Genomic DNA, 55,814 nt, shown 5'->3' on the forward strand with positions numbered 1-55,814 from the left:
CGAACATCCGCGTGGAACCCGCTTGCCAATGACATCAATCCATATCCGGCCGAAGTGATGAAACGCCAGATCGAACTACGCGAAACGCACCGAACTGTTCCTGCCTGGGTTACTGAACCAACGCAGCGATGACCTGTCACATGTGGGCACGGACACTACTGTGGCCGGAGAGGCGGGAGAGCCCCGCCCCTGAAAGAAAGTTGCTGCTGCCGTTGCGGATTGCTGCGGCTTGAGTGGCACGGAACCTGGGTTGCATCTGCTCACCGCTGTGGCCGGTGCTCTGATCCCGGACTAAGCCAGTGCCGGCGATCTCCCGGACAAGGGCTATGGCCGCTGCTACTGCCCGTTTCGTGGCAAACGTCTCCGAGGAGGTCGCCCACGTGGTCCCGGAAGAATCCACCAGTCTGAACCGGTAGCCGCCGTCGGGAGACGAGAAGACTTCGAATTGACCGGACATGGCAGTCTGCTCCATCTCTCCCCCTTGGGAGTGACGATCAACGAAACCCGGCCCCGGTTGAGCATCGGCAGTCACAAGGTCACACCTCGATCCAAGACCAAGCCCGGATCCACAAGGTGATGTCCTGCTGCAGGAAGCCGCCCGCGGGCGTTGTTGCGCTGGAACAATGAGGACGGGTTCTGCATACCGTCTGGAGGCAAATATCCTAACCACGGCAGTAGGTCCTTGAAAAGCCGCCGCCACCTCGAGCACAAGCACACCCCAAGACGGCTCCCGAGGCCAAGGCCCAGAGACAGGGCCGCACGACCTGCCTGGCCAAGCAACCCCGCGGGCGGCGGCAGCCGCCGCGGGAAGGGCCGTCCCGTGAGGCCGAAAGTGTCAGCCGCGGAGCGAGATCTCGGAAAACGAGATCTCGGGGAGGGACTCATCATCGGCCGCAACCCATGCGGTGAAGTCTGCGTACGACATAAAAGAGTAGTAGTCACAGAACCTCGCACCCGCTCGTTCATACGTGCCCACGCTGGTTGGTACTCCTCCTTTCTTAACCGTCTAATCCTTAAAACCGACATTGCGGATTGCGCATTCCCACTGAAGCGAAGCGAGACCGAACGCTGGGAGGACCGAAGGGCTCCCAGCGCCGGAGGAACCCGTGCGGCCGAGCCCAGGCTGGCGCTACTCCCGGTGACCGCCCTTCCATTGCTCGACGCGTCTACCGTGAGCGCCTACGGGCGGGAAACTGTCTTGCCAGCGCGTGGTGCCGGTGCTATTAAATCTATGTCAGCGGATATAGATTGACGTGGTCCTGGGTCACGCCGGGAAAGCAGCATACTTCGCACCACAACCGTATTGCCCGTTTCGCCAGGACATGGCCGTCCTGGTGCATCCCGAATGGAGGCAAAGACAATGACGATCCAGTACATGGACGACGGGTTCGCTCCCCATGTTGACCGGGGCCTGGCAGCGGCCAGGGCGCGTCTTGATTCCGGGGCTGCGGGCCGGGACCAGGGCGGGGAGGCGGAGAGGCACTCCCGGGCTATGGTGGAACACATTCTCGCCCTGGAACCCGAACGCGTCCCTGCCGTCACGGCTGAACTGTTCGCCGAGGCCATCGCCGTAGCCAACGCTGTCCGGCAATCCCAAGGAAGAGGACCTGTTACGTCTTTCCGTGCCAGGGACTTTTGGGAGATTTTGAAGGATCTGGTTGACAGCGTGTTGGAGCAGTAGCCGCATCAGTCCTGTACCGGAGTACCGGCCCGCTTGGCCGGCGGGGTTCGCGGCGAAGCGCCGCGTTCGCCGAACGGTGTTCTCGCTCCGAACGTAGCACGTGCTGGCGTAAGGCGTTGGAGAAGGTTATTGAAGGGAGTGGTTTGCGTGGTGAAGATTGCTGTGGTGGTGGGCAGCACCCGGCCGGGCCGGCGGAGCAAGCAGGTGGCTGACTGGGTGCTGGCCAGGGCAACCGCCCGGGGCGGTGCTGACTTCGAGATGCTGGACCTGGCTGATTACGACCTGCCTCTGTTGGACGAACCGATGCCGCCGTCCCTGGGCAAGTACCAGCACGAACACACCAAGTTCTGGGCGGCCACGATCGCCCGGTTCGACGGGTTCATCTTCGTCACGGCCGAATACAACCACTCCGTGCCCGGGGTCCTGAAGAACGCCTTGGATTATCTTTACGAGGAATGGAACAACAAGGCCGCCGGCTTTGTCTCCTACGGCAGCGCCGGTGGAGTCCGTGCGGCAGAAAACCTGCGCCTGATCGCCGGTGAACTCCAAATGGCCGACGTCCGAGCCCAGGTGGCGTTGCCCTTTGCCACGGACTTCGAAAACTTCACCACGTTCACGCCCAGCACCGCCGCGGAAGAAGCCCTGGAACCACTCCTGCAGCAGCTCATTGCCTGGGCAACAGCGCTTAAAACGCTCCGCACCTAATGCTGAGGAGGTGCGCCGGGCGGCACAGGCCCCGTAAGAGAGAGGAATATCCAATGCACCCCCGGAAACCGTCACGCCGCGTCTCCCGCGTGGGCGGGATGGCGTGCGCGGCAGCGGTACTCGCAGCGATCCTGTCCGGATGCACGGCTCCCGGCCAGGCCCCGGCTGCGTCATCACCGCAGCCGTCCGGCAGCGCCACAGGCAGCCCATTAGGGAGTGCTTCAGGTGGTGCACCAGGGGGCGGGGTCTCGCCGGGCCAGCCGTCCCAGGCGCCATCATCACCGGCACAGGGCGGCCCGGGGACCGGTCAAGGGCCGGTTGATATTCCCACGATTGTCAGCAACGTCCAGCCATCTGTCGTGACCGTCTTCACCGACGGCGGGCTGGGAAGCGGCGTGGTGTATTCGAAGGACGGGCTGATCCTCACCAACGAGCACGTGGTGCGCGGAAACCGCGCTGTGGAGGTGGGCTTCGCCGATGGCCGCCGGGTAGCCGGAACGGTACGGGCAATGGACCCCATCTCGGACCTTGCCTTGGTGGAGGCAAAGCGGACAGGCCTCCCTGCCGCCAAATTCCAGCCTGCCCTGCCCCGCATCGGCGAGCTCGCCGTCGTGATCGGTTCACCGCTCGGGTTTGAGAACACGGCGACGGCCGGCATCATCTCGGGCCTGCACCGGCAGATCCCGGGGTCTGCGTCCAGCAGCCAGTCCCTGGTAGACCTCATCCAAACCGATGCCGCGATCAGCCCCGGCAACTCCGGCGGCGCAGTCGTGAACAGCAGGGGCGAAGTGGTCGGGATCAGCGAGGCCTACATACCCCCGCAGTCCGGGGCCGTGGCACTCGGCTTCGCCATCCCGGCCGCCACCGCGGTAAAGGTAGCCGACCAACTCCGTGCGGACGGAACCGCCGAGCACTCCTTCATCGGCCTGGGACTGGGCGAGATCACCCAGCAGATCGCCGAAGAACTGGGGCTGCCGGACACCCGCGGGGCGCTGGCACTCACGGTCCAGGAAGGCGGCCCCGCAGACAAGGCCGGTATCCGGCCCGGTGACGTCCTCACCAGACTCGACGGCGACGAGCTCGCATCCCCCGAGGACCTGCTCGCCGCGCTGAGAAGCAAAAGCCCCGGCCAAACAGTCACCGTCGAATTCCGTCGAGGAACGGCCCGGCAAGAGGTCAAAGTTCCGCTTGCAGCACGCCCTGCCTCATAGCCCCTCCACTGGCGGCCCCACCCCGCGGGCCCATCAAGGCGCCAACCGAATCCTGTTGGACTGACCGTGCTGCTCCCCCGGCAACCCCGGCTACGGCGGCGGAGTTTCACCGTCCCAACCTCTTGCCAATGGTTAACGGAAGTGGTAGAAAATCTGTATCAACGGATATAGATCCGACCCAGTCAATGATGATCAAGGAGGCATGTCATGTTGATGATGAGCGATCCCTTCCGCCAGCTGGACCGGCTTGCCCAGCAGGTCTTCGGCACGGCCGCACACCCGGCCGCCATGCCACTGGATGCCTGGCGGGAGGACAGCGAGTTTGTGATCGCGGTCGACCTGCCCGGCGTGGACGTGAACTCAATCGACGTCGACATCGAGCGGAACGTCCTGACCGTGAAGGCTGAACGGAAGAACACCGCCCCCGAAGGGGCCGAACTGGTGGCCGCTGAGCGGCCGCAGGGCGTCTTCAGCCGGCAGCTGGTCCTGGGCGAGGCGTTGGATGCCGAGAACGTGACCGCCGGATACGACGGCGGGGTGCTGACCCTGCGTATCCCGGTCGCTGCCAAGGCACAGCCACGAAAGATCGAAATCACCAGCGGCCAGGGCGCCCAGCAGCAGATCAGTGCCTAACCGGCAGCGAGGGACGCCGAACCGCCCAGGCTGTTTCAGGGCGGCTGGCCTTCAGCGATGAACGCCGGTGCGTCTTTCGCGCAGAGGCAGGAACAGCAGGCCAGGGGTCCCCTCCCCGGCGCGGTCCCCGGTACCACCGATGACCCGGGGACCGCGCCATTACACGACGAAGGTGCACACCCCCAGACAATGAGGAGGACGGGAGACTCGCTGCAATGCCAGTCACACGCAACGTGGCCTGGGACAGGCGTTTGGAATCCTTCAAGGGCAGGGACACGACACAGTACGTGCTCACGGCTGCCTCCATGGCCCGGACGTGCGCCGCCCGCCGGGGGACCCTTGAGACCGGTGAGCCGCTCTCACTGCTGGTAAACGTCACGGAAAGCACCGCACCGGACGGAACCAGTTACGTCACCTTCACCGACTGCGTCTGCCACCGCCGCTGCAGTGATCCCGGGCTGAGTGTCCAGCACAGCCAGTGGGCGCCAAACAAACTCACCCCCATGGCCGCACGGATGGTCCTCCCCCGGCAGTCCGGCGACGGACAGGAACACCCAGTGCCGGTGCTGGCCTACACGCTGGTCCCGGTCGTGGCTTTTCGGGAGAACGACGGCGACCTGACCTCCGCCCTCGTCTCGATCCTGCTCTTCCACGGCTTCCAATTGGCCATGAGCCCGGACTTCGGCGACATCCTGGAAGACGCCGTCGAAACGTCAGCCAGCTGCAGCTTCGCCGTGACACCTCAGGGCCTGATCACCCTCAGCATCGGCGACAGAACCCTGTTCGGGGAACAGCTCCACCAGGATGAACCCAACGACGCGCTGTGGCTCAAGGCCGCCCGCGGCGGCCATGTCCTGGTCATCAGCGGGGACAACCTCATCATCACCACCAATGGCCTCGACATCCGTCATGCAGCAGCGCAGGGAACACTGGTCATCGGCACCGTCCCCGTCCCCGTCCGCCCACAGGCCATCGACCCCCTGCCCCGCTGATACCAAGGTACGTGCTCGCCCAACGGGACAGAAACTACTCCACCAGCAAGCTACTCCGCGAGCGGAGGCGGGCCGAAGAGGAATTCGTTGGCGTGCGACACGGCTTTGCGGAATGCGTCATTCCGAAGCGCCACGAGGTGTTCGCTGTCATCCTTGCCGGGCTCAAGGAAGCCGGTAAAGCCCGGGCGAAGCACCCAGATATCCCCGGCGGGCGGCAGGTAGAACACCGCAAAGGAACGGTGCTGGCGGTCGTCGTCGGTCCAGATGGGCACCACGGCCAGGGCCGCCCCGGTTGCTGGGTTGATCCATTGTGCGCGGGGCAGCGGCTCCTCATAGGCCTCGGGGTCCAGGAACGGGGCTGTGCCCTTGCCCCAACGCTGCTCGAAACGCTCATGGAAGGCCGGGATCAGATGTGAATCGTAGCGGCGCCAGTCGCTCATCGGGGTAGTTCTCCTCTGGATCTGTTGCATGTGTTGTTACGCCCACGGTCCGCTCTCCCACCTGACGGCAGTGGCGCGCAGTGGCGGCTCCCGGCGCCGGACCACGCGGACCGGAATATCTTGCGGACTGCTGCCGTTCCGCCTTCCGGCGCTCCGGCTGGTGCCCTGGCCGCTCTCTTCCGAACGTCCCGGCCGGTTGTCCTCCGCCGGTGGATCACCGGGCCCTGTCCGGGAGGCTTCCCGGTCGTAGGCGTGGCGGCGCTTGGGGTCACGGAGCACGGCGAAGGCCTGCATGATCAGCTGCAGTTCGGCAGGCGCGGCCCCCTCCCCGGCAACATCGGGGCCGGCAAGATCGGGGTGGTGCCGGCGCATGAGAGAGCGGTAGGCGCGCGCAATTTCCTGTGGCGAAGCGCCACGGGAAACATGCAGGACCGCGTAGTAGTCCGGGACAGGTCTGGCCATCTGAAGCCTGTTGCTGCTGCAGGATTGTGCTGGTCGTTTGCGGTTGCCGGTGGCAGCGGTCCGGGGCGGCCTCCGGCAGACACCCGAAGGCAGGAACCGGAGGCCGCCCCGTCAACCGCATCGAAGGGCTACGTCTCGATCTGGTGCTGCTGGCCTTTGCTTTCGATCTCGATCTTGCGCGGCTTTGCCTGCTCGGCGACCGGGATCCGCAGCGTCAGCACGCCGACGTCGTAACTCGCCTTGATGTTCTCCGCGTCCAGCGTGTCGCCAAGGATAAGCTGCCGGCTGAAGACGCCGCGCGGCCGCTCGGAGACCACCAGCTCCACGTTGGGCTGGGTGGCGTCCCGGCGCTCCGCCCGCACAGTGAGGACGTTCCTCTCAACATTCAGGTCCACGGCGTCGGGCGAAATCCCGGGCAGGTCAAACGCCACCACAAATTCCCCGTCTTCCTGCCACGCGTCCATCGGCATCGCCGCCGGACGGGCCGCTGTTCCGAAGACCTGCTGGGTGAGCCGGTCCAGCTCACGGAACGGATCAGTACGGATAAGCATCATTTCCCACTCCCTTCAGCATCTAGGTTTCGTCGCTACCCACCGCCGCACATCTGTGACGGTGGATATAGATTTCTTATAGCACTGGTGACAAACTGGTGCAAGAGGAAATCAGAGCGAATTGACGGGAAACTCGTGGCAAAACAACGCAGCAGCGGGCGCGGGCTGTACGCCATTTCGGTGGTGGCGGAACTCCTGGGGACGGGTCAGCAAAACATCCGGCTCTATGAACGCCGCGGCCTGCTCACCCCGGAACGGACCGAGGGCGGCACCCGCCAGTACAGTGAATCCGACCTTGCCGTCCTGCGCCGGATCGGAGAGCTTCTGGACGAAGGGCTCAACCTGGCCGGTGTAGCCAAGGTACTGGAACTGGAAGTGGACAACGCCCGGCTGCGGCGCCAGTTAAAGCGCGCCCGAAGCGCCCGCCCGGACGACAACGGCATGTGAAGCAGCCAAAACCCTCGCGCGGCCTAAGGCCGACTGCCTGCGAGCAGGCAGTCGGCCACAGCCACCCCGAACAGTCCCGTACGCCACACATCGTTCCGGGACGCCTTCTCCGCTTCTAGGACAGGCCTGCAATCCCGGGCTGCTTCCAGGACGGTTCCCGCCCGGGGATGTTCCGGCTGAGTAGATCCAGCAGTTCCCCCTGGTCCAGGCCGGTCGCCTCGCTGACCTCGGCAAGGGTGGCATCCCCGGTGCGCAGCAGCGCGGTCGCGGATTCCCGCAGCGTCCGGCATGCCACCTCCAGGGTGGTTTCGGCGGTTGCTATGACCGCCGCCAGCGCCCGCAGCCTCTGAAGTTCTGGGTTCATTTTCGCATCACCGCCCCTTCGTCTGGACCCCGCGGACCAGGAGCCGGTGGAATGATCCGGCGTGCACCCGGTGGGGCTCGAACCCACGACCCGAGGACCATAGATTTTTTAGCACTGCCGCAGCGCGGACGCAAGAACCATTGACCTGGCGAAGAGAGTTCGTCCCGGCGACACCGCTGCAGGTGAGGGTCGAGTTTGGAAGCCACCTCCCAGGAGATAAGCTGCGCCGTCGGAAACCGCCCGGGGATGTACGCAGTGATGTCGGCAGGACCAGCCTCGGACTAGAACTCGCGACAGGCCTTGGCGCTGCGCTGACTCCGGGAATTAGCTCCTGGCGAGATGCCAAGATCTCCTGCAGCTCAGACTCCCCCGCGTAGCCTGCATCGGCTATGCCAGCCAAGACCCGTCGCTCTGCCGAATGAGTATCCCACTCATGCTTACCGACCTTTCGATGGGAGCCGTGGGTGATCCCGCTGGCTTTGACTGGGACGATTCCCGCGGGCGATGCCTGATCTGTTCCGAGTGAGGGGCCAATGGCGCGGGCGGAGGTGGAAGGCCGGTGAAAGGCAGGAGTCAGCGCTGGATTCTGTTGCAGGGGCCGAAGGATCGGCATTGCGCGGACTTACTAACCCCTCCCAGGGGTCATTGAGTTGGGAGTTCCCGGGCGGCAGGAAGTGAAGGCGCCCCCGGGGCAATCCTTGGAGCAAGAATTCCTGACTTACTCACCGCCATCATCGGATTTCTTGCTTTCTCCGGGGGCAACCTGCCCCTGTTCCTGCTCGCCGGGGCGCTGATCGCTGGCTCCTCTGGTGGGCTCGTAGCCGGGGACGTCCGGATGTTCTCCGTCTTCGCCCGGTCCGGCGGTCGTGTCGAGCTCGTCGGCGTAGGGTGCGCGAAGGCGGGGCACAGCGTCGATGAGTTCGTTGGCGGCCATTGCCAGCAGGTCCCGCTGGGCCTCGGGGAGGGACAACAGGCCTTGCAGGTAGGCCTCGACCTCGTACTCCCCGACGGTGCCGCCGATGCTGAAATAGTTCAGCCATAGCTCTGCCGGGGTGATGTCGGAGGCTTTCAGCGCAGCGCGGAGCTGGCGCCGCTGAGCGGGTTCATAGGGATCGAAGCCCATGACGTCCGCCGTCAGTCCCGGTGCGCCGGCGTTCCGGCGATGAGTTCGGCGCTGATCTGCTTGGGGCTGCTGCCGGTTTCCCGGGCGCGGTCCATGAGGTGCTGCAGGGCCTGCTCATGGTTCAGCCCCTGGCGTTCCATCAGGATTCCACAGGCGCGGTTGATGGTGTCCCGGTGGTGCAGGGCCATTTGCAGGCTCTCGCTGATGCGCTTCGGCGCCTCGCTGGTCTGGATGTGGGAGAGCAGCGTTGCGGCCGGGGCGGCGAACTGCTCCAGCAGCCGCCCGGTGTCCGCGCCATAGGCGGAGGGAAGCGGTGAGTAGATTTTCAGCGCCCCCAGGCATTCCTTGCCGGAGATGAGCGGTGCGCTGACGACCGAGCGGACGGGCAGGGCGGCGACTGCGGCGCTCCACTGGGGCCAGCGCGGATCCGTCTGGACGTCCTCGATGAGGATTGTTTCCTCGGCAGCCCAAGCTGTCAGGCAAGGGCCTTGTCCGAGCTGGTACTGCAGGGCATCTGCCTGTTTGACGATATGGTCGGTAAATCCTGCGCTGGTCCGGCGGCCCCGGGCATTCAAGAGCGACACCCCGGCTCCTACGGTTCCGGGGATGGCATCCTTGATGGCCCGGGCCAGGAGCTGAACGGCGCGGTCGACTTTTTCTTCGGTGAGGAGCAGGCCCTTGATCCGGCCAATAGCCGTGGAAAGTTCATCAAGGGAAAGTCTTGGTTCCATGAGGATTCCTCCGGTCGTGTCCGGGCGAGCAGCCTCGGGACGGTGCGGGGAAAGCCACCGCGCACAAAACCATGCGCCATCTTCAGCATAACCCTCACAGCCTTGACCGTGCGGTGGAAATCCGGCCGTTGCCGCCATGGCCACCACCTTGAAGCTCAGTGGCCGGGGCCGCGGGTGCCGCCCCCGGAGTCGTTGCCGAGGGCAGCGTCCCGGATGGTGATGGAGTGGCTGCGGCGCAGAACGGAATCAGGGCCCCGGTCCCAGAGGCCGAATTCGGGCTCCTGGGGAGCCCAAACCAGGGGCTCCACAATCCCCGCCGCGACGTTAGGGGCAGTGCCGGCAGCTTGTCCTCGGCCCGCGCTGTGCTAATTGGCTGGTTCTTTGCCTGAGCCTGCGACGTAGACTTCAAAGTAGTCCAGACACGTGGACCAGAGTCCTTTACGAAAGGGCTATGCCCTTCAGGGATTGCTGCCAGGGCAAAGCAGGAAGAGGCCATGATGACCACAGAGGAACCTCGCATCGACACTGTCGCCGAACATCTTCAGGACCTTGTGCTCGGCTGCGCGGACGTCGAGGACCTCCTCACCGAACTTGCCGTTTTTTCGGCGATGAGCCTCTCCGTCCAACACCGGCTCCTGGCCAGTGTCACCTTGCTGCGGCATAAGAAGGCCACCACTGTGGCCTGCAGCGATTCAAAGGCAGTTGCCCTGGATGAGATTCAATACGGGTTCGGCGACGGCCCTTGCCTCACAGCCATCCGCGACATGGACATCGTGCACATACCGGACCTCAGCCACGAAACAAGATGGCCGGAATACTCCGCTGCGGCACGGGATCAGGGGATCGGTTCGATCCTGTCCGTGCCGATGCCCCTGGAAGGGGAAGCGAAGGCGGGACTGAACCTGTACTCCACGGATCCCCATGCCTTCCGCGGCGAAGACATCGAAGAAGCCGAGGCGTACAGCGGTCAGGCTTCCAAGGCGCTGCGCCTGGCCGTGAGGATCGCCCAGCTCATCGATACCCGCAACAACATGACCGCTGCGATGCAATCGCGCACCACGATCGATCTGGCAGCGGGAGCGATCATGGCACAAAACCATTGCACCCAAGAGGCCGCGATGAAAATCCTCAAGATCGCTTCCAGCAGCCGCAATGTCAAGCTAAGGGACGTCGCCGCGTCCGTGGTTGCCTCCATATCGCAGGACCCCGCGGTCCTCACGCACTTCGACGAATGACCTGGAACTGCGATTAGCCGCCATACTCCTCAACAATCACAGCCACCACCGGATCGACAGTCGCAGTATCGGGCCGGTGGTGTTCGGCCACACTCCGGTTCGTTCCTTTGCGGCTATTCGGTGTGTCGTCCTGTCAGCTTATCCAGCAGCCGGTCCACCATGCCGACGCCTGGGCCCACAGTCTTGTGGAACAGCTCAGAGTGGGGGGCGCTCGGGTGCGGTCGGGTCGGCGCGGCTTTTTTGGCGTTCTGGACTTTTTCTCCCATCTCCACGAGCTTCTCATGGGGGATGTGCGAGCGTAGTTTGGGGAACTGCTCAGTTTCCTCATCGTTGGCGTGGTGGCTCAACTGTGCCTGCAACTGCCCGATCAATTCCAGGAACTCCGAGGCGGAGGGGTCCACGCCTTCGATTCGCTTCATCAACTTGACGATCTCGTCGTGCTCTTTCTTATCGTGTTCGACTTCCTCGGCGCCGTTGGGCACGTGGTCTTCAACGGCCGGGTAGACGAACATTTCCTCCGCTACGGCATGGCGCATCACTTCGGCGATCAACGTGTCAGCTATGTCTCGGCGCTGTCCGGCCTCGGGCGTGTGCTCAATCTGGCCGATCAGTTCAATCATCTCCCGGTGGTCCGCGGTCAGGATGTCAACGACATCAGAGTTCGTCCCGTGAGTGTTGGTCTCGGTCATGGCCGGATCCTCCTTCGGATCTTGGATATTCGGCGCCGCTAAGAGGGCCCAACGTACCATCGGGCATCCAGGATGGCTATGGATTTTATCCGCAGGCCCAGCTGCACAGGGACCGTGAAGACAGCCCGCCCCAGGCGCGTGGTCAGGCTTTTCCTTCAGTCTGTGACTCTTGACCGAGAATAGCGGATAAGCCGAGGGTTGAAATGGCAGCTACAGGGACGCACTTATGTCTCGGAACCCTACGGTTACGAGACGTTCTGATTCCTACCCCGACGTTCTGAATACGCCCTTTCCCGAAGCTACTTAGAACCACTACGTAGTCGTCAGCTGCACCGGGACTGCCAGGTGAAATTTGCTGAAAGTGGTGAAACCGGTGAATCTTTCCCAACCTGGCAGCAAGGGCTACGAATCTTTGTGTTCGTGCCCTCAAAACGCCTTGTGAATTTCAGTGCATCTTGTGAGTTTGGTGAGTCTTGTGAGTCGATAGCTGAATATGGCAGATTATCGTTGGCGGGCCTCAGTGTAGGCTGCTTCCGCTTCCCGCACGGAAGGCTACATTCGCGGCATGGCAACAGGCACGGTCAAGTGGTTCAATGCGGAAAAGGGCTTCGGCTTCATCACCCCGGATGACGGTGGGAAGGATGTATTCGCGCACTATTCCTCGATATCCGGCCGCGGTTACCGCTCACTGGAAGAGAACCAGAAGGTTACTTTCGAAGTCGAGCAGGGCCCGAAGGGACCGCAGGCGCAGAACATCACCACGCTCTAGCTTGCCCCGGTTCCTATCGTCGTTTGCGGTTAGACCTGGTCTTCTGAAGCCAACTCAGACTCTTGCTTTGCACTGCGGAGGACGGCGGGGCGGGTGGGCTTTGCCCGGCTTGAGGAACAGGACAGGCCAGGTGATCCGCATCCGGTAGATTCCAGGGCAAGCACGCACAACCGGGCGGCAGGTCACTTGGCGAAGCTCCGGGCAAATAGCGGAATGGGCCTACGCCAAGCCCTACGCATCAGAGGCCGAGCGTGTTGCCGCTTTTGCCGACTGGCTCCATCACTACACAAGCGAGCATGGTGCGGTTGTAACGCCCGACTTTGCCGTTGGTTTGTGGCCTGTACGGGCGGGGCGTTTGTGCTTGATGTCTGGGCCCAGGGCGTCCTTGAACGCGTGGGAGCGGTAGCAGGAGCCGTTGTCGGTCAGCACCCGTTTGACGGTGAAGCGGCAGGACTCAAAATAGGCAGTGCAGCGACCGGGCTTGCCTTCCGCGCCTTGGCCTGTGTCTTACTGGCCAAGGCTGCGCGGGGGTGGGTGCCTTCACTGCGTGCTGCTGCGAGCCTGCCCTTTACCTGCTCGTCGGTGGCCGCGCCGGCAAGGGACGCGGCGAACGCCTGGTGATGGGCTTCGGAACCGTACTCAGCTGCTGAGCTGCTTTCGGCCTTTTCACCCTGACTTTGAAGTCCTTTGCTGTCGGTGCCGGTGACGCTGTTCTCGATCTCGCGGCCCAGGGTCTCGATGCGGGCAAAGAGGTCGGCTTCGGTGCGTTCGTAGCGCTGCTCGAGCGGCTGGTCGTGAGTGCCGGTGAACCGCCTTCGGCGAGGAGTTTGGCCTCGTGCCACTCTCTGGCGGCGTCCACGAAGGAGGCGGCCGTGAAGTGGTCCTCGCCTGCGCCGTTGAAGTTCGCCGTGGTTTCTTCGGGGAGCTGGTCAATGGTGGGACCGTTTGTGCCGTCTTTGGCCATCAGGTACAGGCGTTCCTTCACAAGGATGTCGGCAGCTTCGACCGCCTCGGGAATCGGGCGTCCTGTGGGCTGTCTGCAGCGCTGCGACCAGTGCCTGGTTGGTCAGGTACTCGGCGGGGACCTGGTGCCTCTCCATGGCCGGGGCGAGCTTTTCGGCTTTTACCCGGAGGTCTTCGGCCTGTGCCGCAGCGATGAGTGCCATGCCCTTGTCATGCTCCCGGGCCGCTTGAGAGCGGGCCCGTTCGGCGCTGACGGTTTCGACACCGGATTCCAGGTACGCGGCGTCGGCGCCGATGTGGGGGTGTCGATTCCGTAGCGGCGGTGAACCTCATTGCGGATCCGGTCGGCCGCGGCCAGGGCGGCAGGGTCGTGGTCCTTCCATGCCTCGGACAGGGCGTACGCGTCGGTGATGTCTGTGGGCTGTGCCTGGTGCCACCACTGGTCCCGGTGGACCGGGCGAGTGCGCCCTGCATCGCTGCACGCCCGGCCATGTACCGGGACTGGGTCTCCGGTGCTGCCTGGGCGTCCTGGTGTTCGCGCTGGCGCAGGGATTCCTGCCGTTGCCGGGTGAGGGTTTCGGCGATGCGGGAGGCGATCAGCAGCGACTGCCGCAGCCCGTTGTCCAGGATGTCATTCATTCCGTCTGATTCACTCATGGTGTTCCCCCCTACAGTTGGTGCCGGTTCTTACCGGTCGATGACGGGCCCGGAATCGGGACCGGTGTGCAGGCGGGTTTGTGCCGGTGTTGGCGTGGTCGAGATGGCCGAGCCGGGGCGGATGGGGGCCATGCCGCGAAGCCCCAGTTCCACCGACTTCGGTGCGGTGTCTGTTCTGGTGCCGTCACCGCCGGCGCGCCGGCGGCGACGGGTTTGGGCAGGGTCGCGGCGAACGGTTTGAGCTGTGATCATGCTTCGGCACCGCCGGCAGCCGCTCCACCAGCTCGGTCGCGTCGCGAGTGTAATCCACCCAGAGCCGGCGGTCCGGTGTAGCCGTTTCTCATATGTAAACCTGCGGCCGCGGCTCCCTATGCAGACTGGAGGCTAAAAAATATTGCCATTGCGCCCTGCAATTGCGATCAAGGGAGCACTCCTGCAGCAGAGCCCTGAGCGAAACGGACGCTAGGCCCCGAAACCGTTGGGCCACAACTGTCCGTTCGCGCTCAAAGCCCCCTAAACCTCAGCCGCCGGGGCCGCGAACTGCGCCTCGTACAGCCGCGCGTACGCCCCGCCGGCGGCCAGGAGAGAAGCGTGCGTGCCCTGCTCCACGATCTGCCCGGACTCCATCACAAGGATGAGGTCGGCGTCGCGGATGGTGGAGAGGCGGTGCGCGATCACGAAGCTTGTCCGGTCGCTCCGCAGCGCGCTCATCGCCTTCTGCACCAGCAGCTCGGTCCGGGTATCCACCGAAGAAGTCGCCTCGTCCAGAATCAGCACGGACGGCCGTGACAGGAACGCCCGGGCAATCGTCAACAGCTGTTTCTCCCCCGCGGACACATTGGAGCCCTCGTCCTCGAGCACGGTGTCGTACCCCTCCGGCAGGGAGCGCACGAACCGGTCCACGTACGTCGCCTGCGCCGCCTCCACAATCTCGGCCTCCGAAGCCGAGGGACGGCCGTACGCGATGTTGTCCCGGATGGTCCCGCCGAACAGCCACGTATCCTGCAGCACCATGCCCATCCGCGAGCGCAGCTCCCGCCGGGAAACAGCGGTGACGTCCATGCCGTCGAGCGTTATCCGCCCCGCATCCAGCTCGTAGAACCGCATCATCAGGTTCACCAGGGTGGTCTTGCCGGCCCCGGTGGGGCCAACAATCGCCACCGTCTGCCCGGGTTCGGCAACGAGACTGAGGTCCGTGATCAGCGGCTTGTCCGGTGAGTAGGAGAACGAGACGTTCTCGAACACCAGCCGGCCCCGCCCGCCGTCGAACGAACGTCCGCCGGCGTGCCCAAGCGAAGCACCAGGATCCGCCGACTGCTCCTCCTCATCCAGCAGTTCGAACACCCGCTCCGCCGACGCCACCCCGGACTGCAGCAGGTTGGCCATCGACCCCAGCTGGGCCAGCGGCTGGGTGAACTGTCGCGAATACTGGATGAACGCCTGCACATCGCCCAGCTGCATCGCCCCGGACGCCACCTGCAGCGCACCCACCACCGCGACCCCCACGTACACCAGGTTCCCGATGAACGTCAGCGCCGGCATGATCAGGCCGGAAATGAACTGCGCGCCGAAGCTCGCCTCGAACAGCTCCGCGTTCTTCTGCCGGAACCGTTCCTCCACCTCCCGCTGCCGCCCGAACACCTTCACCAGCGCGTGCCCCGTATAGGTCTCCTCGATCTGCCCGTTCAGCTCGCCCGTGTGCTTCCACTGCGCCACGAACAGCTTCTGCGAGCGCTTGGCGATCAGCGCCGTCGTCACCAGCGTCAGCGGCACCGTCACCAGCGCAATCAGCGCCAGCACCGGCGAGAGCAGGAACATCATCACCAGCACGCCCAGCACCGTCAGCAGCGACGTGACCGCCTGGGAGATGGACTGCTGCAGGCTCTGCGAGATGTTGTCCACGTCGTTCGTCACCCGGCTGAGCAGCTCGCCGCGCTGGATCGAGTCGAAGTACCGCAGCGGCAGCCGGTGGATCTTCGCCTCGATCCGCTCGCGCAGCCGGTACACGGTCCGCTGCACCACACCGTTCAGCACATACGCCTGGATCCAGCCGAACGCCGACGCCAGCACATACAGCGCCAGCGCCCACAGCAGCACGTTCGCCAGCGCCGCGAAGTCGATCCCCGCCCCCGGCGTCAGCGTCATCGCCCCGATCATGTCCGCCTGCGCATCCTGCCCCGACGCCCGCAGCCCGGCGATCACCTCTTCCTTGCTCACCCCGGCCGGCAGGTTCTTGGACACCACGCCGGCGAAGATCAGGTTGGTCCCCTCGCCGAGCAGCCGCGGCCCGGTCACCGAGAACGCCACGCTCACGACGGCGAGCGCCAGTACCAGCGCCAGCCACGCCCGCTCGGGGCGCAGCTCCCCCAGCAGCCGCCGGGCCGACGGCCCGAAGTTCAGCGCCTTCTCTGCCGGGACGTTCATCCCGGCGAACGGTCCGCCGCGGCCCGGTCCGCCCGTCGGCCGGGGAATGCGTACGACGGCGGTGCTCGCCTTATCGGTCGTACTCATGCCGCCTCCTCCGCCGCCAGCTGCGAGGACACGATCTCGCGGTACGTCTCCGAACTCTCCAGCAGCTCACTGTGCGTTCCGCGCCCGACGATCCTGCCGCCGTCGAGCACCAGAATCTGGTCCGCGTCCATGATGCTGGAGACGCGCTGGGCAATGATCACCAGCGTCGCCCCGGCGGTGTCCCGGTGCAGCGCCCGCCGGAGCCGCGCGTCCGTGGCGGTGTCCAGCGACGAAAACGAGTCGTCAAAAATGTACAGTTCCGGCCGCTTCACCAGCGCCCGGGCGATCGCCAGCCGCTGCCGCTGCCCGCCCGACACGTTCGTGCCGCCCTGTGAGACCGGCGCGTCCAGGCCGCCCTCCATCTCGCGCACAAAGTCCTCTGCCTGGGCCGTGGCCAGCGCGTGCCACAGCTCCTCCTCGGTGGCATCCGGCTTGCCGTACAGCAGGTTGCTCCGCACGGTCCCGGAGAACAGGTACGGCCGCTGCGGCACCAGTCCGATGTGCCCCCACAGCAGGTCCGGGTGTAGCTCCCGCACGTCGACGCCGCCCATCAGCACGGAGCCGGACGTGGCGTCGAACAGCCGCGGCATGAGGTTGACCAGCGTGGTTTTCCCCGACCCCGTGCTGCCGATCACCGCCGTCGTCCGCCCCGCCGGGGCCGTGAAGCTGATGCCGCTGAGGACCGGCCGCTCGGCGCCCGGGTAGGCGAATACGACGTCGCGCATTTCCAGCTCACCGCGGGCGGTGGCCCGGGAAGTATCAGCCGCGAAGACCACCGGGTTCACGGGCGGCCGCACGGACGACTCCGTCTCCAGCACCTCCCCGATCCGGTCCGCCGAGACCGCGGCGCGCGGGATCATCACGGCCATGAAGGTTGCCATCATGACGGACATCAGGATCTGCAGCAGATAGCTCAGGAACGCTACCAGCGTGCCCATCTGCATTGAGCCGTCCTCGATCCGGAACGACCCGAACCAGATCACCGCCACGCTGGAGACGTTGAGCACCAGCATCACCACGGGAAATGCGAGCGCCATCAGCCGTCCGGCCCGCAGCGCCGTGTCCGTGACGTCCTCGTTGGCGCCCGCGAACCGCTCCGATTCCAGGTCCTCGCGCACGAACGCCCGCACCACCCGGATGCCCGCCAGCTGCTCGCGGAGCACCCTGTTGACGGCATCGATCCTCAGCTGCATCAGGCGGAACAGCGGCACCATCCGGCTGATGATCACCCCGACGCCGAGCAGCAGCACCGGCACGCTCACCGCGATCAGCCAGGACAGCTGGGCATCCTGCCGGACGGCCATCACCACGCCGCCGATGCTGAGCATGGGCGCGGCCACCATCAGCGTGGCGGACATCAGCACCAGCTGCTGCACCTGCTGGACGTCGTTGGTGGACCGGGTGATGAGGCTGGCCGGGCCGAACCGGGTGACCTCCTGCTCGGAGAACCCGCCCACCCGGGTGAAGATCGCCCCGCGCAGGTCCCGCCCCATCCCCATCGCCGCCTTGGCTCCGAAGTACACCGCCGTCACCGCGCACGCAATCTGCAGCAGGGTGATGAACAGCATGAGGCTGCCGACGCGCAGGATGTAGCCGGTGTCCCCCGTGGCCACGCCCAGGTCGATGATGTCCGCGTTCAGGGTGGGGAGATACAGGGAGGCAATGGACTGCGCCAACTGAAAAACGACGACGGCGATCAGCAGCCGCCGTTGCGGCTGCAGGTACCGGACAAGAAGCTTCCAAAGCATGCAGGTCCACCCTCGCAGCAGGTCCTCGAACTGATCGGAAGGCCAGTTTACGTCCGGCGGCTTGGGGCAGCCTGTAGGGGCTTGGGGCAGCCTGTAGGCTGGGGCCATCGCCGGAATTCCGGAAACGCGGCAGTTGAACACCGCGAATGAAAACCGCAAATTGAAGAATGGGGACTTCATTGAGCGATCAGCAGTTGGGCTTTCGCGAGCCCGGAAACATTGGGCCAGTAAACGTACCGCAGGCTGTCCGGCTCGCGGCCGCCTGCTGGGTGGCCAGCGCCGTGGTGGCCGGCATGATGCCTGTCATCCTGGAGGTGGCCGGCATCGACTTCGGCCAGTCGATACCGGACTGGGCCGTGCCCTATCTCGTGGCGTTCGCCGTTCCGCTGACGGCCCTGCAGGTACTGGCGGCCCAGCATTTGCTGCACGGCGCACGCTGGGCCCGCATCCTCCTGACCGTCGCCGCCGCCCTGTCGGCGCTCGGCGCACCGGTCGACCTCACCGCTTTGATCCTTGCCGGCCTGGTGCTGACGCTGGCGGGTGCCACGCTGATGTGGCTGCCCGCGTCCAACCGGTTCTTTCTGCTCCGCCGCGTTCCTGCCGATCCGGTATCTGCTGTTGCGGCCAACACGGCAGGGCCACTTTCCTGAATTGGCTCTGGTGGTTGTCCGGCAGGCTGCCTACCGTGGTTGGGGACTCCACCTGAGTTCCGGCCGACGTTGAATCTCCAGAGAAAGGCCAGCATGCCCGCCACCGTTAACGAGTACCCCTTCTCGCAGGTCGACGTCTTTGCCCCCGGGCCCAGGCCCGGCAACCCGGTCGCCGTCGTCCATGGCGCCGACGGCCTGTCCGACGCGCAAATGCAAAGTTTCGCCAACTGGACCAACCTCTCGGAAACCACGTTCCTGCTGAAGCCGACGCAGCCGGAGGCGGACTACCGGCTGCGGATCTTCACGCCGGCGTCCGAGCTTCCCTTCGCCGGCCACCCGACGCTCGGCTCCGCGCATGCGTGGCTGGAGAACGGCGGCCAGCCGCAGCGCCCGGGAGAACTCGTGCAGGAATGCGGGGTGGGGCTCGTCAAGATCAGCCAAACGGCCGGCGAACACTTCTTCGAGGCCCCGCCGCTGCGCCGTTCCGGTCCGGTGGAAGCCGAGGTGCTGGAGCAGGCCATCGCCAGCCTCGGCATCACGCCCGAGCAGGTCCTGGACAGCAACTGGGTGGATAACGGCCCGGGCTGGCTCGGCATCCGGCTGGCCTCGGCCCGGCAGGTGCTGGATCTGACGCCGGACTTCGTGGCCATGGGGAAGCTGAACGTCGGCGTCATCGGCGCTTACGGGGACGGCGGCCCGGCGGACTTCGAGGTGCGCGGCTTCGTTCCCGGCCTCGCAGTCCCCGAAGACCCGGTCACCGGCAGCCTGAACGCAGGCCTTGCGCAGTGGCTCATCGGCTCAGGTATGGCGGACGGCGACTACACCGTCAGCCAGGGCACTGTCCTGGGCCGCGACGGCCGGCTGACCATCACGACTGAAGGCGACAGCATCTGGGTCGGCGGCACCAGCCGTACCGTCATCCGGGGCAGCGTCTCCCTGTAATTCCATTCCCGGTTGGAACAAGAACTGCCGGGGACGGGCGGTGCCCCATTGAACCTGCCCGTCCCAGTCCGTGGCGTCTCTTGGCTGATCTTCATATAGGTCTCTTGCGGGGCCGCGGCGCTTCTGCACGGCCCCTGGGAAATACTGTGCCCCGGCAGGCTCAAGCCTGGCGCAACATTCCGGCAGGATCGCCGCAAGATCCTGCGGGTGCCGCTGTCGGCCGATCAGGCTGTCTGCCAGCTTCAGAACTGGGCAACAACGTGAGGTTCCCCTCAAAGCCGAAACACCGGCCGGCCCCGAGCCGTTGGACAGGGGAGACGGAAGGAGGCCACATGATCATTGTTCTGACAGGAATCGACGGTTCAGGAAAAACCACGGCGGCCCGTTCCCTGGTTGGGGCGGCGCGGGCGGAGGGCAGCAGCGCACTTTTACTGAGCAACTATGCAGGCCGGCGGCGCATGTCCCTGCTCGGCGCCAGGCTCGGCATCCACCTGCCTGCCCCGCTGGCCGACGCGGCGGAAACCACCATGCGGGTATTCAACGTGCTGGTGTCCGCTGTCCGGGCAACCCGCTTCGAGGGGCTGGTTGTCATGGACCGCCACCTCCACTGCCAGCTGGCACTGCGCGAGACAAGGGGCCTGCGCCGGGGACGCCTTCTCCCCTGGTTGCTCCGGACTCTGCCGGCCCCGGACCTGGTCCTCCACCTGGACGTGAATCCCGAAGCGGCGCACCGGCGGATCCTGGCGCGCGGGACAGATAAGGAGTCACTGGCCGAACTGACCGCCCTCCGGAACGCCTACCGTGCACTTCCCGAGTATCCGGGCATGGTGAAGATCGACGCCGGCGGCCCGCCTGCCGATGTGCTCGCCAGGCTGATCGACGCGCTCCATTCGCAACGGCAACTCAAGGTTTAGTCAAGAATTCCCGAAACGGCCGAATACGCCTTCCCGGAAGTCCATCCGGCTGTACATTAGTGCCAGCTCTCCTCTTTCCCCCCAAATCGGAGCGCTGGAAGCCTCCGCGCTGGAGTCCTTTGATTCGCGCGGAGGCTTCCCCTTTTCACCCGTGCAACCACGGTCCGGGCACTGACTGCTCTGGCCACGCTTCGACGTCGACGATATAGTAAGCAAGCTGATGACTTCGGATTCCGGACCATCATCTGTTCACTTCGACGAAGGAGACACTATGAGCACGAGGGTTGAGAAGCGCATTCTGGTGAACGTGCCGGTCAGCACGGCATACAACCAGTGGACCCAGTTCGAGGACTTCCCGCACTTTATGGGCGGCGTCAAAAAAGTGACCCAACTCAGCGACGACCGCCTCGAATGGGTCGCCGAGATCGCGGGCGTGAAGCGCAAGTGGGAGGCGAGGATCCTCGAGCAGCAGCCGGACCAGAAGGTTGCCTGGGCGGCCACTGAGGGGGCCACCAACGCCGGCTCGGTGGAGTTTGAAGACGTGGGCGGCGGCCAGACCTCCATCAAGCTGTTCATCGACTACGAACCCGAAGGGATCGTAGAGAAGATCGGCGACAAGCTGCACGTCGTGGAGCACCAGGCCGAGGCCGACCTCAAGAGGTTCAAGGCGTTCATCGAGGACGAAGGCTACGCCAGCGGCGCCTGGCGGGGCTCGGTCAACGAGGGCGGCTCGGTGGGCACCCCGGGCGTTGAGCACGCTGCCGGATCGCTTGGCGACAGCGGCAAGGCCGGCGTCTCCGGCAAGATGGCGGCAGCTGCCGGAGTGGCCGCCGCAGCAGGCGCGGCGGCGGCAGTCGCAGCGGGAGGCAAGGACAAGGACACCGACGCTGTGTATGTCGTCGACGAAACCGTCACCCCTGTGGTGCCGGAGTACACCGAACCCACACTCGTCACCGACACGACCGATACCCCGGGCTTCGCCGGCGGGACAGCAGCGGACACCGTTACGGGCACGTCTGCGGCCGGCACCGGTTCGGCACTGACGGACGAGACCGTCGCCCATCCCTTCGACCAGACCAACGGCCTGATTGACGACGAAGGGGACTCGGACGAGACCATTGCCAGCGATACAAGAAGCGCCGCCGACCGGGCCGAAAGGGACGACCGCGGCCCCGGCACGGTCCCGCCCCTTGGCGGCACCTCCGGCCAGCACTAAACGCGGCCTCCACTGAGAACGCCAGCGCCGCCGTCGAGCGTTAATCAGACGGCGGACCGGCGGAAAGTCAAAAACGACGGCGGGACAACCCGCCGTCGTTTTTGTCCATTTAAGTGCCCTAAATGCACCCGTCGTTTGAACGCTATATTTTGAGCATTGACCTCTGCCGCGCGCAGTGGCAACGTGGGACTCACCTTGTCTCCCCCAGCGCCGGGGGCATGCACAACCTTTACCTTGCCCGATGTGTGCGCCGGGCAAGGACAAGCCGATACATCGATAGTTTCGGCAGCGATATTCCGCACCCGGACATTTATGAGAGCTCTCCAATAATTCTCTCTTTCTCGATTAAGTCTTCTCACTGAGGCTTGCCGAACAAACATTCCCTTAAAGAACCGGCAGGCTGTGGCGGCCCACATGGAAATCCTAAGAATTGTTCTTTATTCACACGACTCGTTGGGGCTCGGTCATGTCAGACGCAATCTCGCGCTGGCCCACGCCCTGAGCAACCAGCTCCCCCTCCTGACGGGCCGCTACGTTACCGGCATCCTCATTTCCGGCACCGCACTCGCCCCCGGATTCGATCTTCCGGCCGGCTGGGACTGGGTCATCCTGCCCGGAGTGGAAAAGAGCCCAGCCGGTTATCAGCCCCGCCGCCTAACAGTGCCCATGCAGGACCTCGTTTCCCTCCGAGCCGGCCTGATCCAATCGGTGTTGGAGGGCTTCCGACCCGACCTGGTGGTGGTTGACCGCCACGCCACCGGCATCCACCGCGAACTTGAAGCCGCCCTGCGACGGGCGCGCGCGGCCGGGCCCGTCCGCACAGTTCTTGGACTCCGCGAGGTCCTGGATGAGCCTGCGGCGGCCATCGCCGAATGGGAGAAGATGGGCGGCGCGCCACTGGTCAAAGACCTGTTTGACGCCATCTGGGTTTATGGCGATCCTGCCATCCACGATCCTGTTGCTGCGGGCGAAATTCCGCATTCCTTCACCAAACTGATCCGGTACACCGGATACCTTGCGGCAGGGCGGCCGCCAGGCTCCGGGAAGCTCAGCGTGCAGCGCCCCTATTTCATGACGACCGTGGGCGGCGGCGCTGACGGGCACGCCCTGGCATCGATGGCGGCGGCGGCCGACGTGCCTGCGGGCGTGCGGCATCTGATCATCGCCGGCCCCCAGATGCCTGCGCGGCAGATCACGGACCTGCGGCGGCGCGCAGCCCCGGGTGTAAGAATTGCCGAGCGGCTCAATGACATGGTGCTTCACCTGCGCGGGGCCCAGGCCATTGTGTCCATGGGTGGTTACAACACCGTGTGCGAAATCATGAGCACCGACGTCCCTGCCCTGATTGTGCCCCGCATCCACGCCCGCTCCGAGCAGCGGATCAGGGCCGCCTCCCTGGCTTCCGCAGGTTACCTGGAATATCGCGAGATCAACACGTTGACGCCGGGCATCCTCTCCGGCTGGCTGGCCCGACGGCTGGGCACCAGGGTGGACCGGAGGCAGGCGCGGCTTGACGGGCTGGTCCGCGTGCCGCAGCTCGCGGCCGATCTCCTGCAGCCCGTGCTGCGCGGTGAGGCATCTTCAGCGGCCAGCAGCTCACGGGAAGGTGCCGCGCATGCTGCAATCTGAACCGGCTACCGCCTACATCCTGAAAATGTACCCGCGGTTCTCCGAGACGTTCATCGTCTCCGAGATTCTGGCGCGCGAGGCCGCCGGAGACAGGATTGAAATCTTCTCCCTCCGACCACCCAACGACCCCCGCTTCCATCCCGAACTGGCACGCGTCAAGGCGCCCGTGACGTATATCGCCCGGCCAAAGAGCGCCGAGCGTGTCTGGGAGACCTTCCGCGCCGCGGAAGCAGCCGGGCTCGCCCCGGCGGTGTCCCGGGTCTTCGCGGAACTGGCCACCACCGACACAAACGATGCGCTTCAGGCCATCAACCTCGCCGTCGCCCTGCAGAACCGCAACATCAGGCACCTGCACGTCCATTTCGCGTCAATCCCCACGACCGTGGCGAGGCTCGCATCGGCCATCACCGGTATTCCCTATTCCTTCACGGCCCACGCGGTGGATATTTTCGTTGAGACCGTCGACGACGATCTCCGGACCAAGTTTGTCCAGGCCCACCATGCCGTGACCATCAGCGAGTACAACCTGCGATTCCTGCGGCGCCGCTTCCCGGACGTCACCTCCCGCCTGCACCTGGTGCGAAACGGCCTGGAGCTCGACCGCTTCCCGTACCGCGACCCCCGGCCCATCGGCGCCACGGTGCGGGTGGCCGCCGTCGGACGTTTCGTGGAAAAGAAGGGATTCCAGCATCTGGTGCCGGCCGCCGCCGAGCTCGTGGCCCAGGGCGTCCCCCTGGACCTGAGAATCGCGGGAACAGGACTGCTCGCCGCACAACTGCAGTCCGCCGTCGAGCAGCTGGGGCTTGCGGACCACGTCAGACTGCTGGGGCCGCAGACCCAGGACCAGGTCCATGAGCTGCTGGATTCCTGCGACGTGTTCGTTGCTCCCTGCGTGGTGGCGGCGGACGGCAACGCAGACGGGATGCCCACGGTGCTGCTGGAGGCCATGGCCACCGGCGCGCCATGCATCTCCACTGCCGTGACCGGCATCCCTGAGGTGGTGCACAACGGACGCACGGGAATCCTGACCCCGCCCGGCGATCCGCACCTGCTCGCACAGGCCATCCGCCGCATGAGCGCTCCGTCAATGAACAGGGTGTCCCTGGCGCGCAATGCCCGTGCACTGATCGAACGGGACTACGACGTGCGGCACCAGGCGGAGATGCTCCGTGCCCTGGCGCCCGTGGCAAGGAAGGTGGCGTGATGCGCGTCGCCTATGTGTGTGCCGACCCGGGAGTCCCCGTCTTCGGCACCAAGGGATCATCAGTCCATGTGCAGGAGATCGTTCGGGCTTGGCGCCGGGCCGGGGCCGATGTCACGGTTTACTGCACCCGTGCCGGGACCGACCGGCCGGCGGACCTGGCCTGGCTGCCCGTCGTCGAAATCCCGCCTCACCGCGCTGAGAGGGCCGGCGCGGCTTCCGGGGCCGGGCCGGCTTCCGGGGAGGAGCGGGAGCGTGCCATCGAGGAGGCAGCAGTGGCCCTGGCGGAGACGGTGGTCCGGGACGGATGCGACGTGGTCTATGAGCGCTACTCGCTCTTCAGCCCGGCCCTGGCCATGGCCGCCGGAGCCCTGCGGGTCCCGGGGGTGCTGGAGGTCAACGCGCCGTTGATCGAGGAACAGCAGCAGTACCGGCAGCTGTTCGACCGCCGTCTGGCAGAGGCCATACTCCAGCGCAACGCCCTGGCCGCGGACACCGTGGCCGCTGTCTCGGAGCCCGTGGTGCGGTGGGTTGAGCGCCGGGTGCCGGGTGCCAAAACGCTGCTGGCACCCAACGGCGTGAACACGGAACGGATCGGTCCCCGGCCGCGCGGCCGCCGCCACCCGCGCCGACTGACCGTGGGATTCGTGGGCACACTGAAACCCTGGCACGGTGTTCCCGCCCTGCTCACGGCGGTGGCGCTGGCCAACGCCTCGGCGGACACTGACGGACGGTGGACCGTAAAGATTATTGGCGACGGTCCCGGCAGGCAGGACCTCGAACGGGCGGCAGCCGGGCTGGGCGTGGAGACCGAATTTACAGGTGCCGTGGCTCCGGATTCCGTGCCCGGACTGCTGCATGAGTGCGATGCCGCGGCCGCACCATACCCGCAGCCGGTGCGCGGCCGGGAAGACTACTTTTCGCCGCTGAAGGTCTACGAGTACCTGGCCGCCGGCATGCCGATCGTGGCCACGGCGGTGGGCCAGATACCGTCCATCCTGGAAGACGGACGCACAGGCCTGCTCGTTGCGCCGGGCGATGCGTCAGCTTTCGCCGCTGCGCTTCTTCGCCTTGGTGCGGACACCGTCCTGCGTGAGCGCCTGGGCATCCAGGCGAGGGCCGCCGCCGTCGGGCTTTACAGCTGGGACGGCGTGCTGTCCCGCATCACCGCGGCGCTGCCCGGCCGCCAGGAGGTGGCCTGACCATGACCGCGTACGACCACCGAGCGCAGCCGTCAGGGCAGAAAGCGGCCGCCGGGCGGAAGCCTGCGGGACCGTCCAGGCGGCGGGGGCGGAACCCCGCCCGGCCGCCAAAGCCGGATTCCGGGTTGCGGCGCACACTGCGCAGTGTGCGCCCGCATCTCCAGGGCCACCGCGTCCTCATGGTGGGCGGATTCGTCGGGCTCACGTTCGACGTGGCTTTCCGCCTGGTGGAACCTTGGCCCCTCAAGGTGGTGATCGACGCCGTCTCCCGCTCGCTGGGCGCCACGCTGCACAAACCCGGTCCCACCATGGACGCCAGCATCCAGACTCTCATCCTGTGCGGGGCGGCGGTGGTGGCCATCAGTATTGGGCGCGCCATCTCCAACTACTGGTCCGCGGTCTGCTTCGCCCTCATCGGCTCGAGGGTCGCCGCTGACCTGAGGGCACGGGCCTTCCGCCACGTGCAGGGCTTGTCCATGCGCCACCACACCCGGGCGTCCACTGGGGACACCGTCCAGCGCCTGGTGGGCGATGTGACCCGCCTGCAGGACGTTGCCATCACCGCCGGGCTGCCGCTCCTGGGCAACCTGGCCACCCTGGTGGCGATGACCGGCATCCTGCTTTGGCTGGATCCCCTGCTCTCCCTGGTGGTGGTCCTGGCCGCCGGCGTCTTCGTGCTCCTTTCCCGCGCCAGCTCAGGCCCCATCACGGCGGCGGCCGGCAATTCCCGAAGGGGGGAAGGGCACCTGGCCACGACGGCGGCGCAGACTTTGGGTGCCATCCGCGAGGTCCAGGCTTATGGACTGGAGGACACCATTAGTTCCGGCTTCCGCAGCAGTAACCAGGCAACCTTGGGAACGGGCATTGTGGCGCTGCGGCTCGCCGCCGGCCTCGAGCGGCGCACGGACGTGCTGATCGGCATCGCGACGGCCGTGGTGTTGGCTGGCGGCGGCTGGCGGGTCATGGAGCACGTGATCACACCGGGTGACCTGGTGATATTCCTGATGTACCTCAAGACGGGCATGAAACCGCTCAAGGACGTGGCGAAACAGATTGGCCGGATCGCGCGTGCCACGGCCTCCGGCGAGCGCGTGGCGGACCTGCTGGAAGCCCAGACGGACCTGCCGGAGTCCGCCCATGCCCGCCGCCTGGACAACAGGGACCCTGACATCGTGATTGATGACGTGTCCGCGGGCCACGGCGATGGAATGGTGCTGCACGGGATCCACCTCACCATCCCGGCCGGTGAGCACGTGGCCATCCTTGGCCCGTCCGGCGCCGGAAAGTCCACCCTGGCCAGCCTGATCCTGCGCATGATCGATCCCGCCAAGGGGTCGGTCAGGGTGGGCGGCGAGGACCTGCGGGACCTCAAAATCGCATCCGTGCGGTCGCACGTGTCCATCCTGCTGCAGGACTCCGTGCTGTTCGGTGCATCCGTCCGGGACAACATCCGGTTCGGCAGGCTGGACGCCACGGACCAGGAGATTGAGGAGGCTGCAGCTCTGGCCCAGGCCGGCGACTTCATCCGTGCCCTGCCGAACGGCTACGACACAGTGCTGGGCGAAGCGGCGAAGGACCTGTCCGGCGGCCAGCGGCAGCGGATCGCCATTGCCCGTGCCATCCTCCGGCGGGCCCCGATCGTGATCCTCGACGAAGCGACGGCGGGCCTGGACGCCGCCTCCCGGGATTCCGTCCTGCATGCCCTCACCGCCCTGACCCGCGAACGGACCTCCATCACGATCACCCACGATCCCCACTCCGCCCGTTCCTGCGACCGCATCGTGTGGCTCGAAAACGGCAGGATTGTGGAGGATGGACGCCCGGAGGAGCTCCTGCGGGATCCCGGGTCCAGGTTCGCCCGCTGGATGGATGACGAGGACCCCAGCCTGCCAGAAGAAAAGCTGGAAGTGCCATGACCGGGGCAGAATCAGCGTTCAGGGATCCGGACCTCTCCCTGGCCGGCCGCGATGATGCGCTTCCCGGCCTTCCCTACCTGCTGGACGACGCCCGGCTGTCCTCGCTGCTCGGCGAAACCGTCCGCGTGACCCGGGTCCGCTATAAACCTCGCACCTCCTTGCTGGTGGCATTCCGGTGCATCCGCAACAACGCCTTCGCCTACGGCTGGGCCATGACCCGGACCCGTGCCGGCAACGCCAAGCTCCTGCGGCGGGAACTCACCTCGCGGTCCCGCGGCGGAGGCATCCGGGTCCTGCGCCCCGATCCGCGGCAGGACGACAATCTGGTGGCAGTGGGCGGCGTCGAGGACGACTGGGTCCTCTACAGAAACCTGCTCTGGCTGCGCGAACAGGGTATGGAACGGCTCGGCCTCCCGCAGCCGGGCAGTACGCTGGCCGGAGCAGGGAGTGCACTACGGTACAAACCCGAGCGCCGACTGGTCCTCTTCGTCCAGAACTCCGGCGCACCGGTGGTCATCAAGATCGCCGCCACGCCGGCTGACGCCAAACAGGAGGCCCATTTCCTGGAACGGCTGAACCTGCACGGTGTTCCGCACCTCCCCCAGCTGGGCGACGCCGAATGCCTGGGGCACGGCATCACGGCCTGCGCGGCCTGGGGCGGCGGCGACCTTGCAGGCCTCGACGACGACTCCGGAGCGGTGAACGCGGGGGAAGCACTGGCAAGGCTACATGGCATACCCCCCGGCGGATTTACGGAAGGGCAGGACGTCTGGCGGGACCACATCGCGGCGCAGATGCAGGCCACACGGTCCATGGTTGCGTTGCTGCTTCCCGCACTGGCGGAGCCGGCCAGGCGGGTCGAATCCGAGCTCCGCGGCCGCCTGCTGGCGGGCGGCGCGGCGGCCGAGTACGTCCTGGTGCACGGGGACTTCTCCGCTGACCAGGTGCTGGTGGGAGGCTCGGAGGTGCGCCTCATAGATTTCGACCGGGCGCGCACCGGGGTGGCTGAGGCTGACCTGGGATCGTTCGCTGCCGCCGAGGAAGCCGTCCGTGCCAGTGCTTCCGCGGTGCCGGCGGGAGGCGCGGGAGGCCCGAAAACCGCACGGCTCAACGAGGGCTACGCCAGGGCGGGCGGGAAGTTTACCGAAGCCGGCGTGGACGCCTGGGCGGCCTACCGGCTCTACAACAGCAGCGTCGACCCCTTCCGTGACCGGTCCCCGGAATGGGCCGCCGACATGTCCTGGCATCTACGCCGGGCCAAGGACCTGATCTCATGAACTGGCATCCTCCCGTACCCCGCCGTGTGACCGACCCCGCGGGAAAAGAGTGGCTGGTGAGCCGTTCGTGGCCCGGCATTTCGGCAGGCCGGTACGTCCTCGAAGTGCAGTCGCCCGACCATCCCGGGGTGCTGGGCGGGTTCTTCCGCGAAGGCCGGTTTGTCCCGGTAGGCGCGGACGACTCAAAGTTGCCTGCGCTCGCCCTCGAGTCGGCCAAGGGCGAAACCGTGGTCCACCGCGCCCACAAGCGGGCAGTCCTGCGTGCCGGTGACACCTACATCAAAGTGTTCCGGCCTGAACAGGCGCCTGCGGCGGCCACAAACCACCTGTTGGCCACCGCACCCCTGGCCGGCGGCCCCTTCAGGACACCGGTGATGACCTCAGCCCGGCCGGATGTCCAGGTCTTCAGCCGCCTGGCCGGGCGGTCGTATCATGACCTCGGCCAGGACCAGGCCACCGTCCCGGACCGTTTCTTTGCCGGCATGTGGGCTGACTGGTCGCAGGCCTGGACGGAATCTGTCGCCAGCGGCTCCGCTTTCCGCGCCAGCCTGGAGCAGCTTCCCCTGCACGATGCCGAGGAGGAACTGGTCAAGGTGCGGAGGTGGATCGATCACTGGCTGCTCCACAGCCAAGGGATCCCCGAGGCTGAGCAGGGACGCAATGCGCTCCTGGCACATGCCGACGCCGTCACGGCCGGTCTTCTGGGCGGGCCCCGCGATCCCCTCGGGTGGGCGCACGGAGACCTGCACGACAAGCAAATACTGGGCAGCGACAACACCGGAGCGCCGGGGCTGCTGGATTTCGATGAGGCCTGCAGGGCCGAGGCCGCTCTGGACCTGGCCAATCTGGACGTGCACCTGGAACTGCGCCGGAGGCAAAATCTCCTTAGTGAGCAGCGGTTTGTAATCGCCCATGCGAGTATCGTCTCGGCGGCCCGCCGCCTGCACGTCAGCCCGGTACGGTTCGAGGCGTATGCCGCTTCCGCCCGGCTGCGGCTGGCCTGCATATACTCCTTCCGCCCTCCGTGGGGATCCTGGGCAGTGAGATACCTGACATCAATGGACCTGGTTTCGCCGGAGCTGCGTCGACCACCCGAATGCGGAGCGCCGCGGCGCGAACCTCTCCCGCTATTGAGCACAGAGCCGAGCCTGACATGAGCAATTCGCCAGGGGGAGATTACGTCGCCCCGTCCGTCCCGCCGTCGTCGGGTGTAGGTCCGGCTGGCCTTTCCCTGTCCGTCATCGGAACCGGGTACCTTGGCACCACGCACGCCGTCTGCATGGCGCTGCTGGGGCACCGCGTGGTGGGGATCGACGTCGACGGCGACAAGATCAACTCCCTCTCCAGCGGAACGCTGCCGTTCTACGAACCGGGACTGCAGGAACTGCTCCGCCGGATGCTGGAGAGCGGCAGGCTGAGCTTCACCGCCGACTTCTCCGCCGCAGCGGGCGCAGATGTCCATTTCGTGAGCGTCGGCACCCCGCAGATGCCCGATTCGCCGGCCGCCGACCTCCGCTTCCTGGACGCCGCCCTTGCCCTGCTGGCACCGCATCTGGACAGGCACTGCCTCGTGGCCGGCAAATCCACCGTGCCCATCGGCACCGCCGAGCGGCTGGCCGCGTTCCTCCGGTCAAGCTCGCCCGCGGGCCCCCAGGCGGAGCTGGCCTGGAACCCGGAATTCCTCCGCGAAGGGCACGCCGTCGAGGACACCCTGCACCCGGACCGGCTCGTGTTCGGTGTTGCGTCCGAGTGGGCCCGGGATCGGCTGGCAGCCTGCTACGCGCCGATCATCGCCCGGGGAACGCCGGTGGTGGTCACCGACCCCGCCACCGCCGAACTGGTCAAGGCCGCGGCCAACTCGTTCCTGGCCACCAAAATCTCCTACATCAACGCGATGGCCGAAATCTGCGAAGCCACCGGCGCCGACGTCACCCAGCTCGCCGCAGCCCTCTCCTACGACAACCGGATCGGCGGCCGCTTCCTCACACCCGGCCTCGGCTTCGGCGGCGGCTGCCTGCCCAAAGACATCCGCGCCTTCACCCACCGCGCCAAAGAACTCGGCGTCGGACAGGCCGTGGGCTTCCTGCAGGAAGTGGACGCCATCAACCAGCGCCGCCGCCAGCGCACCGTGGACCTCATCACCGAAATGGCCTGCGGGGACCTGGCCGGCGTGCACGTCACCGTCCTCGGCGCCGCCTTCAAACCCGACTCGGACGATATCCGGGACGCCCCGGCCCTGGACGTGGCCCGCATGCTCCACCAGGCCGGAGCCAAGGTCACGGTCTACGACCCCAAAGCCATGGACAACGCCCGGCGCAGCTACCCCGACCTCGCCTACGCCGAAAGCCTGGAAGCCGCCGTCACCGGCGCGGAGATCGTGGCCCTCCTGACCGAGTGGGACCTCTTCCGCCAAGCCGACCCCGCCACACTGGGTGCCTTGGTGCAGCGGCGGAACATCGTGGACGGCCGGCACGCACTCGATGCCGATGCCTACCGCGCCGCCGGCTGGGACTACCGCGCCCTCGGCGCACCCAACCGGCTGCCGGCGCGGGTTCCGGAAGGACAGGCTTCATTCGCCGCAGACGCGCATGTGCCTGAGCGCGTGTAGCGGGGCCGGTCTGTCAGAGTGCGGGGTCCGGCGTTCCGGCTGACTTGTTGCGGGTTTCCATCAGGTGCAGCTGCAGTTTCGCTTCTGCTTCCCGGCGCCGTTTGGCCTGCTCGCGCATCTTTCGCGTTGCCTCGGAACCTTCGGAGTGGATCAGCCCGACCGTTCGGTTGTGGGGAGCGCCACCGCCGGAGGGTGCCGCCGCCATAAGTTCTTCGCTCATGCCCAATGGTCACATGGGCGTGATCTTGCGGGAAGAGCCGTGACCGGATCGCAATCTGGCGGCATTTGTAAGGGCCGGCGGCGCTTGGGAAGGCACCCCGGGCTCGTAAGGATGGCTCTCCGGGGCTCTGCCGTCGGCCCCACCTTTATTTTACGAGCCCGGAGCCCCGTCAAACAGGGGTTTTTTTCGCTTCCTGTGTTCGCTGGTCGGGCACTACCGCTGCGCGGGCACTACCGCTGCGCGGCCACGTAGCTGATGGACGGCATGACCGGAATTTCCATGCCCTCGCCGATGAAGAAGCCCGGGTGCGGAGGCTGGTTGTAGGCCACGTTTTCGCGGGCCACGGACGTCCGGTACACGGGGTCGTGCATCAGGGTGCGGAGCCGCATCCCGGTCGGTGCAGTGGTGGTGTAGATCCGCAGCTCGGTGCTGTCGGCGGACGGCCAGGCCAGCTCCTCGCGCCAGTCACCCAGCAGGTCGGCCTGCAGCGACGGGTTGCCCTTGGTGGTGTTGTTGCTGCGCGCACCCGTGGCCGTCAGGAGCCTGTCGCTGGACTCGGTTTCCCAGTTCCACTTCGAGATGGTGGGCACGCCGGTGGAGGTCGCGGCGTCGTAGTCGTGGTCGACGATCTCCCGCAGCGGATCGCCGTCCCACCAGGCCAGGAAGTTGGCGGCCGGGATGTTTTCCGAGATCAATTCGCCCTTGGCAGACCTGAGCTCCCCGACGGGTGAATTCCAGGCGGCGGTTCCGCCGACGGCCCAGCCTTCGGCGCCTGCATAGCGCGGATCGATGTCGCCCGCAGCGCCGCGGCCCGTGTCCCTTGTTGCCGGGATGCTCCAGAGAATCTCACCTGTGGCGGCGTCCCGGAAGGTGGCGCCGCGGTTCCCGCTCTGGCCCATGCTCTCGTGCACGGCGAAAGTTTCCAGTCCTGGTCGGGACGGATCCAGGTCCGAGGTGTGGATGGCGTCGCCGTGGCCAAGCTTGGTGTTGTAGAGCGGCTTGCCGTCGTCGTCAATGGTCAAGGAACCGAACACGAACTCGTCCTTGCCATCCTGATCCACGTCCGCCACGGACAGGTTGTGGTTGCCCTGGCCGCGGTATTCAGCTCCGGCCTCGTCAGAGTCGAACTTCCAGCGCTTCACGAGCTTGCGGTCCACCAGGTCATAAGTGACCAGGGCGGTGCGGGTGTAGTAGCCGCGGCTGAACATCAGAGACGGGTGTTCGCCGTCCAGGTAGGCCACGCCGGCGAGGAAGCGGTCCACGCGGTTGCCGTAGGAGTCGCCCCAGCCGGCGACGCTTCCCCGGCCCGGCTCATAGGCGACCGTGTCCACGGCGGCGCCCGTCCCGCCGTCGAACACGCTAAGGAACTCCGGCCCGGACAGCACGTAGCCCGAGCTGTTGCGGTAGTCAGCGGCGGCGTCGCCGATCACCGTACCGGCGCCGTCCTTGGTGCCGTCCGCCGTCTTCATCGCCACTTCGGCCTTGCCGTCGCCGTCGAAGTCGTACGCCAGCACCTGGGTGTAGTGCGCGCCGGCGCGGATGTTGTGACCCAGGTCGATGCGCCACAGCTTGGTGCCGTCCGTCCTGTACGCATCCACGTAAACGTTGCCCGTGTAGCCTGCCTGCGAGTTGTCCTTGGCGTTCGAGGGCGCCCACGACTGGATGATCTCGTACTTGCCGTCCCCGTCCAGGTCCGCGACGCTCGCGTCATTGGCGGAGTAGGTGTACGGCTTGCCGTCCTTGGTGACGCCGTCGGCCGGCTTGTCCAGCTTGATGGCGAGGTAGTTCTGGGCCAGCGGCGTGAACTCGGCCGTGAGCTTGTCCTGCCCGTTGCCGTTGCCCACCGCCTTGATCACGTACCTGGACGACGCCGTTCCCTCCGGATCGACGTAGGTGGTGGTGTTGCGGATGGGCTCGTCCGTGATCTGCACGCCGTCGCGGATCACGTGGAAGCCGATGCTGTCGCTGTCCAGGCCAAGCATGCGCCAGCCCAGCGTGACGCCATGGTCCATGAGGACGGCCACCGGGGCGCGGTCCAGGTTTTCCATCCGGCGCTTCAGGCCCTGGGCTTGTTGCGCTGCTGCGGCTCCGGCTTCGGCCGGGGCCTGTCTAACTGGTGCAGCCTGGCTGAGCGGGACGCCGGTGAACGCCAGCGCGGCGGCGGTCAATGAGGCTGCAGCCGCTACGGATGGGGCCTTCCGGGTTCTGCGTTTTGCCTTGATGGTGGAGCGATTGTCGGGGTATGCCAAAGAACATCTCCTTTGATGCGGGCGGCACGGGTTGGCCACCCCTGGTCGGTTTTGTATCGTTTCATTCAAATGTCGAATACACTCTCCGCATGTTCGGCAGGGAGTGTGGTCCGGATGCGAAGAAAGCGCTTTCCGCACCTAAGGTCTATCAGGGTTGGCAGAGCCCGGTCAAGGCTCAGGCGGACCTCCGCCTACGCCTGGCTGCTCCACGGGCGGCAGGGCCCGCGCGGGTACGAGTCTTTCATTTCGGAAATTTCCGACATATCCTGCCAAGGTGCTTCCTGACATCTTCGGCGCCCTGGCCAACCCGGCGCGGCGCACCATCCTCGACGAGCTCCGGAACGGGCCGCGGACAGCGGGCGACCTCACGGGCTTGCTCGAGCAGAGCCGCTCTGCTGCGTCGGAGCACCTCGCCGTGCTCCGCGAGGCCGGACTCGTCCGGGAAGAGCGGCGCGGGAGGCACCGGGTGTACCACCTTGAGGCCGCCGGCCTGGCCGAGGTAGGCGGGTGGCTAAAGCATTACGAGCACTACTGGAACCGGCGCCTCGACGCGCTGGGCGATCTACTGGACGAGGAGAACCCAACATGACCGACAACACGATCCGCCTCACGCGCCACTTCCCGCACCCGCCCGAGGCAGTCTGGAAGGCGCTCACCACGCCCGACCTGCTCGCACGCTGGTGGGCGCCCGGTGATATCGCCCCCACGGTTGGACATCGCTTCACCCTGGACATGGGCGCGTGGGGCACCCAGCAGTGCGAAGTCCTGAGCGTCGACCCCGGCGCCTCGATCAGCTTCCTGTTTGCCGAAGGCGCCCTGGACACCACCGTCACCTGGACGCTTGAGACCGTCGAGGACGGCACCGTGCTGCACCTCGAGCACACCGGATTCCAGCTGGACACTCCGATGGGCCGGCAGGCCTTCGACGGCATGGGCAATGGCTGGCCCGGCGTGCTGTCCCGGATCGACGGCGTCCTGGTCGGGGCGCCGCGAGCGTAACGCCCCAGGGCAAGATACAGACCGCAAACATCAGGACGGGCCGGCACCTCGAGTGCCGGCCCGTCCTGCGCTTCCGCGAGGCTCCAGAGCTGCGTCATCGCCAACGTCGTCCATTCACCCCAACCGCTCCCCTTGACTCCCCGACCACCCTTTCCCTACACTTTTCATAAAGCAGAATCTAAATTCCACAAAGCGGAAACGGTAGAACAACCGAGAAGCAGGGAAGATAGATCAAAGCCCTCCCCCGGAAGGACCTACGATGACGTACACAGTGAACTGCTCCATCCTGCTGACGGAGCTGCCCCTGCTCGAGCGCCCCGCAGCCGCGAAAGCGGCGGGTTTTGACGCCGTCGAGTTCTGGTGGCCCTTTGAGAGCTCAGTCCCTTCCGACGTCGAGACCACGGCCTTCGAGCGCGCCATCACCGACGCCGGCGTCCAGCTCTCCGGCCTGAACTTCAACGCCGGCAACATGCCGGGCGGTGACCGCGGCCTGGTGTCCTGGAAGGGACGCTGCTCCGAGTTCAAGGACAACATCGACGTCGTCGCCGGCATTGGTGAGCGCCTCGGCTGCACGGCCTTCAACGCCCTCTACGGCAACCGCCAGGAGGAATTCAGCCCGGAGGAGCAGGACGAACTGGCGGCCAGGAACCTGGCCGCGGCCGCCGAGGGCGTTGCCCGCATCGGCGGCACCGTCCTCCTCGAACCCGTCAGCGGTGCCCCACGGTACCCGCTCCTCAAGGCCCAGGATGCGCTCGACGTGATCGCCCGGGTCAAGGCGGAATCCGGCGCGCAGAACATCAAGCTGCTCGCGGACTTCTACCACCTGGCGGTCAACGGGGACGACGTCGCCGCCGTCATCGAGAACCACGCCAAGGACTTCGGCCACATCCAGATTGCCGACAACCCCGGCCGCGGGGCTCCCGGAACCGGCGAGCTTCCCCTCGGCGAGTGGATCGCCCGCAGCCGCGAGCTCGGCTACGACGGCTACATCGGCCTCGAATACAAGGAACCGCAGGAAACCGCCTTCAGCTGGGCGATCCGCGAACACGCCGCCAGCTAGCGGTTTCGCTCCCCCACCCGCACCACCCAAAGACTTCAGAAAGAGAACCATCATGAGCAACGTTGCAGTTATCGGACTCGGAATCATGGGCCTGCCCATGGCCATCAACCTGGTCAAGGCCGGCCACACCGTCACCGGCTTCAACCGCAGCCAGGACAAGATCGACAAGCTCGTCTCCGAAGGCGGCAAGGGCGCCTCCAGCATCGCCGACGCCGTCAAGGATGCCGACGTCGTCGTCACCATGGTGCCGGACTCCCCCGATGTCGAAGGCGTCGTCAGCGGCAAGGACGGCGTCTTCGCCAACGCCAAGCAGGGCACCCTGTGGATCGACGCATCCAGCATCCGCCCCGACGTCGCCAAGCGCCTGTCCGACGACGCCAAGGCAGCCGGCATCCGCCCGCTCGATGCCCCCGTCTCCGGCGGCGAACAGGGCGCCATCGACGCCGTCCTGTCCATCATGGTCGGCGGCGACAAGGCAGACTTCGACGCAGCATCGGACGTCCTGAACGCAGTCGGCAAGACCATCGTCCACGTCGGCCCCTCCGGCTCCGGCCAGACCGTCAAGGCTGCCAACCAGCTGATCGTCGCCGTCAACATCGAGGTCCTCGGCGAGGCCATCGCCTTCCTTGAGGCCTACGGCGTGGACACCGACGCCGCCCTCAAGGTCCTCGGCGGCGGCCTGGCCGGCTCCAAGGTCCTCGACCAGAAGGGCCAGAAGATGCTGGACCGCAACTTCGACCCCGGCTTCCGTCTGGCCCTGCACCACAAGGACCTGGGCATCGTCACCTCCGCGGCCCGCGAAGCCAACGTCTCCATCCCGCTCGGCGCCGTCGTCGCCCAGCTCGTCGCCGCCACCGTCAACCAGGGCGACGGCGGCCTGGACCACTCGGGACTCTTCAAGCAGGTCCTGCAGCTCTCTGGTCGAAAGTAACCCAGACCGGGAGTAACAGCCCGCCTCCCCCGGAGTTTTTGTCCAGATAATCGGCCCTGAGGGACCTTTAGCGGCCATTATCTGGACAAAAACTCCCACCAACAGCAGAACTTGAGATCCGCCGTCGTACATAACGACGGCGGCTCCCCCGGTACACCCAAATTCAGCCCAGCAGGGCTAAAACAATGACTTTCAAGGAGCACACCATGACCAAGATGCGCACCGTAGACGCTGCCATCGCCATCCTGGAAAAGGAGGGCGCCACCGAGGCGTTCGGCCTGCCGGGTGCGGCGATCAACCCGTTCTACTCCGCCATGCGGGCCCACGGCGGCATCCGCCACACCCTGGCCCGCCACGTTGAAGGCGCCAGCCACATGGCCGACGGCTATTCCCGCGCGGCAGACGGCAACATCGGCATCTGCATCGGCACTTCCGGCCCCGCCGGCACCGACATGATCACCGGCCTGTACGCCGCCTGGGCCGACTCCATCCCCATGCTCTGCATCACCGGCCAGGCCCCCGTGGCCAAGCTGCACAAGGAAGACTTCCAGGCCGTGGACATCGAATCCATCGCCAAGCCCGTCACCAAGATGGCCATGACCATCCTGGAGCCCGGCCAGGTTCCCGGCGCCTTCCAGAAGGCCTTCCAGCTGATGCGCTCCGGCCGCCCCGGCCCGGTCCTGCTGGACCTGCCGATCGACGTGCAGATGACCGAGATCGAATTCGACATCGACACCTACGAGCCGCTGCCCGTCGAAAAGCCCAAGGCCTCCCGCAAGCAGCTGGAGAAGGCCCTGGACATGCTGACGGCAGGCGAGCGCCCGCTGATCGTGGCCGGCGGCGGCATCATCAACGCCGGCGCCTCCGCGCAGCTGGTCGAACTGGCCGAGCTGCTGAATGTTCCCGTCATCCCCACCCTGATGGGCTGGGGCGCCATCCCGGACGACCACGAGCTGATGGCCGGCATGGTGGGCCTGCAGACCAGCCACCGCTACGGCAACGAGTCTTTCCTGCGCAGCGACTTCGTGATCGGCATCGGCAACCGCTGGGCCAACCGCCACACCGGCGGCCTGGACACCTACACGGCGGGCCGCAAGTTCGTGCACATCGACATCGAACCCACCCAGATCGGCCGCGTGTTCTCCCCGGACTTCGGCATCGCCTCCGACGCCGGCGCCGCCCTGGACGGACTGCTGGAGCTGGCCCGCGAGCGCCAGGCCGCCGGTACCCTGCCGGACTACAAGGCATGGGTTGCCGAGTGCGCCGAGCGCAAGGCCACCCTGCACCGCAAGACACACTTCGACAACGTGCCGATCAAGCCGCAGCGCGTGTACGAGGAGATGAACAAGGCGTTCGGCAAGGACACCACCTATGTGTCCACCATCGGCCTGTCGCAGATCGCCGGCGCCCAGATGCTGCACGTGTTCGGCGCCCGCAGGTGGATCAACGCCGGCCAGGCGGGCCCGCTGGGCTGGACCGCCCCGGCCGCCCTCGGCGTCGTTCGCGGCAAGCCGGGCGAGACCGTGGTGGCGCTGTCCGGCGACTACGACTTCCAGTTCATGATCGAGGAGCTGGCCGTGGGTGCGCAGTTTAACCTGCCGTACATCCACGTGGTGGTGAACAACTCCTACCTGGGCCTGATCCGCCAGTCGCAGCGCGGCTTCAACATGGAGCAGAACGTGTCCCTGGGCTTCGACAACATCAACTCCCCCGAGACCGAGGGCTACGGCGTGGACCACATCAAGGTGGCCGAGGGCCTGGGCTGCAAGGCCATCCGGGTGACCAGCCCGGAGGACATGCCGGCCGCGTTCGACAAGGCCAAGGCGCTGATGGGCGAGTTCCAGGTTCCCGTGGTGGTTGAAGTGATCCTGGAAAAGGTCACCAACATCTCCATGGGCCTCGAAATCAACGCGGTGAACGAGTTCGAGGAGCTGGCCACCACCGCAGCCGACGCCCCCACCGCCATCCTGGCCCTGCAGGACTAATCCCCTGCGGGACTGACAACCTGCGGGACTCTAAACCAGCCGCACCGAAAAGTACCGAAGATAGGCAAGCAATGCGCATCGTGATCGCGCCGGACAAGTTCAAGGGCTCACTCTCCGCCCCGGACGTCGCCCGGCACCTTGAAGAAGGGCTCCGGAAGGGCTCCGCCACAGCGGCCGGCCCCGGCACCCTTGAGGTACTGGGCGCCCTTGAGGTACTGCGGATTCCCGTGGCCGACGGCGGCGAGGGCACCCTCGACGCCGCCGTCGGCTCCGGCTTCACCCGCCGCCGCGCCGTAGTCAGCGGCCCCACCGGGCAGCCGCTGACAGCGGAGTTTGCGGTCCGCGGCCGGGAGGCCGTGATCGAAATGGCCACGGCTTCCGGCCTCGCCGTCCTCCCCGGGTACGACGGCGGGCGGCCGGGTTCCGCTTCTGCCCGGGCTGCCAGCAGCCTCGGCACCGGCGAGCTGATCCGCGCGGCGCTCGACGCCGGCTGCCGCCAGATCATCCTGGGCGTCGGCGGCAGCGCCAACACCGACGGCGGCGCGGGCGTGCTGCAGGGACTCGGCGCCCGGCTGCTCGGCGCCGCCGGCAACGAACTCCCCCTCGGCGGCGCCGCCCTGGCGGACCTGGCGGCCATCGACTTCTCCGGCTTCGACACCCGGCTGGAGGAATCCCGCTTCATCCTCGCGAGCGACGTGGACAACCCGCTGCTCGGACCCGAAGGCGCGGCGGCCATCTTCGGACCGCAGAAGGGCGCCACCGCCGCCGACGTCGGCGAACTGGACGCCGCCCTCGCCAACTTCGTCCAGGTCCTCGCCGCGGAGATCGGGCCGCGCGCGGTCAAGGCCGCCAGCGCACCGGGCGCCGGAGCGGCCGGCGGCGTCGGCTACGCTGCCATCGCGGCACTGGCGGCTTCACGCCGGCCGGGCATCGACGTCGTGCTTGAATTCACCCGGCTGGCAGAGCGGCTGGCCGGAGCGGACCTGGTGATCACGGGCGAAGGCAGCCTGGACGAACAGAGCCTGCTGGGCAAGACGCCCATGGGCGTTGCCCGGGCAGCCGCCGGGGCCGGCGTGCCGGTGCTCGCCGTCTGCGGCCGCACCACGCTGACTCCGGAACAGCAGCAGAATTCCGGTTTCCGGCAGGTCTACCCTCTGACCGCGCTGGAAAGCAGTGTAGAGATATGTATAGCTGAAGCAGGCAGACTGCTTGAAGAATTGGGTCAGCACATCGGCGTGCACCTGACCGACAGTGCTTACACGAAGGAGCCCCTGAATGTCTGAAGAACGCTTTGACCTGGTCATCCGGGGCCGGCGCATCCTCACCACCGCCGGGATCGCGGCCCGTGAAGTGGGCGTCCGCGGCGGCAAGATCGTCGCCCTCGAACCGCTGGGCAACGGCCTCGCCGGGGCCGAGGTCATCGAACTGGCCGACGACGAAACCCTGATCCCCGGCCTGGTGGACACCCACGTCCATGTCAACGAGCCCGGCCGCACCGAGTGGGAGGGCTTCGCCTCCGCCACCCGCGCCGCAGCCGCCGGCGGCGTTACCACCATCATCGACATGCCGCTGAACTCCATCCCGCCCACCACCAACGTGGACGGCCTCAAGCTCAAGCGCGAGGTGGCCGAGGACCAGGCCTTCGTGGACGTCGGATTCTGGGGCGGCGCCATCCCCGGCAACAAGGCCGACCTGCGCCCGCTGCACGACGAGGGCGTCTTCGGCTTCAAGTGCTTCCTGCTGCACTCTGGCGTGGACGAGTTCCCGCACCTGGAGGCGGACGAGATGGAGGAGGACATGCGCGAGCTGAAGTCCTTCGACTCGCTCATGATCGTCCACGCCGAGGACTCGCACGCCATCGACCACGCACCCCACCCCGGCGGCGCCCACTATTCCACCTTCCTGGCCTCCCGCCCCCGCGGCGCCGAGAACAAGGCAATCGCCGAGGTGATCGAACGCGCCCGCTGGACCGGCGCCCGCGCCCACATCCTGCACCTCTCGTCGTCGGACGCGCTGCCCATGATCGCCTCGGCAAAGCGCGACGGCGTGCACCTCACCGTGGAGACCTGCCCGCACTACCTCACGCTCATGGCCGAGGAAATCCCCGACGGCGCCACCGCATACAAGTGCTGCCCGCCCATCCGCGAGGCCTCCAACCGCGAGCTCCTCTGGCAGGGCCTGCAGGACGGCACCATCGACTGCATCGTCTCCGACCACTCCCCCTCGACCCTGGACCTGAAGGACCTCGAAAACGGCGACTTCGCCGTGGCCTGGGGCGGCGTCTCCTCGCTGCAGCTGGGCCTGTCCCTGATCTGGACCGAGGCCCGGCACCGCGGCATCCCGCTGGAACAGGTGGTCTCCTGGATGGCCGAGAAGCCGGCCGCCCTGGCCCGCCTCTCCAACAAGGGCCAGCTGGCCCTGGGCTACGATGCCGACTTCTCCGTCTTCGCCCAGGACGAGGCCTTCGTGGTGGACGTGTCCAAGCTCAAGCACAAGAACCCCATCACCCCGTACGACGGCAAGGCACTCTCCGGCGTGGTCCGCCGCACGTACCTGCGCGGCAGCGTGGTGGACGGCCAGACCCCCGGCGGCAAGCTGATCCGCCGCGGCGGCGTCTGAGGACCGCGCGGTGGCTGTGCATGCCCATTCACCGCGCGGCACTTCGGCCCCCTGGGGCGCCAAGGCCCCCGGTGCTGCCAAGGCCCACGGCCTGGCTGTCTGGGTAGCTCCCCCCGAAGGCCAGGACATCGATCCGGAGGTCCTGGCCCGGGCCGCCGAGCTGGTGCTGGCGCGGGCCCTTCAATTTGCTCCGGAGGCGGAAGTCCACTGGCCCGCCGCCGGAGCTGCAACTTCCGCCGCCGGGACGCACCCGGGCACGCCCCCAGGGGAGGGGGAACCCAGCGGTGCGCCCGACGGCGGAACCCCCGTGCCGCCGTCGGCCGGGCACGTCAGCCGGGTGGCCGTGGACCTTGCCCAGTCCGAAGTGCTGCTGGACGGCGAGCGGGTGCCGCTGACCGGCGTCGAATTCAAACTGCTGCGCTACCTGGTGGAGCACTGCTCACGGACCGTTGACCGGGAGGAGCTGCGGCTGTTCCTGGAATCGTTCGACTGCCCCGGCGCCGCGACCCGTTCCATCGACGTCTACGTGGGACGGGTGCGGCGTAAGCTGCGCGGCGGCCGGCATGCGATCGCCACGGTCCGCGGCGGCGGCTACCGCTTCATCTGCGGACCCGCAGCAACCGTGCGCGGCCCGGCGGAATACAGTATCTAGGGCTGCTGTTATCCATACAGTCCGACCAGTCATTGTGCTTGACCAGATTTTTCGCTCGACCCAGATCCATCAGAAGGAATGCCATGAGCCCCAAACTGACCACCAAGCTCCAGCCCGGAACCCAGGCGCCCGACTTCACTCTGCAGGACGCAGAAGGCAAGCAGACCGCGCTGGCCGACTACCGCGGCAAGAATGTCATCGTATACTTCTACCCCGAGGCCGCCACCCCCGGCTGCACCACCGAGGCCTGCGACTTCCGCGACAACCTGGCCTCCTTCCAGGGCTCCGGCTACGCAGTGCTGGGCATCTCCCCCGACGCGCCGGAGAAGCTGGCCAACTTCACGGGCGACTTCGGGCTCACCTTCCCGCTGCTGGCTGACGAGGACCACGCCGTGGCCCTGGCGTACGGCGCCTGGGGCGAGAAGCTGATCGACGGCGAAGTGCACGAGGGCATCGTCCGCTCCACCGTGGTGCTGGACCCCGAGGGAAAAGTCACGCTGGCCCAATACCAGGTCAAGGCGCAGGGCCACGTCCAGGCGCTCCGCGAACAGCTCGGCGTCTAACCCCGGACGCGTCCTCACCTTTGGTCACCTCACCCCGGACGCGTCCTCACCTTTGGTCGCTTAACCCCCGATGCGTCCTCACCTTTGGTCGCTTAAACCGGAACGCTCCTGCATGAACTGCAGGAGCGTTTCGGTTTAAGCGACAGGACCTGAGGAAGGATTCCTACTTCAGGACGACGGTCCGGTTGCCGTTCAGGATGATCCGGCCTTCGCAGTGCCAGCGGACGGCGTTGCTGAGCGCCTTGCACTCGGTGTCCCGGCCGGCGGCGACCAGGTCGTCAGGGCCGAAGGTGTGGTCCACTTCGACCACCTGCTGCGCGATGATCGGGCCCTCGTCGAGTTCCGCGTTGACGTAGTGCGCGGTGGCGCCCACGGTTTTCACGCCACGCGCGTAGGCCTGGTGGTACGGCTTGGCCCCCTTGAACGACGGCAGGAACGAGTGGTGGATGTTGATCGCGCGGCCATCCAGCTTCCGCGCCAGGTCGTCGCTGAGGACCTGCATGTAGCGGGCCAGCACCACCAGCTCGACGTCGAGCTCGTCCACGATTTCCAGCAGCCGTGCCTCCGCCTGCGGCTTGGTGGCCGCAGTGACAGGGACGTGGAAGAAGGGGATGTCGTGCCACTCCACAAGGGTCTGGTGGTCGGTGTGGTTGGACACCACGCCCACAACCTCGATGGGAAGCTCCCCCACCCGGGCCCGGAAGAGCAGGTCGTTGAGGCAGTGGCCGAACTTCGAGACCATGATCAGGACCTTGCGGCGGGACCCATTCCGTTCCAGCCGCCACTTCATGTCGTACTTCTCGGCCACCGGGGTGAACGCGGCTCGCAGCTGCTCCAGCGTGGCTTCGTTGCCGTCGGACGCGAAGTGCACCCGCATGAAGAAGTGGCCTTCGGACCGATCGCCGAACTGCTTGTTGTCGATGATGTCGCAGCCGTACTCCAGCAGGAAGCCGGAGACGGCGTGCACGATGCCCGGGCCTTCGGGGCAGTCCAGGGTCAGGACGTGCTCGACGCCGCTGTTGGCCTGCCCGGAGGCGCGGTTCTCAGTCTGAATAGCAGTCATGGTTTCAGCACTCAATTACATTCACGGCGAGGCCTCCTCGAGAGGTTTCCTTGTACTTGGTTTTCATGTCGGCGCCGGTTTCGCGCATGGTCTTGATGGCCTTGTCCAGGGACACCTTGTGGCTGCCGTCCCCGTGCAAAGACAGGCGCGCGGCGTTGATGGCCTTGACGCTGGCGATCGCGTTCCGCTCGATGCACGGGATCTGCACCAGGCCGCCCACGGGGTCGCAGGTCAGCCCGAGGTTGTGTTCGATCCCCACCTCGGCGGCGTTCTCCACCTGTTCGGGCGTGCCGCCCAGCACCTCGCAGAGCCCGGCGGCCGCCATGGAACAGGCCGAACCCACCTCGCCCTGGCAGCCCACCTCCGCACCGGAGATGGAGGCATTGATCTTGAACAGAATCCCGACGGCGGCCGCCGCCAGCAGGAAGCGCACCACACCGTCGTCGTCGGCTCCGGGAACAAACTTGACGTAGTAATGCAACACCGCCGGCACGATTCCGGCCGCACCGTTGGTGGGGGCGGTGACGATGCGGCCGCCGGCCGCGTTCTCCTCGTTGACCGCCAGCGCGTAAAGGTTCACCCACTCCATCGCGCGGAGCGGGTCCGTGACGCCGGTGTCCGCCGTCAGCGTGCGGAACAACGACGGCGCCCGCCGCCTCACGTTCAGCCCGCCGGGCAGGATGCCTTCCGCGGCGCAGCCGTTGTCCACGCATTCGCGCATGACCGCCCACAGCTTCAGCAGCTCCTCGCGGAGCTCCGCCTCACTGCGCCACACCAGCTCATTGGCCAGCATCACGTCGGAGATCGACATGCCTTCACGGCTGCAGATCTCCAGGAGCTCGTTAGCCGTAGTGAACGGGTACGGCAGCGCGGTTTCGTCCGCCACCACCTTGGCGCCGGCGTCGGCATCACCGTCAACGACGAAACCGCCGCCGATGGAGTAGAAACTCCGTTCACTGAGCACCGTACCGGTGTGGTCCAGGGCGCGAAAGGTCATGCCGTTAGGGTGGGCCGGGAGGGACTTGCGCCGGTGCAGCACCACGTCCTCGTCCCAGTTGAAGTCCACCCGGTGGTCCCCGCCGATGCGCAGCTCGGCGTCCAGGGCGGCGGCTGCCACCTGGTCATCGGCTGTGGAAGTGTCCACGGTCTCCGGGTCCAGGCCCTGCAGGCCCAGCACCACGGCCTTGTCGGAGCCGTGGCCCCGGCCGGTGGCACCGAGCGACCCAAACAGCTCTGCCTGGACCCGGGTGGTGGAGCTCAGCAGCCCGCCGCCCTTGAGCCCGTCGGCGAACTGCTTCGCCGCCCGCATCGGGCCGACCGTGTGTGACGACGACGGCCCGATGCCAACGGAAAAGAGGTCCAGCGCGCTGAGCGCCATCAGGGCACCTCGGGGGAAGCGAACTCCCTCATGGCGTCCAGCAGCCAGCGGCCCAGGTAGTCCGCGAACGAGGCGCGGGGGAACAGCCGGAAGCTTTCCTCCCCGGTCTTGAACAGGACCACCGGGATGTTGCCGACCTCGGTGTTCAGGGCCGTGCCCGGCTTGAGGACGCGCGGGTGCAGGTCCAGGGCGCAGCCCTTTTCCAGCACTGCCCGGGCCTGCGGGCCGGACAGCTCAAACGTGGTGCGGTTGGCGGACAGGTCCACCACCTGCCCGGCGCCGTCGCCCAGGGCGGACTTGAGGCAGCCGATCAGGTCCCCGCCGAGGGAGTCGTGGGCTTCTTCCGGTGCCACCACCAGGAACTCCTGCGGGCCGAGCCACAGGACGCTGACCCGTTCCGTGCCGCGGACCTCGCCGCAGCGCTCCGGCAGGCCACCGGTGACGGAGCCGATCCGGGCGCCGGCCTCGGAGTTGGGATCCACCCGGACGCCGGCCATGGTCTGGAACAGGCCCTCCTTCAGGGTGACTGTTCCCGGCACGGATCCGGCGTCGAACGCTTCGGCCAGGTGTGAGGCTGGGCTGCGGCGGATTTCCCGGAGTCCATTGATGCCTGTGAAAGCTGCAGTGTTAGCCATCTTTGCGGGTCCCTTCGGGGTCAAACAGTACGGTTTCTGCCACGACTACGTCGACGAGCTGGTTGCCGGCGGCAGCCACCAGGGTTTCGCCGATCCGGTTGCGGCCGTTCTTGATCAGGGCCAGGCCGAACGACCGGCCCAGGGCGGCACTGTGGTAGCTGGAGGTTACGAAGCCCTGCATCGGAACCGGGCCGTAGGCGGGGTTCGCCGGGATGCCCTTCTCGATCAGCTGGGTTCCTTCCGGCAACCGCAGCGAGCCGTCCACCGGCAGGACGCTGACCAGGTGCTTGCGGTCATCGCGGTGCTGGTCGATTCGGGAGTAGGAACGCTTGCCGATGAAGTCCTTAGCTTTGGAGACGATCCATTCCATGCCGGCATCCTGCGGGGTGACGGTGCCGTCGGTGTCCTGCCCGACGATCGGGTAGCCCTTCTCGGCGCGCAGCACGTGCATGGTCTCGGTGCCGTAGGGGGTGATGTTGAATTCGGCGCCCGCGGCGGCCACGGATTCCCAGGTGTTCAGCCCGTACCAGGACGGCACGTTGATTTCGTAGGCCAGTTCACCGGAGAACGAGATCCGGCAGATGCGGGCCTTCACGCCGGACGCGAGGGTGGTTTCGCGGAAGGTCATGAACGGGAACGCCTCGGCGTCCAGGCCGCCGTTGGCGGCCAGTTCCGGTGCCACCTTGGCGATGACGTCGCGGGACTTGGGCCCGACGACGGCGATCGTGCTCCACTGTTCGGTCACCGAGGTGCAGTGCACGTCGAGTTCCGGCCACTCGGTCTGCAGCCATTCCTCCAGCCAGTCCAGCACCTTGGCGGCGCCGCCGGTGGTGGTGGTCATGAAGTAGGTTTCCTCGTCCAGGCGCAGGGTCACGCCGTCGTCGAAGATCATGCCGTCCGAGAGGCACATGACGCCGTAGCGGGCGGAACCCGGGGCGAGCTTCTTGAACGCGTTGGTGTAGATCCGGTTCAGGAATTCACCGGCGTCCTTGCCACGGATTTCGATCTTGCCGAGGGTGGTGGCATCCATGAAGCCCACAGAGTCGCGGACGGCGGCGCACTCGCGGAGCACAGCCTCGTCCATGTCCTCGCCGTGCTGCGGGTAGTACCACGGCCGCTTCCACTGCCCGACGTCCTCGAACAGTGCGCCCTGGGCAACGTGCCACGGGTGGATCGAGGTGACGCGGGCGGGATCGAACAGCTCGCCGCGCTGGCGTCCGGCCAGTGCCGCGAAGGCCACCGGGGTGAACGGTGCGCGGTAGGTGGTGGTGCCGATGTCGCCGATGCCCCGGGAAGCCTCGCCGGCCTGGCGGAGAGCCGCGGCGATGACGCCGATGGCGTTCACGCCGGACGTCTTGCCCTGGTCGTTGGCGGTGCTGATCGAGGTGTAGCGCTTGATGTGCTCCACGGACCGCATGCCCGCACCGGTGGAGCGCAGGACGTCAGCCACGGACTGGTCACGCTGGAAGTCCACGAAGTGGTGGTGCCAGTCGTCGGGGGTTCCGGTCTGGCCGGGGACCAGCCACAGCTGGCGGGTCGGGGCGGACGCCTTCGGCTCCGCCAGGGCGGAGGGTTCGACGGCGGATTCGAAGCCGGCGGCGATCGCAGCCGTTGCTCCGGCCGAGATACCCTCGGCCAGGCAGTCAGCGAGTTCGAAGCTGCCTCGGCCGGAACCGATGGTCTGCTGGTTCGGAACCACGGTGGCCGGCACGAAGGCCGCGAGGTCCTCGTCCCAGCGCAGCTTGCCCTGGCGCTGCGAGTGCAGGTGCACCAGCGGGCTCCAGCCGCCGGACACTGCCAGCAGGTCGGCGGCGATCTCTTCAATGCCCGAGGTGAGCTCGCCGTCGTCGTTAATGCTGCGGACTGTGACGCTGCTCAGCCGGCCACCCGCTGCGCCCTCTCCGGAGGAAGCGGTGTTGGCCACCGCGCTGCCGATGAGCACCCGGGTGCCAGCTTCGACGGCGGCGGCAGCCACCGGTGTGAGGGCGGGACGGGCGTCGACGACGGCCGCGACCTTGATGCCGGCGGCGCGCAGGTCCGCGGCCAGGGCGTAGGCGCTGTCATTGGTGGTGCTGATCACCACGCGGGACCCTGCGGCCACGCCATAGCGGTTCAGGTAGCTGCGGACAGCGGAGGCGAGCATGATGCCCGGGCGGTCGTTGTTCTCGAACACCAGCGGACGCTCGTGGGCGCCGGGGGCCAGGACAACCTGGTTGGCACGGATGTGCCAAATACGCTGGCGGGAAACGCCGGCGGCGGCCGGGCTGGAGAGGTGGTCGGTGCGGTTCTGGACCGCGATCACGTAGTTGGCGTCGTACGCGCCGAACGCCGTAGTCCGGTTCAGCACGGTGCTTTCGGCGCCGGAGACGAGCTCAGCCTCGACGTCGCCAACCCATTCCAGGGCGGGCTTGCCCTCGATGGTTTCCGCCAGTCCGGAGGCGGTGGACCCGGACAGCAGGGAGCCGCCGAGTTCCGGCTGGTCGTCCATCAGGATGACGCGGGCGCCGCTGCGGACGGCTTCGCGTGCCGCGGCCAGGCCGGCGGGGCCGCCGCCGATCACGAGGATGTCGGTGTGGACGTACTTCTTGTCGTACTCGGCGCGGTCATCGGCCGGGTCCAGCTTGCCCAGTCCGTTCAGGAAGCCGGCCTTCAGGCCGTCCACCAGGGAAACGGTGGTGGCGGGGAGCATGGATTCGGCAACGTCGCCGGGGAAGCGGGCTTCGATCCGGACCAGGGCGTTGGGCTCTTCCACGCCGGCGGCCAGGATGCCGCGGGCACGGTCCTCGTACAGCGAGTTGCCGGCGGCGATGCGGCCGTTGGCCAGCAGCGCGGAGGCCAGGGTGTCGCCCGGATGTCCGGTGAATTCCTCGCCGTCCACGGTGAAGCGCCAGGAGATGCTGCGGTCGATGCGGCCGCCGGTGCTGAGGCGCGCGTTCTGGGAGGTCACTTGGTCGCTCCTTCCGGGGCGGTGCTGGGGCTGAGGGGGGTGGTGCTGGCGGCGCCGGTGCTTGCGGTGCCGGTGTCAGCTGCCGGGGGGAAGGGAGCGGCGGGCCGTGGCACCCCCATCGGGTAGACGGCCTGGATGTCGTACGTGACCGTGTCGCGGAGCATGTTGAACCACTGCCGGCAGCCGGTGCTGTGCACCCACCGTTCGGCGAAGGTGCCCTTGGTGTTCTCGCGGTAGAACAGGTACTCGGCCCATTCCCGGTCGGTGAGGTCGTTGGGGTTCTCGGGGTACGGCACGTGGGCCTGGCCGCCGTAGTGGAACTCTGTTTCGTCCCGCGAGCCGCAGTTGGGGCAGGAGATAAGCAGCATGAGCGTCTTCTTTCTTGTGGACCGTGGCTAGTGGGCGACCGCGGCAGCGCCGTGTTCGTCGATCAGGGCACCGGTTTCGAAGCGTTCCAAAGCGAAAGGCTTGTTCAGCTTGTGCGGTGCTCCGGTGGCGATGGTGTGCGCGAAGGTCAGGCCGGCAGCCGGCGTGCCCTTGAAGCCGCCGGTTCCCCAGCCGCAGTTGACGAACATGTTGTCCACCGGGGTGGTGCCCACGATCGGCGAGGCATCCAGCGTGGTGTCCACGATGCCGCCCCAGGTCCGGAGCACGTGGGCCCGGGCAAAGATCGGGAACAGCTCGACGGCGGCCGCCATCTGGTGCTCGATCACGTGGAAGGAGCCGCGCTGGCCGTAGCCGTTGTAGGAGTCGACGCCGGCGCCCATGACCAGTTCGCCCTTGTGTGCCTGGGAGACGTACACGTGCACGTGGTTGGACATGACAACGGTGGGGTGGACGGGCTCGTGGAGTTCGGACACCAGTGCCTGCAGCGGGTGTGACTGGATGGGCAGCCGGAAGCCGGCCATTTCCGCCAGGACCGAGCTGTGCCCGGCGGCGCAGAGGCCCACCTTCTCGGTGTTGATGGTGCCGCGGTTGGTCTTGACGCCCACCACGCGGTTGCCGTCCTTGACGAAGCCGGTGACTTCGCAGTTCTGGATGATGTCCACGCCGAGCTCGTCGCACTTGCGGGCGAAGGCCCAGGCGACGTGGTCGTGCTTGGCGATGCCGGCGCGCGGCTGGTAGGTGGCGCCCATGACCGGGTAGCGAATGTCGTCGCGGATGTTCAGGATGGGGCAGAGTTCCTTGACCTGCTGCGGGTCCAGCCATTCCGCGTCCACGCCGTTGAGCTTGTTGGCGCCCACGCGGCGGATGCTCTCGCGCACGTCGCCCAGGGTGTGGGCCAGGTTCATCACGCCGCGCTGGCTGAAGAGGAAGTCGTACTCCAGCTCCTCGGGCAGGATCTCCCACAGCTTCAGGGCGTGCTCGTAGATGGCAGCGCTCTCGTCCCAGAGGTAGTTGGAACGGATGATGGTGGTGTTGCGGGCCATGTTGCCGCCGGCCAGCCAGCCCTTTTCCAGGACGGCGATGTTGGTCATGCCGTGGTTCTTGGCCAGGAAGTACGCGGTGGCCAGGCCGTGCCCGCCGCCGCCGACGATCACGGCGTCATAGGAGGACTTGGGCTCCGGGTTGTGCCACAGGAAATCCGGGTGCTCCGGGAGCTGGTGGGTGCTCACTGGGCTGCTCCAATCATGTCTTTTTCAAACGCGGCAATCTCGGTTGCGCCGCCGAGCTGGGGGTACAGGGGGAACTGCTCGGCGAGTGCGGTGACGCGGGCGCGAAGGTCGACGGCGGTGCCGTCGTCGAGCGTTCCGGTGCCGTCTGTGCCAGTACTGGCAGAGGCGATCAGGGCCGTGGCGATGATGTCCGCGACCTCGGTGAATGCGGCGGCGCCGAAGCCGCGGGTGGCCAGGGCGGGGGTGCCGATCCGCAGGCCGGAGGAGACCATCGGCGGGCGGGGGTCGAACGGGACGGCGTTGCGGTTGACGGTGATGCCGATGCGGTGCAGCACGTCTTCGGCCTGCTGTCCGTCCAGTTCAGAGTTCCGCAGGTCGACCAGGACCAGGTGGACGTCGGTGCCGCCGTTGACCACCGTGATGCCGGCGGCTTCGACGTCGGGCTGCAGGAAGCGCTCGGCCAGCAGCTTGGCGCCCTCCAGGACGCGCTCCTGGCGTTCCTTGAAGCCCTCGGTGGCTGCGAGCTTGAAGGCCACGGCCTTGGCGGCGATGACGTGCTCCAGCGGACCGCCCTGCTGACCGGGGAAGACGGCGCTGTTGATCTTCTTGGCGTACTGCTCCTTGGCGAGGATGACGCCGCCGCGCGGGCCGCCCAGGGTCTTGTGCGTGGTGGTGGTGACGACGTCGGCGTACGGCACCGGGTTGGGGTGGAGGCCGGCGGCGACGAGGCCGGCGAAGTGGGCCATGTCCACCATCAGGTAGGCACCGACAAGGTCGGCGATCCGGCGGAACTCGGCGAAGTCGAGCTGGCGGGAGTAGGCGGACCAGCCGGCCACGATGAGCTTCGGCTTGTGCTCCAGGGCCAGGGCCTCGACCTCGGCCATGTCCACGCGGAAGTCGGATTCGCGGACGTGGTACGGGACCACTTTGTAGAGCTTGCCGGAGAAGTTGATGCGCATGCCGTGGGTGAGGTGGCCGCCGTGGGCCAGGTCCAGGCCCATGATGGTGTCGCCCGGGTTCAGCAGCGCGAACATGGCGGCCGCGTTGGCCTGCGCGCCGGAGTGCGGCTGGACGTTGGCGAACTCGGCGCCGAAGAGCGCCTTCACGCGGTCGATGGCCAGCTGCTCGACGACGTCGACATGCTCACAGCCGCCGTAATAGCGCTTGCCCGGGTAGCCCTCGGCGTACTTGTTGGTGAGGACCGAACCCTGCGCCTCCATGACGGCCGCAGGAGCGAAGTTCTCCGAGGCGATCATTTCCAGCGTGGACTGCTGGCGGTCCAGCTCGCGGGCGACTGCTTGCTGGATCTCGGGATCGACTGCGGAAAGTCGGTCGTTCAACTGCTCAACCACGAATACTCCTTATGAAATACCACTTTGCTTACGACTGATATATCAGTATGAGGTCAATGGTATGATTGAGCTCACAACAGAGTCAATAGCTGGAAGCAAAATGGCACTTCGCTTCCACTTGGAGCCTATGAACGGAGTCTCGCTGTGAATGCTCTTCCCGCCATGCCGCCCGCCGAGGACGAAGTGCTGTCCCAGGCCGAGGCCGCGTACCGGCAGCTGCGCGACAAGCTGATCATGCTGGACATCCGCCCGGGCGAGCCCATCAACGACGGCCAGTTGGCTACTGAACTGGGCTTCGGGCGCACGCCCGTGCGTGAGGCCATCAAACGGCTGGAGGTGGACCACCTGGTGGTGTCCTACCCCCGGCGGGGAACCTTCGCCACCACCGTGGACTTCACGGAACTGGCCGACGTCTCGGAGATCCGGGAGCTGCTTGAGCCGCTCGCGGCGCGCCGGGCTGCGAAGCGGGCCAACGCCGCCATGCGCGAGGAACTGCTGGACGTCGCGAAGGCCATCTCGGAGCTGGCGCCCACGCCCGCCCAGTCGCGGGAGCTCATGCGCTACGACCTGACGGTGCACCGGCTGATCTACCGCGCCGCGGCCAACCCGCACCTCGAGGACACCCTGATCCGTTATGACAACCTGGCCACGCGCATCTGGTGCCTGGTCCTGGACAAGGTCCCCTCGGTGAGCGGCCACATCAGCGAGCACGTGGACCTGCTGAAGGCCGTGGCCGAGGGGGACGCGGACAAGGCAGGCGAGCTCGCGCTGCACCACGTCACGAGCTTCGAGGAGACCATCCGCAAGGTGCTGTAGCCTCGCCGCGGATACCCACAAGCTTGACGTGGGCGACCGCCTGACTGCGGCAGGATCTGAGGAAGGGATCCGCATGAGGCGATGGGATGTGAGGAAGCGTCATGCATCACGTGCCCTGCCTCAAACGCTTCCTCAGCTCTCGTCGCCGAACCCCCAAACGCTTCCTCAGCTCTCGTCGCCGAACACCAAACGCTTCCTCAGCTTTGGTCGCTTGAACAGTGTCAAGCGACGGGATCTGAGGAAGCACCGCATCTAAAGCGACGGGATCTGCCGGAGGGTTTGCGGCGCTTCAAGGAACGAGGAATCCCCCGGGTCTTTCCCGGGGGATTCCTCGTTCATGGGTGACGGTGTTGCTGCCTAGTGGCCGCCGCCTCCGATCACGCCCTTCTCGACGGCCTTCGTGACGGCGTCGGCTTCGGTCTGGGTCAGGGTGCCGTCCTTGACGGCCGTGTCCAGCTTGGTCTTCAAGGCTGCCGCGCGCTCCGCCTCTGCGGCGGCGCGGATTTCCGTCAGGGCCGCGGTGACCTTGGCTTCGTCGACGCTGAGGGCCGTCGCCAGGGACTTGGCCATCGCCGCGTCCTGGGCTGTGCGGTCAGGCTTGGTGCCCTCGGTGGGCGCCGCCGTCGGCGTGTTGGCCTCGCGGAACGCCTGGATCGCCGCGGTGACCTTCGCTTCGTCAACACCCAGCTTGGTGGCAAGGTCCGCCGCGATCTGGCCGCGGTCACCGCCCTTGTGGCCCCGGAAACCGTCAGTCGATGCGCCGCTCTCCGTCGACGTGCTCGACGTTGCGCTGGGGCTCGGAGTGGTGGCGGCTGAGGCCATTCCGGTAACCCCCAGGCCGGCGCCCAGCGCGAGGGCTCCAGCGGTGATGCCGAGGGTGATTCTCTTGGTTCGTGACATGGTGTCTCCTTGGTCGGCCGTGTGATACGGCTTTTGAACGGAAGGGCATCTGTCCTAGCCCCTCACTCAAAGATCCGGCAGCAGGTTAGGGCACCGCTGTTCGGAAACTGTCAGGAGGCTGTGAACCCTGAAAGTTGCGAAACCGTCGGCAATGGTCCACCTGACGCAACTTTTCAACCAATGAAAACCGCGCATACTTCAACCCGGCAATCGGCCAAGCTTGTCCAAACGACGTCCCCCGCGGCAGTGCCGAAGAAAGAAGGAAGCAATGACCCTCAGCGTCGAGGAAATGAACAAGCAGCTGCCGGTTGCCAATGCGCTGCCCGGCGAAGCCGTGCCCTACTACATGGCCTCCGGCGAGGGTGCACGCTACGAGATCGACGGGCAACTGATTACCGTGATCGCCCGCGCCGCGGACACCGGCGGCATCTTCAGCGCCGCCTACATTTCCGGCGGCATGGGAGCAGAATCCCCGTTCGTCACCCATAAGATCGAGCACAAAACCCTGTACGTCTTTGACGGCATCCTCCATGTCTGGCTCCCCGGCGAAAGCCGCATCCTGATCCCGGGTGACTCCGTCGTGATTCCACCGGGAACACCGCACGCCTACCGGATGGCCGGCCACTACACCCGCTTCCTGAACTGGATGACGCCGGGCGGGGCTGAGGCCTACTACGAACGGGTCGGCACCCCTATCGATTCGCATGTCCCGCCGGTGCACGCCGGCCATCGGCTGAGCGCCCGGGAAGCGGCGGAAGTCGGCGCCGAGTTCGGCATCACCTTTCCGGATGTGGAGCGGGTGGCACCGTCGCTGCAGCAGAATGCCGGGCTGCCTGCCACACTGAGCCCCTACTTCCTCAGTGCCGGCGAAGGGGAACGCCTGGTCAGCTACCAGACCATGTTCACGTACCTCTCCCGGCCGGAGAACACGGGCTCGAACTACTTTGCCGTCCACACCAAGGGCGCCAAGTCCCCCTATATCCCGCTGCACTTCCACTCCGAGCACACCGAGAACTTCCTGTGCACCGAGGGCCGCATGTGGCTCTACGCCAACGGCCGCGAGGTGCTGCTCACCAAGGGCGACTTCCTGCACGCCCCGGCGGGCACCGTCCACTCCTTCGCGTTCGACTCCCACAACACCCAGATGGTCGGGTTCCTGACGCCGTCGGTCTTCAACGGCTTCTTCGAATACTTCAACAAGCCCACCGACGACTACATGTACACCGAGGGCGGCGAGCCCTACATGGATATGGAGGGCTTCGGCCGCGCCCAGGCGGAAATGGACCTCACCGTCGTCGGCCCGCCGCCCCAGCGCCGCGCCGCCCTGGATATCTAAGGCGCCGAAACAGCAACGCGGGGTCACTTCCCGCCCAATACGGTGAGGTTATTGGGCTGGAAGTGACCCCGCGTTGCGGTATTTAAGGGGTCAGGAACCCTGTGACTGCCGCACCAGCGCGCGGCCGTAGTCGTTCCCGTTCGGCGTGCGGAGGACCGTGTGCATGTGGAACGGGGCGGGGGTGTCGTTGTTGAGGAACACGCCGGTGTGGTGGTCCAGCTCCATGACCACCACTGGGCTCTGGATCCGGAAGTAGAAGGCGTCCTCGCCCTGCCAGCCGCCGATCCAGGAGAACCGCGTTTCGCCGAAATGCTCCCGGATTTCCCGCAGCCGCGCGGCGCGGGGCCCGGCGGGAAGGGCGGCGACGAAGTCCTCCACCAGCCTGTCGAACAGCGCCAGCGATTCGGGCGGCAGCGATCCGGCCAGGATACCCTCGTAGGGGATCACGCGGTTGTCCTGGAAGCAGCCCGCCAGGTGGCGCTCGTCGCCGGGATGCAGCCGGCCCTCGGGCATCGCCGGATCCACCATCTCAGCGAAGGAGAGCGCCTCCCCACGCAGAAACTCGGGCAGTGACGCCATCAGGTCACGGGCCACGCTGATGCGCTCCTTGAACACCTTGACGCCCTTGTGCGGACCGGCGTCGATGACGTCCGGCTCGGCACCAAGGAACATCGGCGACAGGACCAGCTGGGTTCCGGCCACCAGGCAGTTGAGCGCGAGGTGATGGCCGAACAGCTGCCAGCCCCACGGCTCGGTTTCCGACGGTTCGCCGTAGAGGGCGAAGTTGTAGCTGTATTCGTTCATCAGCTCCGGCAGTTCCACCAGCTCGCCCAGGAAGCCGTTGATGCGCATCAGGTTCCGTGCCAGCGCGTACCCCTCCGGGCTCAGGCTGGCCTCCACGACGGCGAGCGCGGCATCGCGCACGGCCGGATCCAGGTCCTCGAGCCGCAGCCCGGTGTCGTGCTGCATGAATTCGGGGTTGGCCCAGCTCTGCCATTCGTGGGCGTCCGCCGCGTAGCTCAGGCG

Annotated in this window: 54 protein-coding genes and 1 pseudogene (1 of these 55 running past the window's edge); 30 read left to right on the forward strand and 25 right to left on the reverse strand. The window is 66.6% G+C overall.

The features are described 5' to 3' along the window. Nucleotides 1-136: 136 nt before the first annotated feature. On the reverse strand, nucleotides 137-472 hold the full coding sequence (locus CXZ05_RS04950; protein ID WP_308410985.1) for a YegP family protein: 336 nt from the start codon (nucleotides 470-472) through the stop codon (nucleotides 137-139). 888 nt (nucleotides 473-1,360) lie between these two features. Between CXZ05_RS04950 and CXZ05_RS04955 the strand changes: the two genes are divergently transcribed. The 5 genes from CXZ05_RS04955 (at nucleotide 1,361) to CXZ05_RS04975 (ending at nucleotide 5,222) form a co-directional block, all read left to right on the forward strand. Then, nucleotides 1,361-1,681 (forward strand): hypothetical protein, encoded by a 321-nt coding sequence (locus CXZ05_RS04955; RefSeq protein WP_102971493.1) that lies wholly within the window; start codon nucleotides 1,361-1,363, stop codon nucleotides 1,679-1,681. Between the two features lie 147 nt (nucleotides 1,682-1,828). Beyond that, the gene (locus tag CXZ05_RS04960) at nucleotides 1,829-2,386 is read left to right on the forward strand and encodes an NADPH-dependent FMN reductase (RefSeq protein WP_102971494.1); all 558 of its coding nucleotides are present in this window, start codon (nucleotides 1,829-1,831) and stop codon (nucleotides 2,384-2,386) included. 359 nt (nucleotides 2,387-2,745) lie between these two features. Further along, the gene (locus CXZ05_RS04965) at nucleotides 2,746-3,597 is read left to right on the forward strand and encodes a S1C family serine protease (protein ID WP_258006449.1); all 852 of its coding nucleotides are present in this window, start codon (nucleotides 2,746-2,748) and stop codon (nucleotides 3,595-3,597) included. Nucleotides 3,598-3,804: 207 nt separating this feature from the next. Continuing rightward, complete coding sequence (locus CXZ05_RS04970) at nucleotides 3,805-4,230, forward strand: Hsp20/alpha crystallin family protein (protein ID WP_102971495.1); 426 nt, start codon at nucleotides 3,805-3,807, stop codon at nucleotides 4,228-4,230. Between the two features lie 215 nt (nucleotides 4,231-4,445). Continuing rightward, nucleotides 4,446-5,222, forward strand: coding sequence for a hypothetical protein (locus CXZ05_RS04975; protein WP_102971496.1), 777 nt, complete (start codon nucleotides 4,446-4,448; stop codon nucleotides 5,220-5,222). A gap of 50 nt (nucleotides 5,223-5,272) precedes the next feature. Here CXZ05_RS04975 and CXZ05_RS04980 read toward each other — a convergent pair whose 3' ends face one another. The 3 genes from CXZ05_RS04980 to CXZ05_RS04990 form a co-directional block, all read right to left on the reverse strand. Next, nucleotides 5,273-5,662: a hypothetical protein gene (locus CXZ05_RS04980; protein ID WP_102971497.1), complete on the reverse strand. Its 390-nt coding sequence runs from the start codon at nucleotides 5,660-5,662 to the stop codon at nucleotides 5,273-5,275. A 36-nt stretch (nucleotides 5,663-5,698) separates the two neighbouring features. Next, a complete protein-coding gene (locus tag CXZ05_RS04985; RefSeq protein WP_102971498.1) occupies nucleotides 5,699-6,124 on the reverse strand; it encodes a J domain-containing protein in 426 nt (141 codons plus the stop codon). A gap of 128 nt (nucleotides 6,125-6,252) precedes the next feature. Next, nucleotides 6,253-6,675, reverse strand: coding sequence for an Hsp20/alpha crystallin family protein (locus tag CXZ05_RS04990; protein WP_102971592.1), 423 nt, complete (start codon nucleotides 6,673-6,675; stop codon nucleotides 6,253-6,255). 135 nt (nucleotides 6,676-6,810) lie between these two features. On the opposite strand from CXZ05_RS04990, the gene CXZ05_RS04995 reads away from it, so the two are divergent. Further along, nucleotides 6,811-7,122 carry a MerR family transcriptional regulator gene (locus CXZ05_RS04995; RefSeq protein ID WP_258006450.1) on the forward strand — a complete coding sequence of 104 codons (312 nt, stop codon included), beginning with the start codon at nucleotides 6,811-6,813 and terminating at the stop codon, nucleotides 7,120-7,122. Between the two features lie 115 nt (nucleotides 7,123-7,237). Here CXZ05_RS04995 and CXZ05_RS05000 read toward each other — a convergent pair whose 3' ends face one another. From CXZ05_RS05000 to CXZ05_RS23020, 4 genes are all read right to left on the reverse strand, one after another. Next, nucleotides 7,238-7,486, reverse strand: a complete 249-nt coding sequence (locus CXZ05_RS05000; RefSeq protein ID WP_102971499.1) for a hypothetical protein — start codon at nucleotides 7,484-7,486, stop codon at nucleotides 7,238-7,240. A 718-nt stretch (nucleotides 7,487-8,204) separates the two neighbouring features. Then, nucleotides 8,205-8,609 (reverse strand): hypothetical protein, encoded by a 405-nt coding sequence (locus tag CXZ05_RS23330; protein WP_258006451.1) that lies wholly within the window; start codon nucleotides 8,607-8,609, stop codon nucleotides 8,205-8,207. Between the two features lie 11 nt (nucleotides 8,610-8,620). After that, entirely contained in the window at nucleotides 8,621-9,340 is a 720-nt protein-coding gene (locus CXZ05_RS05010) for a GAF and ANTAR domain-containing protein (RefSeq protein ID WP_102971500.1), read from the reverse strand. Between the two features lie 155 nt (nucleotides 9,341-9,495). Beyond that, on the reverse strand, nucleotides 9,496-9,648 hold the full coding sequence (locus CXZ05_RS23020) for a hypothetical protein (protein ID WP_180987271.1): 153 nt from the start codon (nucleotides 9,646-9,648) through the stop codon (nucleotides 9,496-9,498). Nucleotides 9,649-9,834: 186 nt separating this feature from the next. On the opposite strand from CXZ05_RS23020, the gene CXZ05_RS05015 reads away from it, so the two are divergent. Further along, nucleotides 9,835-10,575 carry a GAF and ANTAR domain-containing protein gene (locus CXZ05_RS05015; protein ID WP_308410987.1) on the forward strand — a complete coding sequence of 247 codons (741 nt, stop codon included), beginning with the start codon at nucleotides 9,835-9,837 and terminating at the stop codon, nucleotides 10,573-10,575. A 113-nt stretch (nucleotides 10,576-10,688) separates the two neighbouring features. Here the strand turns inward: CXZ05_RS05015 and CXZ05_RS05020 are convergent, their stop codons facing one another. Next, nucleotides 10,689-11,264, reverse strand: a complete 576-nt coding sequence (locus CXZ05_RS05020; protein WP_102971501.1) for a hemerythrin domain-containing protein — start codon at nucleotides 11,262-11,264, stop codon at nucleotides 10,689-10,691. Nucleotides 11,265-11,829: 565 nt separating this feature from the next. Between CXZ05_RS05020 and CXZ05_RS05025 the strand changes: the two genes are divergently transcribed. After that, entirely contained in the window at nucleotides 11,830-12,033 is a 204-nt protein-coding gene (locus CXZ05_RS05025) for a cold-shock protein (protein ID WP_102971502.1), read from the forward strand. A gap of 295 nt (nucleotides 12,034-12,328) precedes the next feature. On the opposite strand, the pseudogene CXZ05_RS05030 reads toward CXZ05_RS05025, so the two are convergent. The 5 genes and pseudogenes from CXZ05_RS05030 to CXZ05_RS05045 form a co-directional block, all read right to left on the reverse strand. After that, nucleotides 12,329-12,474 (reverse strand): annotated as a pseudogene (locus tag CXZ05_RS05030) (IS481 family transposase); the annotation flags it as partial. Next, nucleotides 12,456-12,875, reverse strand: coding sequence for a hypothetical protein (locus CXZ05_RS23590; protein WP_308410988.1), 420 nt, complete (start codon nucleotides 12,873-12,875; stop codon nucleotides 12,456-12,458). The gene CXZ05_RS23590 and the pseudogene CXZ05_RS05030, both read right to left, overlap by 19 nt. A gap of 808 nt (nucleotides 12,876-13,683) precedes the next feature. After that, a complete protein-coding gene (locus CXZ05_RS22780) occupies nucleotides 13,684-13,905 on the reverse strand; it encodes a hypothetical protein (RefSeq protein ID WP_146033051.1) in 222 nt (73 codons plus the stop codon). A 261-nt stretch (nucleotides 13,906-14,166) separates the two neighbouring features. Further along, nucleotides 14,167-16,164, reverse strand: a complete 1,998-nt coding sequence (locus CXZ05_RS05040) for an ABC transporter ATP-binding protein (RefSeq protein ID WP_102971503.1) — start codon at nucleotides 16,162-16,164, stop codon at nucleotides 14,167-14,169. After that, nucleotides 16,161-17,912 carry an ABC transporter ATP-binding protein gene (locus CXZ05_RS05045; RefSeq protein ID WP_102971595.1) on the reverse strand — a complete coding sequence of 584 codons (1,752 nt, stop codon included), beginning with the start codon at nucleotides 17,910-17,912 and terminating at the stop codon, nucleotides 16,161-16,163. Before CXZ05_RS05045 ends, CXZ05_RS05040 begins: the two co-directional genes overlap by 4 nt. Before the next feature lie 179 nt (nucleotides 17,913-18,091). Here CXZ05_RS05045 and CXZ05_RS05050 point away from each other — a divergent pair, with 179 nt between their 5' ends. From CXZ05_RS05050 to CXZ05_RS05100, 11 genes are all read left to right on the forward strand, one after another. Then, nucleotides 18,092-18,562, forward strand: coding sequence for a hypothetical protein (locus CXZ05_RS05050; RefSeq protein WP_258006452.1), 471 nt, complete (start codon nucleotides 18,092-18,094; stop codon nucleotides 18,560-18,562). A 93-nt stretch (nucleotides 18,563-18,655) separates the two neighbouring features. Beyond that, nucleotides 18,656-19,504, forward strand: a complete 849-nt coding sequence (locus CXZ05_RS05055) for a PhzF family phenazine biosynthesis protein (protein ID WP_102971504.1) — start codon at nucleotides 18,656-18,658, stop codon at nucleotides 19,502-19,504. A 332-nt stretch (nucleotides 19,505-19,836) separates the two neighbouring features. Continuing rightward, a complete protein-coding gene (locus CXZ05_RS05060; RefSeq protein WP_102971505.1) occupies nucleotides 19,837-20,418 on the forward strand; it encodes an AAA family ATPase in 582 nt (193 codons plus the stop codon). A 271-nt stretch (nucleotides 20,419-20,689) separates the two neighbouring features. After that, complete coding sequence (locus CXZ05_RS05065; protein WP_102971506.1) at nucleotides 20,690-21,634, forward strand: SRPBCC family protein; 945 nt, start codon at nucleotides 20,690-20,692, stop codon at nucleotides 21,632-21,634. 414 nt (nucleotides 21,635-22,048) lie between these two features. Next, on the forward strand, nucleotides 22,049-23,263 hold the full coding sequence (locus CXZ05_RS05070; protein WP_102971596.1) for a glycosyltransferase family protein: 1,215 nt from the start codon (nucleotides 22,049-22,051) through the stop codon (nucleotides 23,261-23,263). Beyond that, nucleotides 23,250-24,467, forward strand: a complete 1,218-nt coding sequence (locus CXZ05_RS05075; protein WP_102971507.1) for a glycosyltransferase — start codon at nucleotides 23,250-23,252, stop codon at nucleotides 24,465-24,467. The genes CXZ05_RS05070 and CXZ05_RS05075 overlap by 14 nt, the downstream gene beginning before the upstream one ends. Then, nucleotides 24,467-25,666 carry a glycosyltransferase family 4 protein gene (locus tag CXZ05_RS05080; protein WP_102971508.1) on the forward strand — a complete coding sequence of 400 codons (1,200 nt, stop codon included), beginning with the start codon at nucleotides 24,467-24,469 and terminating at the stop codon, nucleotides 25,664-25,666. The genes CXZ05_RS05075 and CXZ05_RS05080 overlap by 1 nt, the downstream gene beginning before the upstream one ends. A 2-nt stretch (nucleotides 25,667-25,668) precedes the next feature. Continuing rightward, a complete protein-coding gene (locus CXZ05_RS05085) occupies nucleotides 25,669-27,582 on the forward strand; it encodes an ABC transporter ATP-binding protein (RefSeq protein ID WP_102971509.1) in 1,914 nt (637 codons plus the stop codon). Then, on the forward strand, nucleotides 27,579-28,859 hold the full coding sequence (locus tag CXZ05_RS05090) for an aminoglycoside phosphotransferase family protein (protein ID WP_102971510.1): 1,281 nt from the start codon (nucleotides 27,579-27,581) through the stop codon (nucleotides 28,857-28,859). The genes CXZ05_RS05085 and CXZ05_RS05090 overlap by 4 nt, the downstream gene beginning before the upstream one ends. Beyond that, nucleotides 28,856-30,016 carry a phosphotransferase gene (locus tag CXZ05_RS05095; protein ID WP_146033052.1) on the forward strand — a complete coding sequence of 387 codons (1,161 nt, stop codon included), beginning with the start codon at nucleotides 28,856-28,858 and terminating at the stop codon, nucleotides 30,014-30,016. Before CXZ05_RS05090 ends, CXZ05_RS05095 begins: the two co-directional genes overlap by 4 nt. Next, a complete protein-coding gene (locus tag CXZ05_RS05100) occupies nucleotides 30,013-31,467 on the forward strand; it encodes a UDP-glucose/GDP-mannose dehydrogenase family protein (RefSeq protein WP_258006453.1) in 1,455 nt (484 codons plus the stop codon). The genes CXZ05_RS05095 and CXZ05_RS05100 overlap by 4 nt, the downstream gene beginning before the upstream one ends. A gap of 13 nt (nucleotides 31,468-31,480) precedes the next feature. On the opposite strand, the gene CXZ05_RS05105 is transcribed toward CXZ05_RS05100, so the two are convergent. Beyond that, nucleotides 31,481-31,687 carry a hypothetical protein gene (locus CXZ05_RS05105; RefSeq protein WP_102971511.1) on the reverse strand — a complete coding sequence of 69 codons (207 nt, stop codon included), beginning with the start codon at nucleotides 31,685-31,687 and terminating at the stop codon, nucleotides 31,481-31,483. Between the two features lie 230 nt (nucleotides 31,688-31,917). Then, nucleotides 31,918-33,936, reverse strand: a complete 2,019-nt coding sequence (locus CXZ05_RS05110) for a rhamnogalacturonan lyase (RefSeq protein ID WP_102971512.1) — start codon at nucleotides 33,934-33,936, stop codon at nucleotides 31,918-31,920. A gap of 274 nt (nucleotides 33,937-34,210) precedes the next feature. Here CXZ05_RS05110 and CXZ05_RS05115 point away from each other — a divergent pair, with 274 nt between their 5' ends. From CXZ05_RS05115 to bcp, 9 genes are all read left to right on the forward strand, one after another. Next, nucleotides 34,211-34,525: a helix-turn-helix transcriptional regulator gene (locus tag CXZ05_RS05115; RefSeq protein ID WP_102971513.1), complete on the forward strand. Its 315-nt coding sequence runs from the start codon at nucleotides 34,211-34,213 to the stop codon at nucleotides 34,523-34,525. After that, the gene (locus tag CXZ05_RS05120) at nucleotides 34,522-34,935 is read left to right on the forward strand and encodes an SRPBCC domain-containing protein (protein WP_102971514.1); all 414 of its coding nucleotides are present in this window, start codon (nucleotides 34,522-34,524) and stop codon (nucleotides 34,933-34,935) included. The genes CXZ05_RS05115 and CXZ05_RS05120 overlap by 4 nt, the downstream gene beginning before the upstream one ends. A 259-nt stretch (nucleotides 34,936-35,194) precedes the next feature. Continuing rightward, nucleotides 35,195-35,995, forward strand: coding sequence for a hydroxypyruvate isomerase family protein (locus CXZ05_RS05125; RefSeq protein WP_102971515.1), 801 nt, complete (start codon nucleotides 35,195-35,197; stop codon nucleotides 35,993-35,995). Nucleotides 35,996-36,047: 52 nt separating this feature from the next. Continuing rightward, complete coding sequence (locus tag CXZ05_RS05130) at nucleotides 36,048-36,926, forward strand: 2-hydroxy-3-oxopropionate reductase (protein WP_102971516.1); 879 nt, start codon at nucleotides 36,048-36,050, stop codon at nucleotides 36,924-36,926. 206 nt (nucleotides 36,927-37,132) lie between these two features. Further along, nucleotides 37,133-38,911: a glyoxylate carboligase gene (gene gcl, locus CXZ05_RS05135; RefSeq protein ID WP_102971517.1), complete on the forward strand. Its 1,779-nt coding sequence runs from the start codon at nucleotides 37,133-37,135 to the stop codon at nucleotides 38,909-38,911. A 71-nt stretch (nucleotides 38,912-38,982) separates the two neighbouring features. Next, nucleotides 38,983-40,194: a glycerate kinase gene (locus CXZ05_RS05140; protein WP_102971518.1), complete on the forward strand. Its 1,212-nt coding sequence runs from the start codon at nucleotides 38,983-38,985 to the stop codon at nucleotides 40,192-40,194. Beyond that, nucleotides 40,187-41,530 carry an allantoinase AllB gene (allB, locus tag CXZ05_RS05145; protein WP_102971519.1) on the forward strand — a complete coding sequence of 448 codons (1,344 nt, stop codon included), beginning with the start codon at nucleotides 40,187-40,189 and terminating at the stop codon, nucleotides 41,528-41,530. Before CXZ05_RS05140 ends, allB begins: the two co-directional genes overlap by 8 nt. A gap of 10 nt (nucleotides 41,531-41,540) precedes the next feature. Beyond that, the gene (locus CXZ05_RS05150; RefSeq protein WP_102971520.1) at nucleotides 41,541-42,182 is read left to right on the forward strand and encodes a winged helix-turn-helix domain-containing protein; all 642 of its coding nucleotides are present in this window, start codon (nucleotides 41,541-41,543) and stop codon (nucleotides 42,180-42,182) included. 83 nt (nucleotides 42,183-42,265) lie between these two features. Then, complete coding sequence (gene bcp, locus CXZ05_RS05155; protein ID WP_102971521.1) at nucleotides 42,266-42,745, forward strand: thioredoxin-dependent thiol peroxidase; 480 nt, start codon at nucleotides 42,266-42,268, stop codon at nucleotides 42,743-42,745. Between the two features lie 163 nt (nucleotides 42,746-42,908). Here the strand turns inward: bcp and purU are convergent, their stop codons facing one another. The 7 genes from purU to glyA are packed head-to-tail and all read right to left on the reverse strand — an operon-like array spanning nucleotide 42,909 to nucleotide 51,736. Continuing rightward, nucleotides 42,909-43,808, reverse strand: coding sequence for a formyltetrahydrofolate deformylase (gene purU, locus CXZ05_RS05160; protein WP_102971522.1), 900 nt, complete (start codon nucleotides 43,806-43,808; stop codon nucleotides 42,909-42,911). A 4-nt stretch (nucleotides 43,809-43,812) separates the two neighbouring features. Then, nucleotides 43,813-45,186: an L-serine ammonia-lyase gene (locus CXZ05_RS05165; RefSeq protein ID WP_102971523.1), complete on the reverse strand. Its 1,374-nt coding sequence runs from the start codon at nucleotides 45,184-45,186 to the stop codon at nucleotides 43,813-43,815. Further along, the gene (locus CXZ05_RS05170; RefSeq protein ID WP_102971524.1) at nucleotides 45,186-45,821 is read right to left on the reverse strand and encodes a sarcosine oxidase subunit gamma; all 636 of its coding nucleotides are present in this window, start codon (nucleotides 45,819-45,821) and stop codon (nucleotides 45,186-45,188) included. The genes CXZ05_RS05165 and CXZ05_RS05170 overlap by 1 nt, the downstream gene beginning before the upstream one ends. Then, on the reverse strand, nucleotides 45,814-48,768 hold the full coding sequence (locus CXZ05_RS05175; protein ID WP_102971525.1) for a sarcosine oxidase subunit alpha family protein: 2,955 nt from the start codon (nucleotides 48,766-48,768) through the stop codon (nucleotides 45,814-45,816). The genes CXZ05_RS05170 and CXZ05_RS05175 overlap by 8 nt, the downstream gene beginning before the upstream one ends. Then, complete coding sequence (locus CXZ05_RS05180; protein ID WP_102971526.1) at nucleotides 48,765-49,136, reverse strand: sarcosine oxidase subunit delta; 372 nt, start codon at nucleotides 49,134-49,136, stop codon at nucleotides 48,765-48,767. Before CXZ05_RS05180 ends, CXZ05_RS05175 begins: the two co-directional genes overlap by 4 nt. Nucleotides 49,137-49,163: 27 nt before the next feature. Beyond that, nucleotides 49,164-50,384, reverse strand: a complete 1,221-nt coding sequence (locus tag CXZ05_RS05185; RefSeq protein WP_102971527.1) for a sarcosine oxidase subunit beta family protein — start codon at nucleotides 50,382-50,384, stop codon at nucleotides 49,164-49,166. Then, complete coding sequence (gene glyA / locus CXZ05_RS05190; RefSeq protein WP_102971528.1) at nucleotides 50,381-51,736, reverse strand: serine hydroxymethyltransferase; 1,356 nt, start codon at nucleotides 51,734-51,736, stop codon at nucleotides 50,381-50,383. The genes CXZ05_RS05185 and glyA overlap by 4 nt, the downstream gene beginning before the upstream one ends. Nucleotides 51,737-51,880: 144 nt before the next feature. Here glyA and CXZ05_RS05195 point away from each other — a divergent pair, with 144 nt between their 5' ends. Further along, nucleotides 51,881-52,552 carry a GntR family transcriptional regulator gene (locus CXZ05_RS05195; protein ID WP_102971529.1) on the forward strand — a complete coding sequence of 224 codons (672 nt, stop codon included), beginning with the start codon at nucleotides 51,881-51,883 and terminating at the stop codon, nucleotides 52,550-52,552. 357 nt (nucleotides 52,553-52,909) lie between these two features. Here the strand turns inward: CXZ05_RS05195 and CXZ05_RS05200 are convergent, their stop codons facing one another. After that, on the reverse strand, nucleotides 52,910-53,452 hold the full coding sequence (locus CXZ05_RS05200) for a hypothetical protein (protein WP_102971530.1): 543 nt from the start codon (nucleotides 53,450-53,452) through the stop codon (nucleotides 52,910-52,912). A gap of 268 nt (nucleotides 53,453-53,720) precedes the next feature. On the opposite strand from CXZ05_RS05200, the gene CXZ05_RS05205 reads away from it, so the two are divergent. Further along, on the forward strand, nucleotides 53,721-54,788 hold the full coding sequence (locus CXZ05_RS05205; RefSeq protein ID WP_102971531.1) for a quercetin 2,3-dioxygenase: 1,068 nt from the start codon (nucleotides 53,721-53,723) through the stop codon (nucleotides 54,786-54,788). 90 nt (nucleotides 54,789-54,878) lie between these two features. Here the strand turns inward: CXZ05_RS05205 and CXZ05_RS05210 are convergent, their stop codons facing one another. After that, nucleotides 54,879-55,814: the 3' portion of a DUF3500 domain-containing protein gene (locus tag CXZ05_RS05210; RefSeq protein ID WP_102971532.1), read on the reverse strand. Its footprint extends 300 nt past the window's final position; the window shows 936 of its 1,236 coding nt (coding positions 301-1,236); its start codon lies beyond the right edge, outside the window — the gene reads right to left on this strand; it ends in the stop codon at nucleotides 54,879-54,881.

This window comes from Arthrobacter sp. AFG20 (genome assembly GCF_002892795.1).
Classification (GTDB): domain Bacteria; phylum Actinomycetota; class Actinomycetes; order Actinomycetales; family Micrococcaceae; genus Arthrobacter.

What these genes read in the sequence shown, in the direction of transcription:
- CXZ05_RS04950 (WP_308410985.1), bottom strand. Translation starts at nt 472, where the DNA reads ATGGAGCAGACTGCCATGTCCGGTCAATTCGAAGTCTTCTCGTCTCCC.
- CXZ05_RS04955 (WP_102971493.1), top strand. Translation starts at nt 1,361, where the DNA reads ATGACGATCCAGTACATGGACGACGGGTTCGCTCCCCATGTTGACCGG.
- CXZ05_RS04970 (WP_102971495.1), top strand. Translation starts at nt 3,805, where the DNA reads ATGTTGATGATGAGCGATCCCTTCCGCCAGCTGGACCGGCTTGCCCAG.
- CXZ05_RS04975 (WP_102971496.1), top strand. Translation starts at nt 4,446, where the DNA reads ATGCCAGTCACACGCAACGTGGCCTGGGACAGGCGTTTGGAATCCTTC.
- CXZ05_RS04980 (WP_102971497.1), bottom strand. Translation starts at nt 5,662, where the DNA reads ATGAGCGACTGGCGCCGCTACGATTCACATCTGATCCCGGCCTTCCAT.
- CXZ05_RS04985 (WP_102971498.1), bottom strand. Translation starts at nt 6,124, where the DNA reads ATGGCCAGACCTGTCCCGGACTACTACGCGGTCCTGCATGTTTCCCGT.
- CXZ05_RS04990 (WP_102971592.1), bottom strand. Translation starts at nt 6,675, where the DNA reads ATGCTTATCCGTACTGATCCGTTCCGTGAGCTGGACCGGCTCACCCAG.
- CXZ05_RS05000 (WP_102971499.1), bottom strand. Translation starts at nt 7,486, where the DNA reads ATGAACCCAGAACTTCAGAGGCTGCGGGCGCTGGCGGCGGTCATAGCA.
- CXZ05_RS23330 (WP_258006451.1), bottom strand. Translation starts at nt 8,609, where the DNA reads ATGGGCTTCGATCCCTATGAACCCGCTCAGCGGCGCCAGCTCCGCGCT.
- CXZ05_RS05010 (WP_102971500.1), bottom strand. Translation starts at nt 9,340, where the DNA reads ATGGAACCAAGACTTTCCCTTGATGAACTTTCCACGGCTATTGGCCGG.
- CXZ05_RS05015 (WP_308410987.1), top strand. Translation starts at nt 9,835, where the DNA reads ATGATGACCACAGAGGAACCTCGCATCGACACTGTCGCCGAACATCTT.
- CXZ05_RS05020 (WP_102971501.1), bottom strand. Translation starts at nt 11,264, where the DNA reads ATGACCGAGACCAACACTCACGGGACGAACTCTGATGTCGTTGACATC.
- CXZ05_RS05025 (WP_102971502.1), top strand. Translation starts at nt 11,830, where the DNA reads ATGGCAACAGGCACGGTCAAGTGGTTCAATGCGGAAAAGGGCTTCGGC.
- CXZ05_RS22780 (WP_146033051.1), bottom strand. Translation starts at nt 13,905, where the DNA reads ATGATCACAGCTCAAACCGTTCGCCGCGACCCTGCCCAAACCCGTCGC.
- CXZ05_RS05040 (WP_102971503.1), bottom strand. Translation starts at nt 16,164, where the DNA reads ATGAGTACGACCGATAAGGCGAGCACCGCCGTCGTACGCATTCCCCGG.
- CXZ05_RS05045 (WP_102971595.1), bottom strand. Translation starts at nt 17,912, where the DNA reads ATGCTTTGGAAGCTTCTTGTCCGGTACCTGCAGCCGCAACGGCGGCTG.
- CXZ05_RS05055 (WP_102971504.1), top strand. Translation starts at nt 18,656, where the DNA reads ATGCCCGCCACCGTTAACGAGTACCCCTTCTCGCAGGTCGACGTCTTT.
- CXZ05_RS05060 (WP_102971505.1), top strand. Translation starts at nt 19,837, where the DNA reads ATGATCATTGTTCTGACAGGAATCGACGGTTCAGGAAAAACCACGGCG.
- CXZ05_RS05065 (WP_102971506.1), top strand. Translation starts at nt 20,690, where the DNA reads ATGAGCACGAGGGTTGAGAAGCGCATTCTGGTGAACGTGCCGGTCAGC.
- CXZ05_RS05070 (WP_102971596.1), top strand. Translation starts at nt 22,049, where the DNA reads ATGGAAATCCTAAGAATTGTTCTTTATTCACACGACTCGTTGGGGCTC.
- CXZ05_RS05075 (WP_102971507.1), top strand. Translation starts at nt 23,250, where the DNA reads ATGCTGCAATCTGAACCGGCTACCGCCTACATCCTGAAAATGTACCCG.
- CXZ05_RS05080 (WP_102971508.1), top strand. Translation starts at nt 24,467, where the DNA reads ATGCGCGTCGCCTATGTGTGTGCCGACCCGGGAGTCCCCGTCTTCGGC.
- CXZ05_RS05085 (WP_102971509.1), top strand. Translation starts at nt 25,669, where the DNA reads ATGACCGCGTACGACCACCGAGCGCAGCCGTCAGGGCAGAAAGCGGCC.
- CXZ05_RS05090 (WP_102971510.1), top strand. Translation starts at nt 27,579, where the DNA reads ATGACCGGGGCAGAATCAGCGTTCAGGGATCCGGACCTCTCCCTGGCC.
- CXZ05_RS05095 (WP_146033052.1), top strand. Translation starts at nt 28,856, where the DNA reads ATGAACTGGCATCCTCCCGTACCCCGCCGTGTGACCGACCCCGCGGGA.
- CXZ05_RS05100 (WP_258006453.1), top strand. Translation starts at nt 30,013, where the DNA reads ATGAGCAATTCGCCAGGGGGAGATTACGTCGCCCCGTCCGTCCCGCCG.
- CXZ05_RS05105 (WP_102971511.1), bottom strand. Translation starts at nt 31,687, where the DNA reads ATGAGCGAAGAACTTATGGCGGCGGCACCCTCCGGCGGTGGCGCTCCC.
- CXZ05_RS05120 (WP_102971514.1), top strand. Translation starts at nt 34,522, where the DNA reads ATGACCGACAACACGATCCGCCTCACGCGCCACTTCCCGCACCCGCCC.
- CXZ05_RS05125 (WP_102971515.1), top strand. Translation starts at nt 35,195, where the DNA reads ATGACGTACACAGTGAACTGCTCCATCCTGCTGACGGAGCTGCCCCTG.
- CXZ05_RS05130 (WP_102971516.1), top strand. Translation starts at nt 36,048, where the DNA reads ATGAGCAACGTTGCAGTTATCGGACTCGGAATCATGGGCCTGCCCATG.
- gcl (WP_102971517.1), top strand. Translation starts at nt 37,133, where the DNA reads ATGACCAAGATGCGCACCGTAGACGCTGCCATCGCCATCCTGGAAAAG.
- CXZ05_RS05140 (WP_102971518.1), top strand. Translation starts at nt 38,983, where the DNA reads ATGCGCATCGTGATCGCGCCGGACAAGTTCAAGGGCTCACTCTCCGCC.
- allB (WP_102971519.1), top strand. Translation starts at nt 40,187, where the DNA reads ATGTCTGAAGAACGCTTTGACCTGGTCATCCGGGGCCGGCGCATCCTC.
- bcp (WP_102971521.1), top strand. Translation starts at nt 42,266, where the DNA reads ATGAGCCCCAAACTGACCACCAAGCTCCAGCCCGGAACCCAGGCGCCC.
- purU (WP_102971522.1), bottom strand. Translation starts at nt 43,808, where the DNA reads ATGACTGCTATTCAGACTGAGAACCGCGCCTCCGGGCAGGCCAACAGC.
- CXZ05_RS05165 (WP_102971523.1), bottom strand. Translation starts at nt 45,186, where the DNA reads ATGGCGCTCAGCGCGCTGGACCTCTTTTCCGTTGGCATCGGGCCGTCG.
- CXZ05_RS05170 (WP_102971524.1), bottom strand. Translation starts at nt 45,821, where the DNA reads ATGGCTAACACTGCAGCTTTCACAGGCATCAATGGACTCCGGGAAATC.
- CXZ05_RS05180 (WP_102971526.1), bottom strand. Translation starts at nt 49,136, where the DNA reads ATGCTGCTTATCTCCTGCCCCAACTGCGGCTCGCGGGACGAAACAGAG.
- CXZ05_RS05200 (WP_102971530.1), bottom strand. Translation starts at nt 53,452, where the DNA reads ATGTCACGAACCAAGAGAATCACCCTCGGCATCACCGCTGGAGCCCTC.
- CXZ05_RS05205 (WP_102971531.1), top strand. Translation starts at nt 53,721, where the DNA reads ATGACCCTCAGCGTCGAGGAAATGAACAAGCAGCTGCCGGTTGCCAAT.